Below are 54,860 nucleotides of genomic sequence, written 5' to 3' on the forward strand. Positions count from 1 at the left end.
AAACGCTGCAGCGCCGACGATATTGGGGGGGAAGCCCCCTGAGAAAATAGGACGATGCCAGGATAAACCTCCACATCATTGCCACTCCATCCAGCAAGGACGCGCTGAGCGCTGCCGCAGCACAGGCCGCGCGGCAGGGCCAGCGGTCGGGCACTGCCTCATGAGTCGCTGTGATGCCTCAGCTGTCTGTCCATTCTTGGTTTTTTAGGTCAGGACCCAGCACCCGGGGGCTTGCCTCTCTTGGGGATCTGAACCTGTCAGGCCGGCAGCCGATACGCTCCTGATTGTCTACCCTAAGCTGCCACTGACGTTGTACGCCCATGGGCTGGCCTGTTCAGCGCCTTCGTGCACTCGTCAGGCCGTTCTGGTGTGCGCTGTTGCTCTGGAACAGAGAGGGCTGCACTGATCTGAGTGCCGCGTTCGCCTATCACACCCTGCAGTCCCTGCTGCCGATCCTGCTGATCGCTCTGTCCTTCATCGCCTGGTTCCTGGGTCGCGATGAGGTGCTGGTGGACCAGCTGCTTGATCAGCTGGTGGGCATCGTGCCCGCATCAACCCTGGAGCTTCTGGAATCGTCCCTGGCGGGATTCATCCGGCAGAGCGCCGGCGCCGGGGTCCTCGGCCTCGGTGTGCTGGTGTTCACCGCCAGCAATGCCTACCTGGCACTCAGCCGTGGAGCTGACCGTCTCTGGTGGCAGGGCGCCACCCACCGTTTTGAGCGCTCCTGGGTCAGCGCTCTGCGGCATCAGTTTCAGCTGCGCCTCAAGGCCATGGCCCTGCTGGCTGTGCTGTCACTGCTGTTCGTTCTGGATCAGCGGGTGTCGCGGGTGTCGCGGGTGCCCTTCCCTGCACCTGCGGCGCTGAAGCAATGGCTCGATAGCAACCTGCCCGTGCTCCAGGGTTGGCAGCAGCAGGTGACTGCGGGGGTGGATGTGTTGGTGTCGTTCGCGCTCTCCTTTCTGGCGGCGCACCTGCTGCTGTGGATGCTGCCATCTCGGCCTGTCCGCTGGAATCTGCTGTTCCCAGGGGCCGCGTTCATCGCTTCCGCGCTGACCCTCCTCAATCTTCTGCTGGGCCGCATCCTGCTCGCGCTTGGTCAGCGCTTTCAGGCGTACGGGGTCATCGGCGGTGTGCTGGTGTTCAGTCTGTGGGTATGGATGGTGGGCGCCATCCTCTACTACGGGCAGTGCCTCTCCATCACCATGGGCAGGCGTCAGGATGGGGTTGCAGGGCAACTCTCCTGACCATGCAACGGCCGATTCCCTGGTTCTGGATCCTGCTGGCTCTGCTGCTGCTCCTGGCCCCCGGGCCGGCCGGGCGTTTCCTCATTGATCTGCTGGGCAGCATCACGTTGCTGCTGCTGGTGCTGCCGCTGCTCCTCGGCGTGGCCGGCTTCGTCGGCTGGCAGATCCTCAGGCGTCGTCTGCGCACCTGCGAGGTGTGCGGGTTCAGCAGCCTGGATCAGGAGGTCTGCCCGGCCTGTGGAACGTCCTTTGCTGCCTCCTCCCCGCAGCCATCCGCAGACGTCGCCGCGGCAGACGCAACCATCGACGTGGAGGTGGTGGAAGTCAAGGATCAGTCTCCCTGAGCCCGGGTCGGCGAGTCGTCGGCCTGCCGTCTGAGTTCCGCAAGCCGACGCTCCCGCAGATACAGAAACAATGGGGCGCCGCAGGCAAATGCCAGGGTGAAGCAGCTGAGCAGCACCCAGGGCAGTCCCCGCATCTGCAGGCGGCGGCCTTCGTGAACGATCCAGATCAGCACCGCCGTGGCGCCGATGGCCAGGTCGCGGGAGAGGGACTCTGCCGCTGGATTGGCGGAGGCCAGTCGCAGGAACAGTCCCAGATCACCCGCTGAGCCGTACTGATGGATGAAGGCGATGTTCGCCAGCCAGGGCAGCACGGCTCCGGCGATGGCCAAGGCCAGGTACACCCACTGCAGCCAGGCCGAGTGGTGCTCACCGCCCTGCTGGAGGGGCTCCGGTGTGATCGAGGGCTGCGGAGTCGGGCTCATATGGCGGGGCTGGGAGGATGGTGGCTCGGTGGTCAGTCCTGGGAGGAGAGGGGGCCACCGGGTTGCGGGGGGGCATCCGGGTCGTTGAGCGCATCCCAGAGCAGGACGTCCTGCTCCACCTGATCCAGGATCGCTCCGCAGCGCCGGGCGTAGGCCTGACCGCGCCGGTACAGGCCGATCATCGCCTCGACATCGAGATCACTGGCCTGCAGCTCCGCCAGCACCAGCTCCAGGGCGGTCCGGGCCTGGCTGTAGCTGAGATCGCCGGCGGCGCCGTCCGCACCCTCATGGTGCTCACGGGCTGCCGGCTGCGGGGGAGTCGGGTCCTTGCTGGTTTTTCTGGCCATCGATCAACAGGCGCCGGTGGGTCCTGGCAGTCGCCATCAACTCTGACCCAGCCACTCCGCAGGCGCTGCCTCCACCTGCTGCACCAGGGCCTCTGCACGACCATCGGCCAGGGTCAGCAGCACCCCGTCACCTGGATGGAGCTGGGATGTGCTGCGAACCAGCCCGCCGTCGGCGGTACGCAGCAGGGCGAACCCCCGTGCCAGCGCGTGCTGGGGGGAAAGGGCCTCCAGAAGCACCCGGCTGCGCTCGAGATCCAGCCGCCGCCGGTCCAGCTGGCCACGCGGGTGCAGCTGGGCGAGCCGCTCCAGCAGCCCTCCAAGCTGCTGACGCTCTCCCTGCAACCGCAGTCCCACCACCTGGGTGAGATGGCGGCGCAGTTGCTGCAGCGCAGATGCGGCCAGGTGCTGATCGGGCAGCAAGGCCACCAGGGCCGCCGTCGGTGTGGCTGCCCGGTAGTCGGCCACCAGATCAGCGATGGTGGTGTCGTCCTCATGGCCGATGCCGCTCACCACCGGCACGGTGGATGCGGCGATGCAGCGGGCGAGCCGTTCGCCGTCGAAGACGGCGAGGTCCTCACGGTTCCCGCCGCCACGGGCCAGCACGATGGCTTCGACTCCCAGCGTCTCGGCGCGGGTGCAGAGGCGCTCCAGGGCCATGGCGATCTGCTCCTCGGCGTTGCCCTGGACCGGGATCGGCACCACCAGCACCCGGGTGGCAGGCCACCGCTCGGCGGCGGTGCGCAGCATGTCGGCCAGGGCCGAGCTGGGCACGCTGGTCAGCAGGGCGATGCAGGCCGGGGTGTCCGGCAGGGGACGTTTGCGGCGGGGATCGAACAGGCCCTCAGGCTCCAGCCGGTCGCGCACCCGCTCGAAGCGGCGCAGCACGCTGGAGAGACTCGGGCGCAGGTCGAGGATCTGAACGCTGAGACTGGCGCGGGTGGCCCAGAAATTCAGTTTGCCCACCACCACAACCCCGTCGCCCTCGGCCGGCTGGAAGCTCAGCTTCGCCAGTTGGCTGGCCCAGACGACGCCCGAAATGGACGCGGTCTCATCGACCAGATCCATCCACAGGTGGCCTTTCCTGACCTGAGGCCGGCTCACCGTGGCGTCGAGCAGGAAGCGGGGGGCGAAGCCCCGCTCCAGCAGAGTGGCCACAGCGCGGTTGAGGCTGGTGACGCTGTAGCGGGGAAGCGGCGGCTCAGTCATGGCGCCGGCTGAGTCGCGACTCCCGGATGTGAATCGCTGCTGGGGAGAGCGTGTTGTGATCCAGGGGCAAGCACACGCTGCTGCTGATCAGGCCGCGGTGCTGATCAGGCCGAGCGCTCAGGGCCGAGGCCGGGTGGCTGAGGGGTGGACCGAGAAGGGAAAGGGCGTGAAGACCGGACAAAGCGGCACCTTCAGGCTTGCCGCTGCCAGTGTCCGTCACGCCCTGCTCCGGTCTGATGGCTGCTCCCGTGTGATGGTTGCTCAGACCTGTGGCTGCTCAGGGCTGCGGGATCAGCCGAGGCCGATCTGGGCCAGGATGCCCTGGCCGGTGAGCAGCTCGGTGGCCAGGCCGATCACGAAACCCATCATGGCCAGACGGCCGTTCCAGGTTTCGGCGAAGTTCACGAATCCGAAGCGGGGCTGGGAAGCGTCAGACATGGCTGGATCGCAACGCAATGGAGGGGTGGAGAAAGGCGTGCCGGGGACACGGTCCGGAGGGAATCCCGGCCTTGGCGGCCTGGATCGGCGGGCCGGTCAGCGCACCGAACAAATTGTAAAGAAGCTTGGTGATGGATTGACGGCTTCTGGCCATCCTGTTCGCCGGCCGGGGGGCTGATGGCCCCGGGGGAAGCGCCGACGCGTCGACGGGTCCTGGAGCGGCGGCTTGCGGGGCCCCTGCCTCGGGCTCCGGAGCTCGTGCTGGTGACCGACCTCGACGGCACCCTCCTGGACGGTGAGCTCCCTGAGCGCCGCAGTCTCTATCGCTGGCTGGAGCGGCAGCGGCAGCGGGTGCTGCATGTGTTCTGCACCGGCCGCGGCCTGACCTCCGTCGAGGGGCTGCTCAGGGAGCAGCGGCCGCTGGGGTTGCGGGCTCCCCACCTGGTGATCAGCGATGTGGGGTGCACCGTGGCCTGCGGCACCAGCCTGCAACCCCTGCCGGAGATGCTGGAGCCGATCGAAGCCCGTTGGCGAGGCAAGAGCCGGAAGCTGGCACCGCTGCTGAAGGACGTCCCCGGCCTGTCACCCCAGCCCATCAGCACGGACCGGCGTCTGGGCTACACCTATCAGCCCCAGCGCTTCGACCCCGCCCTCATCCCACGCCTGGAGCGCTATGGGGTGGACTGTCTGCTCTCGGGTGAGCGCTATTTCGACGTGCTGCCGGCGGGTGTCAACAAGGGAAGCACCCTGCGCCTGCTGCTGGACTGGCTCGGGGTCGACGACGGCCGGGTGGTCACGGCCGGTGACAGCCTCAACGATCTGGCCATGTTCGAGACGGGGCTGGCGGGAATCATGGTGGCCAATGCCGAGCCCGCCCTGCGCAGCCTGCTCCCGCGGCTGCCACGCACCTATGGCGCGCGCGCCCAGGGATGCGCCGGCATCGTCGAGGGCCTGCACCACTTCGGCTTTGCTCACCTGTTCGCCTGAGCCGCCCTGCTCCGGGTGCCGGCGGTGGGCGCCGCGCTGGCGCCATCCTCCGGCCAGGGGTGCTTGGGATAGCGGCCCCGCAGCTCTCGCCGCACCTGCCGGTAGCCCTCTGCCCAGAACCCCTCCAGATCCTGGGTGATGGCGGCGGGACGACCGGCGGGGGTGAGCAGGTGCAGGGTCACCGGCAGAGCCCCGCCCAGCACGGCGGGGGTCTGCCGGCAGCCGAACAGTTCCTGAAGCTTCACGGCCAGCACTGGCACGCCGCTGCTGTAGTCCACGGCCACGCTGCGTCCGGAGGGAACGGGCAGCCGGCTGGGCAGCAGGCGCTCCAGCTCCTGGCGCCTTGGCCAGTCGAGGTCACCCCACAGGGCTTCGCCGAGATCCAGCTGTCGCAGCTCCGTCAGGCTGGCCACCCCGGTGAGATGGGGCCCGAGCCAGGCGTCCAGATCCGCGGCGAGGATCTCGTCGCGGCGATCGGGCCACGGCGCGCCGCAGTGAGCGTGCGCCAGGGAGAGGCGCTGCTGCAGCTGCCGGCAGGTCGCGGTCCAGGGCAGAGCCTCCAGCCCCAGACGCCTGAGTCCGCCGAGCAGGGCTATGCGCACCTGATCGGGCTCGGCTTCCGGCCAGGGCCGGCGCTCCAGCACCAGGGCCCCCAGCCGCAGCAGGCGCTCACAGCGCACCCTGCCGGCCTGCTCCTCCCACACCGCTCCCGTCTCCTCCAGGCCCTGCTCCAGGGCCAGCTGGCGCAGGGCCTGCACAGGCAACGGCAGGGCCAGCAGGATCCGGGCGTCGCGCCCCTCGCCGTCCAGGGCGGCTGCGGCCAGGGCCTGCTGATCGCGCAGCGGGTCGTCGGGATGGAGGATGGCCCCGCGGCCATTGCGCAGCAGGAAGCGCCCGCCCTGGCCGTCGCGGGCCAGGGCCAGCCGTTCGGGGAAGGCTTCGCTCACCAGCAGCGCCGCGTTCAGCCCCTCGTCGCCCGCGGCTGCGTCGGCGTTTCCCGCCGCCGGGGCCGGCTCATCGGCCACGGCCCGCAGCTGCTGCCGCCATTGCCGCCGCAGCTGCTGGATGGGGTGCCCCGGGGACTGCCGGCGCAGCCAGTCGAGCCGGTGGCCCAGGTCGCAGCCCACCGCTTCCCGGGGCAGGGGATCCCGTTCACTCAGCAGCACCGCCAGTTCGCTGGCCAGCTCCGTCAGTCCGCGCCGGTGGCCCATCAGCAGCAGATGGGCCAGCCGGGGATGCAGCCCGAGGGCTGCCATGGCCTCGCCATGGCGGCTCAGCTGGCCGCCGGCTTCGAGGGCGCCCAGCAGCTGCAGCAACCGCCGGGCTTCCAGCACCCCCGCCTGCGGTGGCGGGTCGATCCACTGCAGCTCCGTGCCCAGTGGATCTCCCCACCGGGCCAGCTGCAGCGCCAGGGGCAACGGGTCGGCTTCCAGCAGCTCGGGGGGAGTCTGGGCCGGGCGCCGCTGCTGCTCCGCCGGCGACCAGAGGCGCACGCACCGTCCCGGGGCCAGGCGGCCCGCCCGCCCCGCCCGCTGCTCGGCACTGGCCTGGCTGGCGGGCCCGGTCACCAGACCGCTGAGTCCGCGGGCCGGATCAAAGCGGTTGCGCCGGCTGAGGCCGGAATCGACCACCACAGCGACGCCGGCGATCGTCAGGGAGCTTTCGGCGATGCTGGTGGCCAGCACCACCTTGCCGGCTTCAGACCGGGCGGGCGCGATCGCCCGTGTCTGCTCCGCCAGATCCAGGTTGCCGTGCAGGGGGGTGACCTCGAGCGCATCACTCCAGGCGGCGGCGTGGATGGCCCCTGCACAGCGATCGATTTCCCGTCTCCCGGGCAGGAACACCAGCACGGTCTCGCCGGGTCGGCGCTGGTCCAGCCAGTGCTCCTCCAGGGCCCGGACAACCTGCTGCTCCAGCCGCTCGTTCCCGCGTGCCGGCTGATGGCTCACCGTGACGGGGAAGCCCCGGCCCTCGCTGCGCAGCACCACCGCTCCCGGCAGCTGCTGGGCGAGGGATTCGAGGGCGAGCGTCGCGGACATCAGCACCAGGCGCAGATCGGGCCTCAGCAGATCGCGCACCTGGCGCACCAGCGCCAGGGCCAGATCGGCGTCGGCGTTGCGTTCGTGGAATTCGTCGAAGATCAGACAGTCCACGCCGTCCAGGCCCGGATCCGCCTGCAGCCGCCGCAGGAAGAGGCCCTCGGTGAGCACCTCGACGCGGGTGGCGGCGCTGGTGCGGCTCTCCAGGCGCACGCTGTAGCCGATCAGCCCGCCCACGGCCTCTCCGTGCTCGGCGGCGAGACGCTGGGCCGCCGTACGGGCGGCGATCCGGCGTGGTTCGAGCATCCACACGCGGCCCTCGAGGCTCGGCTGGATCGCCAGCGGCACCCGCGTGGTCTTGCCGGCTCCCGGCGGAGCCTGCAGCAGCACGGTGGCGCCCGCTGGCCCCAGGGCGGCGGTCAGCTGCGGCAGCAGCCCATCGATCGGCAGAGGCTCGGGTGCCACGGCCCGGGTGCGCGGATCAGCGCACGTGGCGCATGCCGTCGACGGGGTGGTAGGCCTCGCCGGTGAGCTCCTCGTAGACGATCGCGGGCAGGCCGGTTTCGAACATCGTCTGCAGGGCCTCCTTGAGGTAGGGGTTCCAGCCGCCGGTGCTCACCTTGCCGTGACGCACGGTCCAGTCCCAGGTGCCCTGCAGATCGCGGGGAATGCGCCCCTCGCGGTCCCGGCGGGCCACCAGATCCTGCGATTCGAGCAGTCCCACCAGCACCGGCGCCTTGCCGTAGGCCGGAGTGAGGCTGAGCTCAAGGCGCACCGGATCCTCCTTGGTCAGCTTGAGGCGAAACCGGGGCGGCAGCTTCAGGTTGCGCAGCACTGCTGCCACGATTCGCGTGCGTTGATCCAAGCCGGTTGTCTCCGTCGATTCAAGGACTGGTCCTTGAGCCTATTCAGTGGAGGGGTCGGGCCGGATTCAGGCGGGATCGCCAGGGGGGGCGGAGGGGTCCTGATCGCTGCCGAAGCGCACGGTGAGCAGATCCTCCCGGGTGAGCTGGCCCTCGGCATCCAGCAGCTCCGGGTGGATGGTGAGGCGGCCGGTGCGATCACCGGGGCCGTTCCGATCCGGGGTGGAAGGGTCGAGCGAAGGGGCGGGCGTGGGGCGTGATGCCGCCTGAAACCCCTGACCCATCACCCTGAACGCCTGCCAGAGGAGGACGAGGAAGCAGACGCCGTACAGGATGGGGAAGATCTGGGAGAGAAGGGCACTCATGGGCTCGGGCCCGCTGCTGAGGCGGGATGCGCAGCCGACCCACCCATCATCGCCTGGCCTGGTCGGATGCGCTGGACGCCGAGGCGAGCATCCAGGCCCAGAGGGTGGTGCAGGCGGCGCCGAATGCCAGGAAGGCCAGAAGCAGCCGGGATGTGTCCATGGCTTGAAATATTTCTTCGTACAGGATAGGCCGCCTGCCCTGGCGGCGCCCACCGGGGCGGGTGGGGTGGGGCAGCGGTGGGGTGTTTGTGGGGCAGTGGGCGATGGAAGGGCCGGTCCGCCCCCCTTTCTGTGGCCTGGCCCTCCTGGTTACGGTCCAGTCATCCCCCTGGTGCGGCCTTCCGCCTCCAGTCATGTCCGTTCTCCGCTCACGCGTTCCGGCCCGGCAACGCCTGCTGCTGCTGCCCCTGCTGCTGGCCGGCCTCAGCCGGCCTCCGGCGGCCCTGGCCTCCACCCCCGCAGCCATCGCCGCGTCCCCCACGTCTCCCGCGGTGGCTGCCGCCCTCGGCCGCCAGTCCTTCGTGGCCGCTGCGGTGCGGCGCACCAGTCCTTCGGTGGTGACGATCGACACCGAGCGCACCGTGACGGTGGGCGGCCAGTCCGGCGTGCCCAGTTCGCTGTTCAACGATCCTCTGTTCCGCCAGTTCTTCGGACTGCCGCAGCAGAGTCAGCCTCCCAGGCCCTCCCAGCGCACCGAGCGGGGCCAGGGCAGCGGCTTCATCTTTCAGCCTGATGGCCTGATCCTCACCAACGCCCATGTGGTGGAGCGCACGGACAAGGTGACCGTGGGGCTGCAGGATGGCCGCCGCGTTCTCGGCACCGTGGTGGGCCTGGACCGGCTCACCGACCTGGCGGTGGTGCGGCTGGATGGTTCCGGTCCGTGGCCGGTGGCTCCCCTCGGCAACTCCGACCGTCTCGAGGTGGGCGAGTGGGCCATCGCCGTCGGCAACCCCTATGGCCTGGACAACACGGTGACGATGGGGATCATCAGCAACCTCAACCGCAATGCGGCCAAGCTGGGGATCACCGACCGCCGTCTGGACCTGATCCAGACCGATGCCGCCATCAACCCGGGGAATTCGGGCGGACCCCTGCTCAATGCCGACGGCGAAGTGATCGGCATCAACACCCTGGTGCGGTCAGGCCCCGGGGCAGGCCTGGGTTTCGCGATCCCGATCAACAGGGCCCGTGACATCGCCCGTCAGCTGGTGGCCAGTGGACGGGTGAGCCATCCGGTGATCGGCATCGGCATGGACGCCGTTCGCCCGGGCGATGGCACCGGGGTTGACCGTGGCGTGCGGGTGGCCTCGGTGGTGGCCAACAGTCCGGCCCAGCGGGCGGGATTGCGGCAGGGCGATGTGGTGGTTGCGGCCAACGGCCAGCCGGTGCTGGAGCCCTCCCAGCTGGTGACGGCTGTGGAACGGGTCGGCGTGGGGGGCAGGCTCAACCTCAGCATCAACCGCCAGGGGCAGATGGTGAACCTCGAGGTGGTGCCGGCGCAGCTGAGCAGCAACCGCTGAGCTGTCCCCGCCCTGTGGGATCTGGCCGCCTGACCCCACGGGGCGGCCAGGTTGCGGCCCAGGGTGGGAGGGGCACTCAGCTGCTGGCGCATCACCCACTGGGTCGCGGCCTTCTGGCTCTGCCAGGCCTGCAGCAGCTGTTTGGCGATCCCCTGCAGCACCTTGGGGTCGGCCGTCTCGTCGATGGCCCGGCTCATGCGCTCCAGCTCGAACTGCTGGCCCAGGGAAAGGGCGAGAGGTTCCGTCATGGGGGGCTCCTGGATCGGCGTCTACGGCTGCAAGGCTACAAACTGTTGCAATAGGTTGCGTAGCGGTTGCGACGAGCCCTCGGGTTTGTCCTTGTTCCCGAATCCGGGCGGGCCTCAGGCTGCCGGAGTGCGGCGGGCGGCCTGGCGGGCCGCCTGTTTCTGGCGCTGCCGCTCGCGCTCGGCGCTGCGCTTCTCGGCCCGGGCCCTCTCCTCGGCTTCCGCCCGGGCGGCCTCGGCCTCCTCCTGCTTCTTCTCTAGGTAGTAGGCGTAGTCGCCGCGGTAGAGCACCAGCTCGCCGTCACGCAGCTCCACGATTTTGTTGGCCACTCGCGAGATGAAGTAGCGGTCGTGGCTCACCAGCAGGGCGGCGCCCTCGTAAGCGATCAGGGCGTCCTCGAGCATCTGCTTGGCGGGGATGTCGAGGTGGTTGGTGGGCTCATCGAGCACCAGCAGGTTGCAGGGCTTGAGCAGCATCAGCGCCAGGGCCAGGCGCGCCTTCTCGCCGCCGGAGAGCTTGCCCGCCTCCTTGAACACGCTCTCATTCGAGAAGCAGAAGCTGCCCAGCAGCGAGCGCACCTGGGTCTGGGTCCAGTCGGGCACCACCTCGAAGATCGTGTCGATCACGGTCTTGGAGAGATCCAGGGCCTCGGCCTGGTTCTGCTCGAAGTAGCCGGCGATCACGTTGTGCTCGCCCAGGCCGGCCCGGCCCTCATCGGGCTGCTCGCTGCCCATGATCAGCCGCAGCAGGGTGGACTTGCCGGCGCCGTTGGGGCCCACGAAGGCGATCCGGTCGCCCCGCTCCACCTCCAGCTCGGCCCCGATAAACAGGATCTGCTCGCCGTAGCTGAGGGTGAGGTCCTTCACCTCCGCCACCAGGCGGCCGGAGCGCGGTGCCTCGGGGAAGTGGAAGCGGGGCCCACCCACGCTCTCGATCGGCGCCTCGATCCGCTCCACCTTCTCCAGCAGCTTCTCGCGACTCTTGGCCTGGGTGGAGCGGGTGGCGCTGGCCCGGAAGCGATCGATGTAGGCCTGCTGGGCGCTGAGCTCCTTCTGCTGGCGCTCGAAGGCCGCCTGGGAGGCCTCGCGCTCGAGGGCCTTCTGCTCCAGGTGCTGGCTGTAGTTGCCCAGGTAGGTGCGCGAGACGCCCCGCTCGGTTTCCACGATCTGGGTGCACACCCGATCGAGGAAGGTGCGGTCGTGGCTGATCACCACGATCGCCGCGCTCTGCTCGATCAGGTAGCCCTCCAGCCACTGGATCGTCTCCACGTCCAGGTGGTTGGTGGGCTCATCGAGCAGCAGCAGGTCGGGATCCTGGAGCAGGATCTTGCCCAGGGCGATGCGCATCTGCCAGCCGCCCGAGTAGTCGGCCACCAGCTGCTCGGCCCCCTCGGGCGTGAAGCCGATCGTGGGCAGCAGCTTGTCGATGCGGGCGTCGAGCTCGTAGCCGTGCAGGGCCTCGAAGCGCTCGTGCAGGCGGCCCAGCTCGTGGATCAGCTCCTCGAGATGGTCGGGATCGCTGGCGGCCTTCTCGCTGGCCATCTCGTGCTCCACCGCGTGCTTGCGCTGGAGCACCACGGCCGCCTCGCCGAAGGCCTGGAACAGCTCCTCGCGCACGGTGCGCTGCGGATCCACATCGAATTCCTGCTGCAGGTAGGCGATGCGCGGTGTGCCCTGCTTCACCACGCTGCCGCTGCTGGGCTCCTCCAGGCCGGCGATGATCCGCAGCTGGGTGGATTTACCGGCGCCGTTGACGCCCACCAGGCCGATGCGATCGCCCGCCTTCACCTCCCAGGTGACATCGCGCAGCACCTCCCCGGTGGGATAGATCTTGCCGATGCGTTCGAGACGGAGCACAGGGGGGAGCTGCTGAAGGGGAGGGCGCACCGCGGGGCGGCTGTCCTCATCATCACTGCCCGTGCGATGGCGGCGCGCGCGCTGGCCCATGGCCCCCAGCCCACTCGACCAGGAGTGGGCTGGGGCAGACTCCAGGGAGCCGGGGTCGACGCCGCCATGATCAAGCGCCTGGAGCAGGTGGCTGCCCTGGTGGTGGCGGCTGGTCTGGCGATCGTGAGCTACTGGCTGTTTTTCAGCTGGGCCCAGGGGGGAGGGTTCAACCGCCCGGCCCGATCCCCCCGCTCAGAGGCCGCCACGGGCCTTGAGCAGCCATTGTTTGCTGGCCGGGTCCTCCAGGGAGGCCACATGGGCCTTCACCTCCTCGCGGCTCACCGGCAACCCCAGCTGCTGGCCGAGCGCCACGATGCGATCGAGCGCTCCCGCGGGATCCTGGAGGGCCTGGCGGAACAGCGACTGGGTGAGCTCGGTGTCAGCGCTGATGCGCTCGTAGAGCGTGGCGGCGTTGGCGGCTGAACCGTCAGGGCTGGCACTGGGCGTGGGGCTGGGAGCGGCTGACGGCTGGGGGCTGCTGGTGCTCATGGCGGCGGACCTGACGCACCGACCCTATGGGTGATCGCCGCCGCTGGCTGCCGGCCGTTACACAGCTCCGGTCTGACGCTCAGCGCTGTGGGCGCTCAGCGCGTGCCGATCAGGCGGCGCGGGGGCTGTCGCTCACCGGCGTGCCGCTGGCGGAGGCGTCTTCCATGCTGCGGGCATCGAGACAGAGCACCTTGCGCAGCTGGGCGTAGTTGGCGGCGAGGGCCGTGCGGCCCTCCTGCTGGGCGCCGTATTCGGCCCGCTGGAGCACATGGTGGAGGTGGGTGAGCAGGTAGGTGCTGATCACGGCCGAGACGAGCACGTCGCTGCGGTCGGTCGTGCGCTGGGTGCGTCGCTTGGGCATGGGAAACCTCGGGACTGAAACCTCAAGGGCGGGCCCGCCGGGCGGGCTCACCTGCCTGAACGGATGCCCTGAACGGGTGCGGGGATCTCTGCCTGCAGCATAGGCATGGATACTACCCATGCGCATCCGACTAGACTGATGCGTAGCCAAGAGCAACCCAGCCGCCAGCACCGGCACCCATCCCCGGCCCATCCACTGCACCCCGGCGTGGCCACGCGACAAACCTCCTCCAGCGGGCGCCCCAAGTCGCCCAGGATCCAGGTCGTTCTCCCGGAGGATCTCTGCCGTCGCCTGGCCGAGCTGGCGGAAGCCGAGGCCAGGACCGTCAGCAACATGGCCCGGGTGCTGATTCAGCAGGGGGTGGAGCGGCATGAGGCCAGCCGGGGCCAGCCCATGGCCGCCGACCGCTTTCGCCAACAGCTCGAGCATCAGCGCACCCAGCGGTTGAGGCGGGCGCCGCGGCGCCTGCGTCTGCAGCGTCCGGACTAGGGTCCGGCCTCAGGGGTGGGTTCGGCCCGTACGCCGAGCACGGCCCTGCGACGCGCCCCGGTGATCGATGGGGCATTGCCCGGATGGCCATGGCGGTGCCACCAGGCCAGCAGCGCGAAGGCCATGGCCTCCCGCTGTGATTCGCCGATCCCGAGCTCAGCCAGGGGCCGCACGATCATCCCGCGGCAGCGGCGTTGCAGCTCTGCCATCAGCAACCGGTTCCGGGTTCCCCCGCCGGCCACCAGCAGCTCCACCGGCCGGGGTCCGCGCGCCAGGTCCTGGGCCACCACCGCGGCGCTGAAGGCGGTGAGGGTGGCCAGCGCGTCGGCGGGCTCCAGAGCCTGCCCGCGTTCCCGGGCCGCCCGCTCGAGCCACGTCAGCCGGCGTTCGAGATCGCTCTGCCCGAAGAGTTCACGCCCCGTGGACTTCGGAGCGCTTCTCTGGAAGTAGGGCTCCTGCAACCATGCCCTGAGGGCGTCCTCGTCGATGCGGCCCCGGCTGGCCCATGCGCCGCCGGCATCCACCTGCTCCCGGCCGTCCGTGAACCGGGCCACGGCCAGATCCAGCAGGGTGTTGGCGGGGCCGCAGTCCCAGCCCCGCACCGGCAGCCGTCGATCCGGGCCCTGCCCGGGCGGGATCAGCGTGAGGTTGGCGATGCCGCCCAGGTTGAGGAGAGCCCGCCAGCCCCCGGTGCGTCCGATCAGGGCCTCATCGGCCGCCGGCACCAGGGGCGCCCCCTCCCCTCCCAGGGCCAGGTCGGCCGCCCGCAGATCGTGCACCACCGGGCGCTGCAGCAACTGGGCCAGCAGAGGGCCCTGCAGCAGCTGCCAGCTGGCCCCCCGGCGCCGCTGCGCAGGGGGGCGATGCCAGATGGTCTGACCATGGCAGCCCACCAGTTCCGCCAGGCCCTGCGGGTCGCAGGCCCTGGCGGCGGCGGCCTGTGCTTCGGTCACGGCCTCAGCCAGGTCGAGCAGTGCGGCGCTGCTGCGCAGGGCTCCCTGGCCCACCGCCACCAATTCCTGGCGCAGCGGGTCGGGATAGGCGCTGAACCGGCTGGCCAGGATCCGCCAGCGGGGCCGGGGGCAGCACCGGGAGAAGCGGACCAGCACCGCATCCACCCCATCGGCGCTGGTGCCGCTCATCAGCCCCAGCACCACCATGGGGCGGTGAAGCGGGTTCACTTGTTCGGCTGGGGGGTCATGCGCAGGTAAGGCCTGATCTCGGTGACGCCCTTGGGAAACTTGCTGCGGGCCTCGTCGGTGGGGATCGAGGGCACCACCACGCAGTCGTCGCCGTCCTTCCAGTTCACCGGGGTTGCCACCTGGTGGTAGTCGGTGAGCTGCAGGGAATCGATCACCCGCAGGATCTCATCGAAGTTGCGGCCGGTGCTGGCGGGATAGGTGATCTGCAGACGCAGCTTCTTGTTGGGGTCGATGATGAACACCGAGCGCACCGTGAGGTTGTTGAGCGCGTTGGGATGGATCATCCCGTAGAGGTCGCTGACCGTCTTGTCCTCATCGGCGAGGATGGGGTAGTCGACGGTGGTGTTCTGGGTCTCGTTGATGTCGCAGATCCAGCCCTTGTGGCTTTCGGCGGAGTCCACGCTCAGGGCAATGGTCTTGACGTTGCGCTTCTCCCATTCGGAGCGCAGGCGTGACACTTCACCCAGTTCGGTGGTGCACACCGGGGTGTAGTCGGCGGGGTGGGAGAACAGCACCACCCAGCTGTCGCCGGCGTAGTCGTAGAAGTTGATCGGACCCAGCTGGGAATTCTGGGTGAAGTCGGGCACGGTGTCGCCGAGTTGAAGGGCCATGACTGGGGAGAGACAGGGGAAAGGTTGGTGGGACCGCGGAATCCGTCCGCGGGCATTGCTGACACGACAGCCCAGGCGGGCCTGGCAGGGCCAGACCCTAGAGCCTGAAGTGCCGGCAGATCAGGAAGGGAACGAGCAGGGTCATGATCACAGTGAGAGGGAATCCATAGCGGGTCACGTCCAGAAACCGATAGCGGCCGGGACCGAACACCATCAGATTGGTCTGATAGCCCACCGGGCTGAGAAAGCTCTGGCTGGCCCCGAACAGCACGGCATAGATGAAGGCCAGGGGGGGCTGGCCCAGGCCCACCGCCAGCTGACCGGCCACGGGAATCAGCAGCGCCACGGTGGCGGCGTTGCTCATCACCTCGGTGAGCAGGGTGGTGAACAGGAACACCCCCAGCAGCGCCGCGTACACCGGCCAGCCGGCCAGGCCGCTGATCAGTGCCTGGGCCAGGGCCGCGGCCAGTCCGGTCTTCTCGAGCGCGACGCTGAAGCTGGCCAGGGATCCCAGCAGCAGGATCACATCGAGGCGGATGGCCCGCTGGAGTTCCCCCGGCCGCAGGCAGCCGGTGGCCACCATGGCGACGGTTCCCAGCAGCACCGACGCCACCAGCGGCATCAGGTTGAGGCTGGGCAGAAGGATCACCAGTACGCCGATCACCAGGGCCACACCCTTGCGGCTGACGGTGGGAAGGTCCTTCTCCAGTTCCTCGAGCACCACCAGGTCGTCGCTGTCCTGCAGACCGCGGATGGCGTCCTTCGGTCCCTGCAGCAGCAGCACGTCGCCCTCGTGGAGTGAGATGCGGCCAAGGCGCTCACGCAGCACCGCGTTGCCGCGGCGCAGGGCCAGCACGGTGAGGTTGTAGCGCTGGCGGAAGCGCAGATCCCGCAGGCAGTCGCCGGCCAGGGTGGAGCCCGAGGGCATCAGCACCTCCACCATGCGCTGGTTGTTCTGCTGGTCGCCGGGGGGATCGGGTTCAGGCGTCGGCGCCAGCACGATCGTGTGCTCCTGCTGCAGGCGCAGCAGTTCGTCGCGGCTGCAGCGCAGCACCAGGCGGTCGCCGCGCTTCAGGGTGCGGTCGGCCAGGGGTGGCAGGAACCGTTCCCGCCCCCGGTGCAGTTCCAGCACGTCCACATCGAAGCGGCGCTGCAGGCGGCTGGCGTGCAGCGACTGGCCCACCAGCCCGGAGCCCCGGGGGATCAGCACTTCCGTGATGTAGGCGCTGGTGCTCCTGAGGTCGTCGGCATCGCTGCCCCGATCGGGGAGGAACCGATCCGCCAGCAGCACCATCGCCGCGCCGCCCGCGACCCAGACGCCGAGGCCGATCGTGGTGAAGTCGAACAGGCCGAAACTGCCGTAGCCCAGGCGCTCGCTCACCTCACTGGCCAGCAGGTTCACCGAGCTGCCCAGCAGGGTGAGGGTGCCGCCCAGCACGGTGGCGAAGGACAGGGGCAGCAGCACCTTCGAAGGGGGAACGCCGCGGCGTTGGCACCAGCCTTCGATCACCGGCAACAGCGCCGCCACGATCGGCGTGTTGGGCACGAAGGCGGACACTGGCCCGACCACCGCGGTCAGCAGGGCGATCATGCGCTTGGGACTGCGGATCGCATCCGAGCCGATCTGAGCGCGCAGGCGATCCAGGGTGCCCGAACGGAACAGGCCGGCTGAGAGCGCGAAGAGGCCGATCAGGGTGATCAGCGCCGGGCTGCCGAAGCCGGAGACGGCTTCCTTGGCCTCCAGCACGCCGGTGGCCATCAGCAGGCCGGCGGCCAGGAGGCCGATCACTTCCGGCGGCAGCCAGTTGCCCACGAAGAGGACCACGGCCCCGGCGAGCACCGCCAGGGTGATGAGGGCGTCCGGCTGGAGACCTGCGGGGATGAGGTCGGGCATCGCCGATTCTGGCTGCGGGAAACATAGCACGACTCCTGGATCGGGAATCAAGGAGGTTCAGTGGCTTGGTTTTGCAAGCGCTTTCCCGTCATGCAGGGCGCCGTAGGGATCAATCCCTATCTCGCTGCCGGGATATATGGGCTGGCTCCGGCCAGCGCCGCAGCTCGCCGCGCAGGTGCTGCAGGCCGAGCCGGGCCGTGGCCGAGACGAACAGGGCCTGGGGATCGAGTGCCCGGGCCCGCTCCAGTTCGCCCGCCGCGCAGCGGTCGATCTGATTGGCCACCAGCCGGCGGGGAGCCGTCGAGCCCAGGGAATCGAGAATGGCGTGCACGGTGCGCAGCTGCTCGGGCCAGGCCGGATCGCTCAGATCCACCACCACCAGCAGGCCGTCGGCGGCCAGGGTTTCCTCGAGGGTGGAGCGGAACGCCTCCACCAGGGGTGGCGGCAGATCGCGGATGAAGCCCACCGTGTCGGTGACCAGCACCGGCACGGTGGGGCCGCCGGCGGGGTCGGGCAGCTCCAGGCGCCGGGTGGTGGGGTCCAGGGTGGCGAACAGCTTGTTCTCGGCCAGTACCTCCTGGCGCCGGTCGCCCCGGCCGAGAGCATTGAGCAGGGAACTCTTGCCGGCGTTGGTGTAGCCCACCAGGGCCAGGCGCCGCATGGCACCCCGCCCCTGCCGCAGCCGCGCCCGGTGTTCCCCCAGCTCTCGCCCCTGCCGCTGCAGCCGTTCGATCCGGCGGGCGATGGCGCGGCGGTCCTTCTCCAGCTGGGTTTCCCCAGGTCCCCGCGTGCCGATGCCGCCCCCCTGGCGGGAGAGGCTGCGCCCCCGCCCCAGCAGCCGCGGCAGGCGGTAGCGCAACTGGGCCAGTTCCACCTGCAGCCGGCCGGCGGCGCTGCCGGCGCGCTGGGCAAAGATGTCCAGGATCAGTTCGCTGCGGTCACTCACCGGCAGATCCAGCAGCCGCTCGAGGTTGCGGCCCTGCACCGGCGTGAGCTCCCGGTCGGTCACCACCAGCGTCGCCCCGAGCCGCCGCGCCTCCAGGGCGGCCTCCGCGAGCTTGCCCTCACCCCAGACCGTGGCTCCCGCCGCATGGCTGCGGCGCTGCTCCACGGTCCCCACCGGCTCGCCGCCGGCGCTGCGCACCAGGCCCTCCAGCTCGCCGATCCAGCGCTGGGCCTCGCTGCGGTCCGCCGGCGTCAGCGCGAGCAGCAGCACCCGCTCCGTGCCCGAGTCCGCGCCGCCCGGGGCAGGGAGGGGGCCGGCTTGGGCCACTGGCCGGGGGTCGCGGCTGCAGAGCGCCGCCAGATCGCCGCTCTCCTCCACCTGCCAGGGCTGCGGGGCGCCCCGGTCGCTGCGCAGCAGCACTGCCGGCCAGCGTCCTCCCGGCGCCGGCTGATCGGGGAATCGGAGCCACAGCCCCGCAGCCAGATCCAGCCCCGCCACGCCCTCCGGCTGGCCCGGTTCCAGCTGGCGGCCGCGGCCGCAGCAGGTGAGCAGCCGCAGGTCCCGCTCCTGCCCCCGCCGGCTGCCCGGCAGGGTGTCGAGGTGCTGGCCCCAGGACTGCAGCGGACCCACCCAGAGCAGGCGGCAGAGCCCGCGCTCATCGACCACCAGGCTGAGCGGCAGCCCCAGCTCCCGGCTCTCCGCCGCCAGGCGCTGCAGGCACAGCAGGTCCGCCACGGCCGCCGCTGGATGGCGGCGATGGCAGAGCTGCTCCAGCCGCCGCCGCTGGGAGGGCCTGAGGCCTGCCGTGCGTCCTCCCAGAACCCCCTGCCTCAAGGCCGGCGCACCAGCAGGCAGCGCAGTCCGGCTGCCGCGGCTCCCTGCACATCCTCGGGGCTGTCGCCCACATGCCAGGCCTCCTGCGGGCTGAGGCCGAGGCCCGCCAGGGCAAGCCTGAAGGGCGCTGGATCCGGCTTGGCGGCCCCTGCGACACTGGACACCACCACGACCTCCAGCCACCGCGCCAGACCCAGGTGCTCCAGCAGGCCGGGCAGCCGGCTGTCGAAGTTGCTCACCACCGCCAGCTTCAGGCCACGGGCGTGCCAGCGCTCCAGCTGGGCGGGCACATCGGCGTACACCTGCCAGCGGACGGGATCGGCGAAGTGAGCGAACAGCTCCTGCACCAGTGCCTCGGGGGCAGGCGGGCCGCCGGCACCCACCACGCTCTCGCTGATGCGCTCGCCCCACCAGGCCACCTCGGCGCGCTCCAGCGCCGCGCCACCGAGGTCGGGAAAGGCGAGGGGTGGAGCCTGCCGGTAGGAGGCGCGGAACGCCCGCTCCACCGCCTCGGCCGCGACGCCGATGCCATGACGCCCCGCCAGGCGGGCATAGGTGAGGCCCACCGGCTCCCGCAGGCCGATCAGAGTGCCCATGGCATCAAGCAGCAGGCCGCGGGGGCGCTGGCCCGCGGTCATGGCTGCCAGTCGGCCAGCCAGCCGGCCGCCACCCGCAGCTGATGGGACCGTCCCGGCAGGCGGGACAGGTAGGCCAGTCGGCGCAGTTGAAAGGCGGCCGGCCCGGCCAGGGTGAAGCCGCCGCCCACGAGGCTGGCCTCGCCCTTCCCCAGGCTGATCATCTCGCCCAGATCCTGGAAGCGGAAGGGCTCCAGCGGCTCGTCGCAGCGGGCCCGCAGCAGGTTGTCCGCCAGGCAGGTGGCCTGCTGGAAGGCCACCTGGGCGGTGGCGGGCAGCGGCGGAGAACTCTCGGCACCGCCGTGGTCGCCGCCCACGGCGGCGATGTCGCCGAGGGCGAACAGATGGGTGTGGCCCTGCAGCCGCAGCTGGGGGTCCACCAGCAGGCGCCCCCGGGAATCACGCGCCGGCTCCGGCCGGATCGCCGGCGGCGCGAAGTCCAGGCCGGCGGTCCACACCACCGCCTCCACGACCAGGCGCTCCGGCCCGCTGGCCGTGTCCAGATCCAGGTGGTCGGCCCCCACCTCCCGCACCCGGCAGCCGCAGCGCAGGCGCACATCCCGGCGCTGCAGAGCGAGCAGGGCCTGCTCCCGGTTGAAGGCGCGGGCCTGGGGCAGTGCCGCGGGCCCCTGCTCGATCAGCTCCACCACGGCGGCGCCCTCCAGCAGATCGGCCAGCTTGCAGCTCAGTTCCACGCCGCTGGGGCCGGCCCCCACCACGGCCAGACGCTGCAGGGGCCGCCGCCGCTGCCGCAGCTGGCGCACCACGGTCTGGAGCCGTTCCACATCCGCCAGGCTGCGGAAGCCGAGGCCGTGTTCCACCACTCCGGGGATGCCGAAGCTGTGCATGCGTGACCCGGTGGCCAGCACCAGCTGGCCGAAGTCCAGCTGCCGGCCTCCGGTGGTGTGCAGGCAGCGCCGGGCAGCGTCGATCTCCACCACCCGATCCTGCAGCCAGGCCACACCGCGCCCGGCCAGCAGGGCGTCGTAGCGGGGGGCGATCTCCCAGCGCCGCAGCTCACCGCTGAGCAGCTCGTAGAGCAGGGGCAGGAACAGGAAGCAGTCCTGGGGCTCGATCAGCAGCAGCGGCGGGTGGCGGCGCTGCTGGGAGAGGGCCAGGGCCGTGTAGAGCCCGCCGAAGCCGCCGCCCACAATCACGACGGGTCCGCGCACCTCCGGGTCGTCGCCGCTGGCATCGGTGTGGGCCATGGTCTGGGGGCCGGCCGGTTGCTCAGCGGCGGGCTGCGGATCCGTGCGGGTCATCGCTGCGGGTTCGCCCATCTGCCGTGAGAACCCTAACCAGCGTCCCGCGCACGGGAGCATGATGGCCCCATGGTCACCGCCCAGGCCCAGATCCTGCCTCGTGACAGCGACGGCACGCCCGTGGTCCTCGAGCACGCCCTCGAGCGACTGCAGGGGCTGGATGCCTACGGCCGCCTGGCGTGGGCCCAGGACACCTTCGCCGACGGCTTCGCCGTCACCACCAGCTTCGGCATCCAGTCGGCGGTGCTGCTGCACCTCGTCAGCCGCCTTCAGGCCGAGCGCGGCCGCTCGGTGCCGGTGGTGTGGGTCGACACCGGCTACCTGCCCGCCGAGACCTACCGCTACGCCGAGCAGCTGCGGGAGCTGCTCGGGATCCACCTGCACATCGCCCAGGCCGAGATGACGCCGGCCCGGATGGAGGCCCTGCACGGCCGTCTCTGGGAGACCGGTCTGGTGGCCGACCTGGAGCTCTACCACCGCCTTCGCAAGGTCGATCCCCTGGAGCGCGCCTTCGCCGGCCTCGGGGTGACTTGCTGGGCCAGCGGCGTGCGCGGCAGCCAGACCGACCATCGCCGCTCGATGGCGCTGCTCGATGCCATCCGCCAGCGCTGGTCGCTGCGGCCGTTGCTGAGCTGGACGAACAGGGACGTGTACTACTACATGCAGGAGCACGACCTGCCCCAGCACCCCCTGTTCGAGCAGGGCTACTCCACGGTGGGCGACTGGCACTCCAGCGCTCCCGACACTGGTTCGCTGAACGGCCGCGACACCCGTTTCGGTGGCCTCAAGCAGGAGTGCGGCATCCACCTGCCCGGCCTGATGGGTGAAGGCATCTGAGCCGGCCCACTGGCTGCTGATCGGCAACAGCCGCTGGCACTGGGCCTGGGGCGAGCCGGACGCCCTGGTCTGCCGCAGCCAGCCACCCCCCGACCCGGGCGCTGAAGCCAGTCTCGGTCTCGGCGAGGTCCTCTCGGCGCTGTGCGCCTGGGCGGCGGTGGGTCCTGTGCCCCCAGTCCCAGGGCTGGATCCCCGTCGACGGATCCTCCTCAGCCGCGTGCCCCTTCAGGGGATGCCGCACTGGCTGGGCATCGACCGGGCCCTGGTGGGCTGGCAGGCCTGGCGGCGCAGTGGGTCGGCGGTGCTGGTGGCCGATGCCGGCACCGCCCTCAGCCTCACCCTGGTGGATGCCGAGGGCCGCTTTGTCGGCGGTCGCATCCAGGCGGGCCTCGCCCTGCAGTTGCGGGCCCTGGCCCGTGGCACGGCCGGACTGCCGGCCCTGCCGGTGGACGCGGGCTCGGAGCCAGGGTGGACGGGCGCTGACCCCTGGCCCTCGGCCACCGCCGACGCCATGGTGACGGGGGTGCGCGAGGGTCTGGTGGCATCCGTGCGCCATGCCTGGCGCCAGGCCCGCCAGCGCCACGGCGACTGCCGGCTGTGGATCACCGGTGGGGATGGCGGCTGGATCGCCGACCGCCTGGAAGGGGCGCACCGGCCGGACCTGGCCCTGCAGGCCCTGGCCTGCCTGGCCCAGGAGGCTGAGCTCAGTTCAATCCCAGATCAGTGAGGATCGTGTCGGCCATGGTTTCAGCCTTCACCTTGGTGTAGATCCGCTCGATGTTGCCCTCGGGATCGACGACGAAGGTGTGCCGCATCATGCCCATGTACTCACGACCCATGAACTTCTTGAGGCCGTAGCTGTCGTAGGCACTGGCCACGGGACAGGGCTCAGCGTCGGTGAGCAGGGTGAAGGGAAGGCTGTACTTGGCGATGAACTTGGCATGGCTGGCGGCGCCGTCCTTGCTGATGCCCAGCACCTTGATGCCGTGCTCCTCGAAGCTGCTCCACTGATCGCGGAAGTTGCAGGCCTCCTTGGTGCAGCCCGGGGTGTCGTCCTTCGGATAGAAGTAGATCACCACCCTCTGGCCCAGCAGTCCGGACAGACTCACGGGATTGCCCTCCTGATCGGGAAGGGTGAAGTCGGGTGCGCTGGCGCCGATCTCCAGGGCCATCGGGTGCATGGAGCAAGAATGGCCGGAGCCTAGGGGAGTCACGCCTGGCTCGCCCCGATCCTTCCGCCCCTCCCCGGCTCTGGCTGGGCCCTCTGCAGGGCGCCTGCGCCGACGCGCTCTCCGCCGCGGAGCTGGCCTGGGGGCGGGGGCTGACGCCCGGCCGGCGCCGGCGCTACTGGCAGAGCCGGGCCGCCCTGCGGCACTGGCTGGCCGGGGTGCTGGACTGCGGAGCCGCCACGGTGCCGCTGCACAGCCCGCCCGGCTGCCCGCCACGGCTGCTGGGGGGGGCTGGGTGCGTGAGCCTGAGCCATAGCGGCGGCGCGCTGTTGCTGGGCTTCTCCGCCGATCCGATCGGGGTCGATCTGGAGCCGGCCGATCGGCCCGTGGCGGCAGCGGCCCTGATGCGGCGCTGGTTCCCGCCGGAGGAAGTGGCGCAGCTCTGCCATCTCGACCCCGAGCCGCTGCGTTCCGCGGTGCTCGCCAGCTGGGTGCTCAAGGAGGCGGCGATCAAATGGCGCCAGCGATCCCTGGCCGCCGAACTGGCCCTCTGGCGTCTCGACCATGCCAGCGGGCAGTTAGTGCATGGCCGGGACGGCGTGCAGCCCGAGGCCCGGAGCGGCACCACAGGCGGCTGGCGCTGGGCGGTGGTGGGTCCAGGCGCACGGCAGAGCAGCCTTGTCGCAGCCTGAGACGGATTGCTGCGCATCGCGTCATCGAATGCGTAATTTCCCGGTCAATTGTTTCAATTCCTTGACCAGGCTTGCTCGTTATGGGCAGGGGTGACAGCGCTGACTAATTTCTGGGGGAACTCACCGATCTTCGCTGTGATCAAACATCTGCTCGCTGGTCTCGTGGTGGGCTCGGCGATCACCTCCACGGCCTTCCTGCCTGCCAACGCTGCCGTTCAGAACGGCCTGCCGATCCGCTGGAACACCGGCGGAGCCGTCTGGTCCACCAACACCAAGGCGATGGAGACCTTCCTCGAGACCGGTGAAGTCACCGATCGGGGTCTGCGGGGCGGTCTGAACCTCTCGGGCTGGTCCGACGAGGAGGTGCGCGAGGGCCTCACCAAGTCCTATGACGTGGACATGGTGGGCCTGCACCGCTTCCTCTACTCCGACGAGGGCGTCCGCTTCCTCAAGAACCAGACCACCAGCTACTTCCCCTACCACTCCAAGACGGAATACTCGGTGCAGGCCCTGCGTTCGGCGATCATCGCCGATGCCCGCGATGGCTCGATCTCCTCGGCCGGGATCATGGCCAACCTGCCGGTGGATATGCGCCTGGCTGATTTCTGCGGCACCTACACCGGGGCCCAGAACGTCTGCGCCGAGGGCCAGTGCCAGGGAGAAGCCCAGTGCACCTCTCTGCTGTCCTGGTATGTGTTCCTTCCGGCCTGCGTCCAGGCCAACCAGGTGAGGCAGCCCGTGGCTGAGGTGCGTCGCACCGTGGCGCCGGCTCCGACCCCGATGCCCCAGCCCCAGATCATCCGCGGTCTCTGGTGAGCCCGCGGCCCGGGAGGTCTGGCCCCTGGGGTCAGTACCTCCCGGTGATCAGCATCTTCCGGCGATCAGCAGGCTGTGCCGAAGCTCCTGGGGCAGGCGTTGCCCCAGGGCCCGGCGCAGCTGCTCGGCCAGTGCGGTGAAGGTCGATGTGTCCAGGCTGCGAAGCTGACGGCGGTAGGAACCGCCCGGGTCCAGCCAGCGACGCAGCACACTCTCACTGAGTTCCAGCTCCAGGGCTTCGTTCCACACCTCCCGCCGCACCGTCAGCCCCTGTCCTGCCAGGGCCTTGAACCAGCGCTCCGGGCCCAGCTCCTGCCGCCTCACGGCCCTGGCTTCCGCCGTCAAGGCGTCCCGCAGGTCCCCTTCCCGCTCGTCACCAGGGTCGTGGCATCGGTTGAGTGCGCTGGCGGGACCAAGCTGGGGCTGGCTGAACAGCAACCGCCACTCACCGCCCGGCTCCAGCAGGGGGGTGAAGGCGTGGACCCAGCGCTCGATCCGGCTCGCGCTCGGTTCCTCCCCCACCCGCCGTGCCGCGATCCAGTCGAAGCGGCCTTCCCCGCAGTCCGCAGCCAGCTGCTCCGGCTCCGTGGCGGCCGAGATCCGCAGTTCGGGCCGGCGCAGGCTGTCGAGCACCTGCAGCTGGGCGCGCAGCCGTGCGGCCGTGCTCTCCTCTCGCACCTGAATCGTCACCCCGCCTTCGGGCGTGGCCTGCAGGGGGTCGAGGGCCCAGAGCAGGGAGCGGCCATCGAGCAGCAGCACCCGGTGATGACGCTGCCAGCCGGCTCCGGCCCATAAGCGTTGCCGCAATCGGTCCAGCCGCGCCCCCTCACTGGCCGCCTGGCGCTGCAGCCAGCGTTCCAGCTGGGGGTCTTCGGGGCCGCTGCTGAGCACGTCACCCCGCTCATGGGCCGTTTCGGCGACGGCCGCCAGCTGGGCGCCGCGGCGCTGCTGCAGCCGCTGGCGCAGGGCGCCCTCCCAGCCCAGCTGCCCCGGCTGCCAGAACACCTCCCCCTGCAGCTCACCGGGCAGGTACTGCTGCGCCACCCAGTGCTCGCTGTAGGCGTGGGGATAGCGGTAGCCCACGCCATCGCCGAAGGCCTTGCCGTCGCGGTTGGCATCGCGCAGGTGGGCCGGCACCTGCTGGCGATTGGCCGACCGCACCGTCTTCACCGCATCGAAGAACCCCAGCACGCTGTTGCTCTTCTCGGCCCCGGCCAGATACAGGGCCGCCTGGGCCAGGGGGTAGAGCCCCTCGGGCAGTCCCACCCGCTCGAAGGCCGCGGCGCAGGCCTCCACCACCACGATCGCCTGGGGATCGGCCAGGCCGATGTCCTCGCCGGCGGCGATCAGCATGCGCCGGAAGATGAAGCGGGGGTTCTCGCCGGCCTCCACCATCCGCGCCAGCCAGAACAGGGCGGCGTCGGGATCGCTGCCCCGCAGCGACTTGATGAAGGCGCTGATGGTGTCGAAGTGGGCGTCGCCCTGCTTGTCATAGAGCACGGCCCGCTCCTGGATCGACTCCTCGGCGATCGCCAGATCGATCGTGATCACGCCATCCGGCCCTGGCTCCGTCGTCTCCACCGCCAGTTCCAGGGCATTGAGCAGGCTGCGGGCGTCGCCGCCGGCCACATCCACCAGATGGGCGGCCGCCGCTTCGGCGATCGCCACGCGCCGGTCGCCGTAGCCCCGCTCCGGGTCCGCCAGGGCGCGCTCCAGAAGCTGGCGCAGGTGCCGGGCTTCGAGGGGCTGCATCCGGAACAGGCGCGAGCGGCTCACCAGCGCCTTGTTCACCTCGAAGAAGGGGTTTTCCGTGGTGGCCCCGATCAGGGTCACGGTGCCGTTCTCCACCCAGGGCAGCAGGGCGTCCTGCTGGGCGGTGTTGAAGCGGTGCACCTCATCGATGAACAGGGTGGTGCGCAGGCCGTGCAGGTCGAGCCGCTGGCGGGCGGCGTCCACTTCGGCGCGCAGATCCTTCACCCCCGCCAGCACGGCGTTGAGGCTGCTGAAGTGGGCGCGGGTGGTGCCGGCGATGATCCGCGCCAGGGTGGTCTTGCCCACCCCGGGCGGGCCGTGCAGGATCAGGTTGCCCACCCGGTCGGCGGCGATGGCGCGCCGCAGCAGCCGGCCGGGCCCCAGGATCGGCTCCTGGCCGACGAACTCATCGAGGGTGCGCGGTCGCAGCCGGTCGGCCAGGGGCGCCAGCCGGCGCAGGCGCTCGTTGCGCTGGTGGGAGAAGAGGTCGGTCACGTTTGTCCATCATCCCGCCGGCTGCAGGCCGTTGGTTGTGGGGCAACGCGCTGATCGCCGGTAGCTTGCGAGCAGCGGAGCACCGCGGTATGCAGCCCTGGCTTCCCCCTGGCGCTCAGGCCACGACCCTGGTGGCAGCGCTGGTGATCGGCGGCTGCGCCGCCCATGCGCCTCAGGCCCGGCAGCCGCCGGCGGTGCAGGTGGAGGCCATCGGTGACGCTGCGTTCAGCCCTGGGATCGAGATGGTGAGCCAGCTCTCCACCACCACCGATGTGGCGCTCCGGCCCCAGGTGGAGGGCCGCGTGGTGCAGATCCTGGTGCAGCAGGGCCAGCGGGTGGAGGCCGGCCAGCCGATCCTGGTGCTCGACAACGCCCAGCAGCGGGCGGCTCTCGATGCGGCCCGCGCCGAGGCCCGCCGGGACGCCGTTAATGCCCAGCGCTACACCTTCCTGCAGCAGCGGGGCGCGGTGTCTGCCCGGGAACGGGACTTCTATGTGACCCAGGCGATCACCAGCCGGGATCAGGCCCGGGTGCGCGAAGCCGACCTGGCCTACAAGGTGGTGCGGGCGCCGATCAGCGGCCTGATCGGCAACCTCTCCTCGGTACAGCTGGGGGATGTGGTGCGCGCCGGGCAGGTGATCACCGGCATCGTCGACAACACCAGCCTCTACACCCTGATGGATGTGCCGGCCACCCAGGCCAGGCAGGTGGCGATGGGCCAGACGGTGGAACTGGAAGCCCAGACCACACCCCCGATCAGCGGCAGCGGCCGGGTGGTGTTCATCTCCCCCTACTTCGGTGTCCGGGGCGGCCCGCAGTCCCCCAACAGTGTGCTCGTGAAGGCTGAGTTCGCGAACCCCACCGGCGACCTGAAGGCCGGCATGTTCGTGAGGAACCGCATTCTCACCAGCCGCACCCGCCAGCTCTCGGTGCCGGTGCAGGCGGTGCAGATGCAGGCCCAGCAGCCGTTTGTGTACAGGGTGGTGCCGCTGGCCCAGGTGCTGCCTGACATCCGCGAGTCCCCGCGGATTCCCGAGCTGCAGAAGCGCAGGCTGGAAGCCCTGCCTCCCACCAGCCCCGTGGTGCTGCAGACGCCGGTGCGCCTGGGGCCCCTGGAGGGCAATCGCTATCCGCTGCTCTCGGGCCTGCAGGCCGGAGACCGGGTGGTGGTGAGCAACACCGCCCTGCTGCGCTCGGGCATGCCGGTGCGGATCGCCACGGGGCCCACCGCCCCGCCGACGTCCCCGCCGCCAGCCACGAAACCTGCGCGTACTGCCGGATAGGGCGCGCCGCCATGTCTCTCTCTGACCCCTTCATCAGGCGGCCGGTGCTCACCACGGTGTGCAGCGTCCTGATCGTGCTGGTTGGGCTGATCAGCATCCCCGCCCTGCCGATCGAGAACCTGCCCAACATCGCGCCCCCGCAGATCCAGGTGACCGCCACCTACGGCGGCGCCAACTCCCTGGTCACCGAGCAGGCCGTGACCAATGTGCTGGAGCAGCAGATCAACGGCGTTCCGGGCGCCGATTACATCTCCTCGCTTACCACCAGCACCGGCTCCAGCACGGTGAACGTGTTCTTCGACAAGGGCACGGACATCAACATCGACCAGGTGAACGTGCAGAACCGGGTGTCGCTGGCGATGCCCCAGCTACCCCAGCAGGTGAGCAGCACCGGCGTGTCGGTGAAGCAGACCACACCCTCGATCCTGCTGGCCTATCAGGTGTCCTCCAGCGCGGGGCAATTCGATGCGGCCTATCTCAACGGCCTCATCTATCAGCGCCTCTACTACCAGCTCGGCCGCGTTCCGGGGGTGGCCCAGGTGGCGCTCTTCGGCGGCAGCCAGCCGGCCTTCTGGCTGTTCGTGGATCCACTCAAGCTGGCGGCGAACCGCATCACCGCCGATCAGGTGGTGGCGGCGGTGGCCAGCCAGAACACGGTCGCGGTGGGCGGGCTTGTGGGCGGACCGCCGGCCGGTGGTGATCAGCTGTTCACCTATCCGATTCTGGTGGAGGACAACGGCAACCTGGTGTCGATCGATCAGTTCAACCAGCTGGTGATCGGCCGCACGCCCCAGGGCAATCTGCTGCGTCTCCGGGATGTGGGTGAGGCCACCTATGGGTTCTCCTCCTTCTCCACCCAGGGTGTGGACATCAAGGGCTATCCGTCGATCACGATCGGGGTCTACCAGACACCGGACAGCAATGCCCTGAAGGTGTCCCAGGCGGTGGTGGCGCTGATGCAGGAGTTCTCCCAGCAGCTGCCGCCGGACGTCACCCTGGTGCAGATCTATGACGTCGGCCAGTTCATCGAATCCGCGGTGGACGGCGTGGTGGATGCGCTGGGACTGGCGATCGTGCTCGTGCTCTCGATCCTGCTGCTCTTCCTGCAGGACTGGCGCTCCACGGTGGTGCCCAGCCTGGCGATTCCGGTGGCCCTGGTGGGCACCTTCGCCTTCATTCAGGTGTTCGGCTTCTCCATCAACCAGCTCACCCTCCTGGGCCTGGTGCTGGCCACCGGCCTGGTGGTGGATGACGCCATCGTGGTGGTGGAGGGGGTGACGGCCAAGATCGAGGCGGGCATGCGGCCCCGTCAGGCCGCCCAGGCCTGCATGGGGGAACTCTTCGGCGCCATCATCGCCACCTCACTGGTGCTGATGGCGGTGTTCGTGCCGGTGGCCTTCTATCCGGGCGGCATCGGCATCATCTACCGCCAGTTCGCGCTCACGATCGCCTTCTCCATCGGCATCTCCACCTTCAACGCCATCACCTTCTCGCCGATGATGGCGGGTCTGCTGTTCAGATCCGAGGCGGCGGGACGCCCGCGGGGCTGGGGATGGCCCATCGGCGGCGTGCTGCTCGGTCTGGCCTTCGGCCGCTTCAGCGCCGCGTCCTTCGGGCCCGGCGCCTACGTCTTCGGCCTGGTGCTGTTCGGCCTGGCCGGGTTCCGCCTGGCCTGGATCTTCGACGGCTTCAACGCCGCCTTCCATCGGCTCCAGGGTGGCTACAGCCGACTGCTGCGGGTGCTCATCCGTCGGCGCCGGCTGGTGATGGCCGCGCTCGGCGCCGGCATCGTGCTCACCGCCTACGCGTTCAACGCCCTCCCCACCGCCTTCATCCCGGAGGAGGACCAGGGCTACGGGCTGGGCATCTTCCAGCTGCAGAGCGGCGCCTCGCTCAACGAAACGCAGCGGGTGGGTCTGCAGATCGCGGAACTGCTGCGCGAGGAGGAGGACATCACTTCCGCAGCGATCATCAGCGGCGCCGGCTTCAACGGCAACAGCCCTGACCAGGGCCTGTTCTTCTTCGGTCTCAGGCCTCTGGAGGAGCGCTCCGGCAGCGCCCACCGGGCTCCGGCGATCGTGGCCCGGCTGAACGCCCGCCTGGGTGACTTCAGCACCGGCCTGGCGGGGGCGTCCCAGCCGCCCGCCATCCCGGGGTTCTCGGCCCAGGGGGGCTTCTACTTCCAGTTCAACGACCTCAGCGAGGGTGGGTACAGCTTCGAGGAGCTGGATGAGCAGGTGCAGAGCCTGCTGCTGGCGGGTCAGGCCAGCGGGGACTTCTCCAGCCTCTACACCCAGTTCATTCCCAGCTCGCCTGCCTTCGGCCTGAGCATCGACCGTTCTGCCATGGGGGCCCTGAACATCGACTTTCAGCAGGCGATGCAGACGATCGCCATCCTCGCCGGTGGCAACTATTCCGGTCTCACCTATGAGGGCGGCCAGGTGCGCAACATCTATGTGCAGGCGGCCGAGAGTGGCCGCAGCCGGCTCGAGGACATCCTCAGCTACTACGTCGGCAACCGCGACGGTGAGCTGATCCAGGTGTCCCAGTTCGCCCGGGCCGATCTCACCAGCGCGCCACCGGTGATCAGCCACTACAACCTCTACCGCACGATCCTGGTGCAGGGAGTCGAAGCCGCGGGCAGGAGCTCGGGCCAGGCGCTGGCGGCGATCCAGCGCGTCTTCCGGGACCAGGACTTCAACAACATCGGCTCTGCCTTCACCGGCATCGCCTCCCTTCAGCTCTCGGCCGGCAATGCCAGCGTGCTGGTGTTCGGTCTCGGCATCCTGTTCGTGTTTCTCGTGCTCTCCGCCCAGTACGAGAGCTACGTGACGCCGGTGATCATCCTGATGACGGTGCCGCTGGCCATGCTGGGCGCCCTGGTGTTCCTGGCACTGCGCTCGATCGACCTGAACATCTATGCCCAGGTGGGGCTGGTGACCCTGATCGGTCTGGCGGCCAAGAACGGCATCCTGATCGTGGAACTGGCGGAGCAGCAGCAGCGGGAACGAGGCCTGGCGCCGGCCGCTGCCGTGATGGCCGCGGCCGAATCCCGCCTGCGCCCGATCCTGATGACCGCCATCGCCTCCCTGGCCGGCTTCCTGCCCCTGGTGCTGGCCACCACGGCCGGGGCCAACAGCCAGCAGTCGCTTGGCACGGTGATCTTCGGTGGCCTGCTGGTGGCCACGGTGCTCTCCCTCGGCGTGGTACCGCCCTTCTATGTGGTGGTGAAGGCTCTGCAGGAGCGCTTCACAGGCCCAGGGATTCCAGACCCGGCTGGATCGGAGGCCAGGGCTGAGCCGGGTGCCTGAGCTGAACCGCTGACGCCTGCTCGCCCGCCCATGGCCGCTGCCGTGCGGTACGGGCACAATGACCCGGTCTGCCTGCTGCCGGGGCGTGCTGATTCGCCGGTTGTCCGCTCTGGCTCTGATGACCGGAGGCAGCCCTGGGCTCGTGGCCTGCGCCCGCCAGCCGGTCACGGCGCCGCCAACCCTGGTGCCGGTGGAGGCCGCGCCGGTGCAGTCCTCGGCCTTCGCGGACCAGCTCACCACCGTCGGCACCCTGGAATCGGTGGAGAAGGTCTCCCTGGCGGCCAGGGCGGGGGGACGCATCGAGCGCATCCTGGTGCGGGAGGGGGAGGTGGTGCAGGCCGGGCAGCTGATGGTGGTGCTGGATCAGAAACAGAGTCAGGCCGAGCTGGCGGCGGCCCGGGCCACCATGGAGCAGAACCGGATCGACTTCAGACGCTACGAATTCCTGGCGGCCCAGGGGGCAGCCAGTGCCTTCCAGCGCGATCGCTTCCGGGAAGCCTTCCTGCAGTCCCAGGAAAACGTGCGGATCCGGCAGGCCGATCTGGCCTTCAAGGACCTGCGGGCCCCCATCACCGGCGTCGTCAGCGACCTGGAGGTGAAGGTGGGGGATGTGATCCGGGAGGGCACCCCGTTCACCAGCCTGATCCGCAACGACCGCCTGCAGGTGCGCGTGGAGGTGCCCGCGGTCCACGCCTCCCGCGTGCGGCTTGGGCAGCAGGTGTTCGTGGAGGCTCCCGGTGGCGGCGGCACCCTGGCCAGCGGCCGGGTGAGCTTCGTCGACCCCAACGTCACGGCCGACACCCAGGGACTGCTGGTGACGATGCCCTTCGACAACCCCGGTCCGGACCTGCGCAACGGCATGCGCCTGCGCACCCGCGTGGTGTTCGACACCCGGCCGCAGTTCGCGGTGCCGTTCAGCGCCGTGCGGCAGACCTCCGGGCAGAGCTTCGTGTTCCGCGTCGGTGGACTGCAGGAGCTCAGGGCCAATCCCGGACAGCTCACCGAGCAGCAGCTGGCCACCCTCCCGGCCGATGGCGCCTATGCCCTGCAGACCCCCGTGGAGCTCGGTGCCGTGCAGGGCGACCGCTACCCGGTGCTCAAGGGCCTGCAACCGGGTGAGCGGGTGATCACCACCAACCTGATCAGGCTCCGGCACGGCACGCCGGTGGTGGTCAAGTGAGGCCCTAGCTGATGTCTCCTTCCAACACCTTCATCACCCGGCCGGTCCTCACCACGGTCTGCAGCCTGTTGATCGTGATCGTCGGTCTGATCGCCATCCCCGTGCTGCCGGTGGAGAACCTGCCGGACATCGCCCCTCCCACGGTCACCGTGCGAGCCGTCTATCCCGGTGCGGATGCCATCTCGGTGGAGGAGGGCGTGACCTCGGTGCTGGAGCAGCAGATCAACGGCGTGCAGGACATGGAGTTCATCACCTCCACCAGTTCTGCCGATGGGGTCTCCAGCATCACCATCTCCTTTGCCAGTGGCACGAACGGGGACATCAACCAGGTGAATGTCCAGAACAGTGTGTCCCTGGCCGAACCGAGGCTGCCCCAGGAAGTGCGGCAGACCGGCGTCAGTGTTCAGAAGGCTTCGAATTCGATTCTGCTTGTTTATAACTTCGCATCAGAGGATCCGCAGAATCCCTACAGCGTCGAGTTTCTCTCCGGTCTGCTCGATCAGAACCTCACCGATCCGATCCGCCGTGTTCGTGGCGTCGGCTCCCTCACCTATTTCGGCAACCGCCAGCTGGCTTACCGGATCTGGCTCGATCCCGGTCGCCTCACGTCCGTCGGCCTCACCTCGGCCGATGTGCGGGCGGCATTGCAGAGCCAGAACCGCCTGGTGCCCGCCGGACAGGTGGGTGGCGAGCCCTCGCCGGACGGCCAGCCCTACACCTTCACCGTGCAGCTGCAGGGCCGTCTGCGCTCGCTTGAGGAATTCGAGAATCTCATCCTCAGGCGCATGGGCGATGGGTCGCTGATCCGGCTCAAGGATGTGGGCCGCGTGTCCCTCGGGGGTGAGACCTTCAACATCGGTGCCACCGACATCAACGGCGTGCCCTCGGTGGGCATGGCGATCTACCAGCTCAGTGGCAGCAATGCCGTTGACGTTTCGGCCGGTGTGGAGAAGGTGATCGAGGACTTCCGGGCCAGCCTGCCCCCCGGCGTGAAGGCGGAGAAGATCTACGACACCACTGACTTCATCAACGCCTCGATCCGGGGCGTGGCCAATGCCCTGCGGGATGCGGTCGTGCTGGTGGTGCTGGTGCTGTTCCTCTTCCTGCAGGACTGGAAGTCGACCCTCGTGCCGGGGATCGCCATCCCGGTGGCTCTGATCGGCACCTTCGCCGGTGTGCTGGCGGCCGGATTCTCCCTGAACCAGCTCACCCTGTTCGGGCTGGTGCTGGCCACCGGACTGGTGGTGGACGACGCCATCACGGTGATCGAGGACACCACCAGCAAGAAGCAGTCGGGACTGGGGGCCATCAGGGCGGCCATGGCCACCATGGATGAGCTGTTCTCCGCGGTGATCGCCACCTCCCTGGTGCTGTTCGCGGTGTTCGTGCCGGTGCTGTTCTTCCCAGGCGCCACCGGCACGATCTACAAGCAGTTCGCCGCCACGATCATCTTCTCGGTGGCGATCTCCACCTTTAATGCCCTCAGCTTCTCGCCCATGCTCTCGGGTCTGCTGCTGGGGCTGGAAGGGGGCACGCCCTCCCGCCGCACCTACGGCATCGGTGGCGGCTTCGTGGGCTTCGTCTATGGACTGCTGTCCGCCGGCGGAGGCGTGGTGCCGGCGCTGCTGGCGACCCTGGCCGGCGTGCTCGTCGGCTTCGCGCTCAAGCTGACCACCGGGCTTCCCCTGCGCCTGCCTTTCGCCATCGGCGGTGCCGCCGCAGGTGTGGTCTTCGGTGGCCTGGCCAATCCCCTGCCGGTGGTGATCTTCACCGCCATCGGCCTGCTGCTGGGCTTCTTTCTCGACCCCATCTTCGCCGTCTTCAACCGCTTCTACGGCCGTGTCGAGAGCGGTTACAGGGGCCTGCTCGGCTGGGTTCTCGACCACCGCCGCGTTGTCATGGGCCTGCTGGCGGGCGGCATCGCCCTCACGGCCGTGGCCTTCAATGTGATGCCTTCGGGTTTTGTGCCCACGGAGGACCAGGGTTATGCCATCGGCTTCGTGCAGGCTGCCGACGGGGTGTCGCTGGAGCGCACCGAGGCGATCAATCAGGAGGTGGCGGAAATCCTGCGAACGGAGCAGGAGAACGGCGTGCAGAGCGCCGCTCTCTTCAGCGGGGCCAGCCTGCAGGGCAATGCTCCCAACCGCGGCATTTTCTTCCTCGGCACCGAGAACTGGGATCAGCGCCAGTCACCTGAGCGCAGTGTCGCGGCGATCGTGGCGCGTCTCAACGACAAACTCCAGAGGGTGGAGGATGCCCGGGTGTTCGTCGTCGAGCCTCCAGCCGTGCCCGGCTATGGCACCGGGGATGGTTTCGAGCTGCAATTGCTCGATCAGAGCGGCGGTGCCTTCTCCCTGCCCGAGCTGGCCGAGCAGGCCAGCACCCTGATCCGCAACGCCACGCAGACCGGTGTGTTCAGCCGGGTGTTCACCCAGTTCTCGCCGGAAAGTCCGCAGCTGGAGGTGCTCGTGGACCGGGATCGCATGGCGGCCCTGGGGATTGATTATGGCGATGCCATGAGCACCTTCAGCTTCTATTTCGGTGGCTCCTACGTGAACGACACGTTCGTGGAGGGTCAGGCCAGGCGCGTCTACATCCAGGCAGATGAGGCTTATCGATCCACTCCCGAATCACTGACCGAGCTGTTTGTGCGCAACGGCAACGGAGATCAGGTGCCGCTCTCGGAGTTCTTCGCGGTACGCCCCATCACCGGTCCGTCTGTGATCCCCAGATTCAACCTCTTCCGGTCCATCCAGGTGGAAGGCAATGCCGCTGCGGGCAGGAGCTCCGGTGAAGCCATCAGCACCATCCGTTCCCAGTTCGAGCAGCTCAATGTGCCTGGTCTTGGTTATGACTGGACGGGAATTTCCCGCGAAGAGGTGAAGGCCGGCGCCTTGGCGATCGTGATCTTTGCCCTTGGCATCCTGGTGGTGTTCATGGTGCTCTCCGCGCAGTACGAGAGCTACACCGACCCCTTGATCATCCTGATGACGGTGCCCACCGCCATGCTGGGTGCCCTGCTCTTCCTTGCCGCTCGCGGTGAGGTGCTGAACATCTATGCCCAGGTGGGTCTGGTGATGCTGATCGGCCTGGCGGCCAAGAACGGCATCCTGATCGTGGATCTGGCCAACCAGCGCATGGCGGCCGGGGCAACGGCCCTGGTGGCGGCCCGGGAGGCTGCCCAGTCACGCCTGCGGCCGATCCTGATGACGGCGATCTCCTCCCTGTTCGGCTTCCTGCCCCTCGTGCTGGCCAGTGGTGCCGGGGCACGCAGCCAGTCCTCCCTGGGCACCGTGGTGTTCGGCGGGCTGCTGGTGGCCACCATCCTCTCGCTGCTGGTGGTGCCGGTGTTCTATGTGGTGATGAAGCAGTTCTTCGGCGAGGGCGGTGCCGACGCAGACACAGCCGCTTCCGCTCAGGAGAGCAGCGCCTGATGCCCCGTCTCACCTCTCGGAGCCGCTGATGGCACGCCCCCGCTTCAACGGCGCCGCGGCCACCCTGGCCGCCCTGGTGGGTGGGGGGATCGGCCTGTCCGTGGCGCTCTTCCTGCGGGCACTGGTGCTCAACACCCCGGCCGATGTCCGGCCGAGCACCTTCTACTGGTGGTTCGTGCTGTTCAGCGCCGCGGGAGCGCTCTGGGGGCTGGCCACCCAGACGATGAAGCAGCTGGAGCGCATCCAGGGGTATCGGCATGGCTCCCTGCGCCCATCCGCTGCCGACCGCCGCCTTGGCCAGGACGATCCCGAGCCCCGAGACCCCTCGGCAGGCGCCGAAGAACTACCTGCCCGGGGTTCCGGTGATCCAGGTTTCAGGTGATCACCGTCGGCCGCTCCATGCCGGTGCGAACCCGGATCTCGGCCAGGTCATCGATCGCCTGGATCAGATCCGCCAGGGCGAGCTGGGGATCCTGGCTGAGGTTGCCGCTGGGCGGCACGTAGCTCTCCAGATACACCCTCAGGGTGGCCCCCTGGGTGCCGGTGCCGGAGAGGCGCAGCACCACCCGGCTGCCGTCATCGAGCAGCAGGCGCAGGCCCTGACCGCTGGTGAGCGAGCCGTCCACCGGATCGCTGTAGGCGAAGTCGTCGGCGGTGGCGATGCTGCGCCCCGCGAACACCTGTCCCACCAGGGATGGCTGCATGCCCTTCACCCGGCCGTAGAGCCCATGGGCCGCTTCGCTGGGGATGGCCTCGTAGTCGTGGCGGGAGTAGTAGTGGCGGCCGAAGCGGCCCCAGTGCTCGGCCATGATCCGGCTCACCGGCTCGCGCCGCCTGGCCAGGATGTTGAGCCAGAACAGCACCGCCCAGAGGCCGTCCTTCTCGCGGATGTGGTTGGAGCCGGTGCCGAAGCTCTCCTCGCCGCAGAGGGTGATGCGGCCGGCGTCGAGCAGGTTGCCGAAGAACTTCCAGCCGGTGGGCGTCTCGAAGCAGGGCAGGCCCAGCGCTGTGGCCACCACATCGGCCGCGGCGCTGGTGGGCATCGAGCGGGCCACACCGGCCAGGCCATCGGCATAGCCGGGCGCCAGGGTGGCGTTGGCGGTGAGCACCGCCAGGCTGTCGCTGGGGTTCACGAAGCAGCGCTGGCCCAGGATCATGTTGCGGTCACCGTCGCCGTCGCAGGCGGCGCCGAAGCGGTAGGCGTCGCTGCCCAGCAGCAGCTCGGCCAGCTCGTGGGCGTAGGTGAGGTTGGGATCGGGGTGGCCGCCGCCGAAATCCTCCAGGGGGATGCCGTTGCGCACCGTGCCGGTCGGTGCGCCCAGCAGCCCCTCGAAGATGCTCGTGGCATAGGGCCCGGTGACGGCATGCATGGCGTCGAAGGCCATCGGGAAATCGCCCCTCAGCAGATCGGCGATGGCGTCGAAGTCGAACAGGCGCTGCATCAGCGCCACGTAGTCGTCCACCCCGTCGATCACCTCGATCTGCAGGCTGCCCAGGCTGCGGCTGCCGGTGTGCTCCAGATCGACGCCGCCGTCCCCGTCCGGCGCCTCGGCGATGCGGTAGCCGTCCAGCGTCTGGGTGACGGCGAAGATGGCGTCGGTGATCGACTCGGGGGCCGGTCCGCCGTTGGCTCCGTTCACCTTCACCCCGAAGTCGCCCTGCGGCCCGCCCGGGTTGTGGCTGGCCGAGAGAATGATGCCGCCGATGGCGTTGTGAAGCCGGATCAGGTGCGAGGCCGCCGGCGTCGAGAGGATACCGCCGGTGGTGGTGATGACGCGGGCCACTCCGTGGGCGGCGGCCATGCGCACGATCACGCCGATGGCCCGGCGGTTGCCGTAGCGGCCGTCGCCGCCCAGCACCAGGGTGCCGCCCGCCACCCCCGGCAGCACGCGGAGGATCGCCTCGATGAAGCTCTCCAGGTAGTGGGGCTGCTCGAACTGGCGGCTGCTCTTGCGCAGGCCGGAGGTGCCGGGCTTCTGGTCGCTGAAGGGCTGCGGCAGGCTGATGGTCCGGACGCTCATCTCCTGCACGTTCAGGGCCATCGCAGCGGGGGCGGTTGCCCACAAACTAACCCTGCGGTTCCGGCCACACCGGCCACCCTGGCTACGCTCCGGAGGAAGCCCGCGAGACAGGCGGGTTGTCCCGATGCCCCGGGTGCCCGCCCTGATCGCCCATGTCTTACTCACGCCAGGTTGCCATCACCGCCCGCTGGCGCCGCGGCCCAGGCCATCTCCCGGATGTCCTGCTGCGCTGGGCGGCTGGGCTGGGCCTGGGGCTGCTCTCCCTGGGGCTCTCAAGCGCAGCGACCGCGGCCGTGATGGGCGGAGCCAGGGCCGTTCCCTACGACCAGGCCCTGGGGCGCACGCGGGAGGCGGCGCGGGCCGTGCTCGCCCGTGCCGGCACCGAGAGCTGCCTGCGCGGCAAGCTCACCAATGCCCTGCTGCAGATGGTGGCCAGCTGTGAGGCGGCCGGGCAGCGCAACTCCCTGTGCGAACTCTCCAACCGGGCCGTGGTTCAGCCCACCTGGTCGAAGGACTTCATGGAGGCCACCGCCCGGGACGTGCTGGGGTTGATCAACGACCCCCCCCGCCGCTGAACCCGAACCCCGGCGCCGGGCGTGGCGGGCTGGAGTTGGCCCTCGGGGTGGCGGGCTGGGCGTTGCGGGGGCAGAAGCGCATCAGATCCTGGCCGGCCCGATCGAGGCGATCGCGCCGCTCGAAACTGTTCTCGGGTGCCGTCACCGCCTGCTCGCGGATCTCCCAGAGCGCGTCCTTGCAGCTGCCCGGCAGCCGCGGATGGTCGAGTAGGGGATCGGCCTGCAGGCGGGCGCCATCGCAGTCCCCGGCCTGGTTCTCCCGGGCGCAGTTGAAGGTGGCCAGCTGCAGTTCGCGCAGCTGCTCACGCGTGGGATAGGGGGGCTCGCTGGCCCGGGCGGGCGTCTGGGCCGCAGGCGCCATGGCCAGCACCAGCAGCAGACCTGCCCAGCGCAGGAGTGCGGTGGCCAGCGGTCCTGGGCCGGGCCGCCGGCGGCCGGGGGACGGAGGGGAAGCGAAGCGGAGCATGGCTGTGGCGGGCCCTGCGGCAGAACCCATCATCGCCGCGCCGCCGCCGCTGCCGCCGCCGCCGCTGGCGTGGTTCCGTCACCGTGGAGGTTGGTGACACCGAGCCGCAGGGGCAGCTGCTGGCGGCGCCAGCGTTCGGCCACCAGCGCTCCCAGCCAGGGGGCATTCAATGCCAGGGCCCGGCGCAGCCAGCCCTGCCGGCGCAACAGCAGTCCCCGCTGTGTCTCCTCCGCCTGCAGCGTCTGGATGCGCTCGCACTCGGGCCGGCGGCGTGCCTCGATGCGTGCCAGGGCCCGGTCGAGCCGCCGCTCCTGCTCCTCGCCACCGCAGCCCTCCAGGGCCTTGAGGAGTTCTTCTGCCGCTGTGCAGGCATCCCGCAGGGCCAGGTTGATGCCCTGGGCCCGCACCGGGCTCATCGGATGGGCGGCATCGCCCAGCAGCAGCAGGCCGGGCCGCCACCAGCGTTCGACCTGGCCTACCTCCACCCGCAGCCGCACCGGCTCGCGCAGGTCGGCGGCCGCGTCGCGCAGCCAGGCCGCCAGGGCCGGCGGACTCAGGGCGGCGAAGCGCTCCGCCCAGTCGCCGCTGGTCTCCTCCCCCTGGGGCACCCAGCCCAGCTGCACCCCGCCGCTGGCACTGTCGAAGGCGCTGAACAGCCCGCCAGGGCCGATCAAAGTGGTGAACCAGCCCTGCAGCGGGCTGGGATCGTGACCCTCCAGCCGGAACCAGAGCAGCTCGATGGCATCGCCCCGGCGCTGCAGGGGGAGACCGGCCTGCTGCCGCAGGCGGGATGCCCGGCCATCGGCCGCCACCACCAGGCTGGCCGTCAGCGTCTGGCCGTCGTCCAGCCTCACGCCCGCCACCCGGCCGTTCTCCAGCAGCAGGCCCGCCGCCCGCCGGCCCAGCAGCAGCCGCGCTCCCGGCAACTCCCCGAGTTCCGCCAGCCAGTGGCGCAGCAGCTCCGGCTGGCTGATCAGGGTGCAGGCTGCCGCGTCCGGCCCCGCTTCCAGGGGCTCGGCCAGGCGGAACAGCTCGCGCCCCTCGAGCACGAAGCTCCAGCCGCAGAGCGGCCGCTGGGGGATGGCGCCGGCCAGCGGCAGCAACCCCATCGCCTCCAGGGCCTCAAGGCCATGGGGCATCAGGGCCTCACCGCGGAACTGGCGCTCGAGGGAGGTGGACGCCTCCACCAGCGTCACCGGCCGGCCGGCGCGGGACAGACGCAGGGCCAGAGTGGCGCCGGCGGGACCGGCGCCCACGATCACGATCGGATCAGGCGTGGGTGGTGTCGGAGAGCGGTGTCAGAGATAGGCGGTGTAGCTGGGATGGGACTGGCCGTCGCGGCAGTTCTGCCCCATCAGCTCGCTCTTCTTGGCCAGCAGGTAGTCCACGAGCTCCTGCTGCACCTCCAGCAGCTCGCGGGTGCAGCCCCGGAAGGCCGCCCTGTGGCGGATGTCGTCGTGGCGCGTGTGCAGGTCACGCAGCATCAGCTGGATCGCATCCAGGGTGGCGCGCTGTTCGCGGGATGCGGAGGGGGAGGGCATGGGGGCTGCTGACCCGGACATCGATCCTATGCGGCGGCCCGGCGTCCGCTGCCGCAGCGCTCCAGCATCCGCTGCTGTTTGCGCTGCAGCCGTTCGGTGATGCCCAGCTCCGCCCCCTTCCAGAGCCGGTCCACCTCGGCGCCGAAGTGCGCCGCCAGCCGGGGGGAGTCGATCACCAGCAGCGTTTCGTCGTTGGTGTGCGCGGCGGCGGGGCTCCAGTTGAAGGAGCCGGTGATCACCCGCCGCCTGTCGATCACCGCCAGCTTGTGATGCAGCTTGTCTCCCCCGGCCAGGCGGGGCGTGCCCACGCCCGGGAGGGGATCGTCGAGGGGGCGGTTGCCGGCCTGCACGATGCAGCGGTGATCGGGCAGCTCCAGCCCGAGCAGATCCAGCACTTCGCTGAAGAAGCGGTTGGCGAAGCCCGGATCGGCCAGCAGGCGCACGGCCACTCCGCGCGCATGCAGATCGCCCACCACGTTGCCCAGCCGCTGGTCGGAGAACACGAACAGGGCCAGATCGAGTCGCGTCTCGGCCTGCTGGAGCAGCTCCGCCAGCAGCTGCAGTCCGTTGCGCTCGTCCCTCATCCGGTGGGGCGTGAACAAGACGCCCACGGGCGTGCTGCCCACCCTCACCCAGCGCAGGCCCGCACTCTCCTTGGCCAGGCCGAAGCGGCTGCCCTGGCCGCCCAGCGGACCTGAGCCCCACAGGCGCTCGAATTCCTCCCGGAACAGGGCCGCCAGCTCCTGGCTGTGCAGCCGCAGCATGTGGTTCACGTTGCCCCGGGTGCTGGCGTCATCGGGGTCGCCGTGGATGCACGAGGAGGTGAAGTTGGTGGAGCCGGTGAGCACCTCGCGCCCGTCGATCACCATGAACTTGTGGTGCATCAGGCCGCTGCCGGCGCTGCCGTCGGCGGTGTCATCGATCACCGGTATGCCGCCGTCGCGCAGCAGGGCCACCGCATCGCCCCCGCCCAGAGCCTCCAGCTGGGCCCTGCGGTGCCGCTCCCGGGGGGAGAGATCGGCCAGGTGCTGCTCACTCCAGGGGGTGCTGTAACTGTTCTCCAGCACCACCCGCACCCGCAGCCCCTGGCGATGCCGCTCCACCAGAGCCCGGGCGATGCGGGGCAGGGTGAGCTCCTGAACCGCCACGAGAATCTCCCGCTCGGCGCCGGCGATCGAGGCGAGCACGAAGGCCTCGAGGTCGTCGCCCTGGCGCCAGCGGCCATCGATCGGGCTGCGGTAGCGGCTGGCGGGGTTGTGGTTGAAGGCCACCGCCATGCCTTCAGGCAGGGGCGGGGGCTTCGGCGGGGACCCCACCAGGGCGGCCTCGGCGCCGCAACCGGCCAGCAACAGCCCCAGGGCAGCGGCCCAGGGCAGGCGCCGCAGCTTCAGCATGGCAATCGGGCAACACCTGGATCAGGGTTGCCCCGGCACGCAGCACGCGGCTGAGGGCGGCCTGCGGTTCAGTCGTGTCAGTCGTGAGAGGGCATTTCGGCGCTGAACAGCATCACCACGAACCAGAGGCTGCCGAGCACGACGGCGGTGAGCACGGCCGAGGGCAGCCCCATCGAGCGGATCACCAGGGGCACGGCCACCGGAAAGGCGATCGCTCCCACCAGCGGTGTGGCAGCTACCAGCACACGCTTCAGCTGCACGTCAGAACCACTCGCTGGCGGCTTTCTCGGCCGGGTTGCTGTTGTCTTCGGGTGTGCTGCGGGTGAATTCCAGGGTGATGTTGCGCTTCTGCTCCCCGTCAGCGGCCACGGCCTCGATCGGATAGAGCTGCTTGCCATCCCGGAAGGGCACCTGCACCCGGAATGTGCCGTCGGCGGAGAGCGGCACGTCCTCGCCGCCGATGCTCAGGCGGGCGGAGGGATCGGTGGCGCCGTAGACGATCAGTTCGGCATCGGCCACCAGCCAGAAGGAGCGCTGGCGGGGAGCCACGCCGCCGATGCCGGAATCGCGGCCGCTGGCCCAGATGCCGATGCCGGAGGCGTTCAGTTCGGCGCCCTCCAGGCCGGCTCCCTCGAGTTCGTGGAAGGCCTCCGAACCGCGGCTGATGCGGCGCCACTGGGACGTGGCGCTCTGGTAGAGGCGCTCGTGCAGGCCCGTATCCCCCACCGGCTCGACGGGAGCCTGCGGGGTGGGTGCCGGGGCGCTCTCGAGGGAGAAGGGAACGAACTGGTCGAGGATCTGGTCACTGGGGTGGAGGGCCGGCACCCGTGCCACCGAGGAGAAGGCCAGCGACATCCAGCCCCCTGAGCCGCCCTTGCGGTAGCCGAGCTCAACCCGGTAGTCGCGGTCGCTGAGGGGAACGGGCAGATACCACTCGGTGGCGTGGCTGTCGACGATCACCTCCTGGAGGGTGTGGGGGTGGGCCGAACCCCCCGGCAGGCCCGTCACGTCGGCGACCCTCAGGCACAGCTGGGAAGCCCCGGCGGCCTGGGCGGCTGCCCGGTCGGCATCGGAGATCTCCCAGAACACGTAGGCCCACTGCGGGTCACGGGGCAGGAACACGACGCTGGTCTCCGCCTGCGGACGGGGGGCGGGCTCCAGCTCGGCTTCGATGGCCTGCAGGCTCGGCTCGTTGGTCTCCTGATCCTGACGTTCCTCGATGGCCGCCACCAGCTGTTCCTTGGATTTGCGGCTGTAGAGAGCCACGCCGAGATCGCTGGCAACCTGGCGCAGTTGCCGCAGGGTCATGCGGGCGAGCGATCCGAGCGACTTGGCCACAGTGAACGTTTCCTTCGGGATCAGTGGACAAACTTTGTCACCATCGGCTCCCCGCTGCGCAGGCGGTCAGCAAGCACTGACGGGTTGAGCGATTGTCCGTGACCGGCCCCCGCTGCCCCTGGCCCGCCGCAGGCAACCATCGATCCAGCCATGAAAAAAGCGGCCTTGCGGCCGCCGGGAGAACGCTGGGCTGAAGCTCAGCGGCCGATGCTGCGGTAGGGAACCCTGGCCAGATAGTCGATGTCGGCGCTGGCGGAAGCGCTGCTGGCGCGCATGGCCGGCAGGCCGCGCACCCAGCTGAGGTAGTCCTCGGGATAGCCGCCGCGGCGCTGGCGGGCACGCTCCGGCAGGGTGCGGGCGGTGCCGGTGTACACCACCTGGGGGAAGCCCAGGATGTTGCGGTAGTAGGCGTCGTAGCGGGGGCTGGTGATGTTGAAGGGGGTGTCGCCCAGATCCCGGCTGCCCACCACCCGGTTGCGGTGGAAGGGAACGGTGTCGTAGCCGAAGGCCTCCAGGTATTCCTGGCTGTCGAGGATGTCGTCGACCATCCCCTTGACCCCGCGGGTCATCAGCACGGCCGACCAGGCGATCTCCTCGGCCTTGCCGTGGGTCTTGCGGCCCAGCAGCTTCTCCACCAGGTGGCGGGCCACCCTGTAGTTGCTGTTGAGGTTGTAGAAGCTGCGGGTGAAGGTGTCGGACAGGCAGAGGGAGCGGATGAAATCCCGCACGGTGATCTGGCCGTCGCGCAGCTGGGACTCCAGCGTGCGGTCGCGGTCGACCTTGAAGGCATGGAAGAAGATCTGGCGGTAGGCCGCCTCGATCACGAAGTTCTGGTCTTCGCGATCCATGGCCTTGTCCATGGACACGGCCTTGGGATCCTCATCCGAGCCCACCCGGAGGGACTCCACCCTGGCGTTCTGGCTGATGGGCGCGTACTTCAGGAGAGGCAGGGCCACACGACTTCGGCATCCGTCGCTGGGGATCGTAGAAGTGCGGCCGGGGAGCCACTGAAGCCTTTCCGGCAGGGCTCACAGTCCGTAACGTTCAACACCACAGCCAACACCGCAGCGGGCCGGCCGGGCTCACCAGCCCAGCGGTGACAGCGCCGCCCCGTCGTCCGTGGCCGCGGCCGCCGCGGCCTGCGGCTGTTCCGCCGCCGCTGGCACCACCCGGGTCTCGATGCAGAAGGAGGCGGTGTTGGAGAGCCCTTCGACCGTGCTGGTGCGCAGACGCACATCGGGTCCGGCGAAGCTGAACCGCTCCAGGCTCTGCATGGTCTCGTAGCTGGTGGTGAGCAGCAGGCCGTCGCGCTCATCCATGGCGAAGCGGCCGGCCACCGGCGCGGTCTCCGCGTAGCCGCGGTCCCGCAGCAGCAGTCCCGCGCGGCCCCGGGAGTCCGTGGGGATCAGTCCGAACACGCTCTCGCCCTCATGGGCCTCTCCGGCCTTGTCCCAGGCCATCGAGGCGTTCCAGGTGACGCGGCAGCCTCCGGCCAGGCCGTCGGGATCCTGACCGTGCAGTGCGGCCACGGCGATCAGCCGGGGATCGTCCGGCTGCAGTTCCACCACCTCGATCCAGGAGTCCCCGGCCTCGGCGCGGCGGTGCAGGAGGTGGTGGCTGCTGCGCTGCGAGCGCCAGCGGCCGCAGCTGAGCCGGAAGAAGCTGATGGCGTCGGCGATCGGCTCGGTCACGAGAGCCAGGGCATCTGCAGCGATGATCGCAGGACGCGCATGTCCCTGCGGTGACGACTGGGGTGGTGGCGGCACTGCTGGCCGCCCTGGGCTGGACCCTGGCAAGCGGTCTCTGGCGCCGCGTCCCCACGTCCCTGGGGGCGGCCCAGCTGAACCTGCTCAAGAACCTGCTCGCCCTGAGCCTGCAGCTGCCCCTGCTGGTGCTGCTGCTGGAGCGCGCGGCCATGGCGCCGCTGCCCCTCAGCCTGCTGCTGGCCAGTGGGGCACTCGGGATCGCCGCCGGCGACAGTTTCTACTTCGCGGCGCTGCGCCGGCTGGGCACGCGGCGCACGCTCACCTTCGAGGCCGGGGGGCCGGCCGTCACCGGAGCCGCCGGCCTCGTGCTGCTGGCGGAGGTGCCGCGCGCGCACCAGTGGGCCGGCATCCTGCTGGTGAGCCTGGCCCTGGTGCTGGTGGCCCGGCAGCAGCCCCCCCAGCCTCGGGATGCCCCGGCCGGTGCCGACCGCGGTCAGCCCGGACTGCAGCAGCTGGGGGTGCTGCTGGCGCTGCTGGCCCTGGTGTGCGGCAGCGGTGGTGCCCTGCTGGCCCGGGCGGCGCTGCGTCTGCAGCCCATCAGCCCGCTGGAGGCCTCGAGTGTGCGACTGCTGGGGGCCTGCGTGGCCCTGCTGCCCCTGCTGCCGGCGTTGCTGGTGCCGGGGCGGTGGCGGACGGGTCCGGCGCCGGCGGCCCGTCGCTGGCCCCTGGTGCTCGCCGCCACCCTGCTCGGCACCACCGCTGGAATCGCCCTGCAGCAGCTGGCCCTGCAGCGCCTGCCGGCGGGACTGGCGGTGGCCCTGCTGGCCACCGCCCCGCTGATGGCCGTGCCGCTGGCCCCGCTGGAAGGGGACCGGCCCGGGCCCGCGGGATGGCTGGCGGCTGCCCTTGGCGTGCTGGGGGTGGGGCTGCTGGTGCGCTGACGGCCTGGTCAGTCGCCGCGGCGGTGGGCGTCGATGCGGCGATCGGCCTGGCTGCGGGCCCAGTCCGTCAGCTCCGCGAGCGTGAGCCCCAGGGGGTCGCGGCCCAGGGCGGCGGCGATGGCTGCAAGCTCATCCCCCAGCTTCTGCAGCTGGGCGGTGAAGGCATCGGCGAAATCGGAGGCTGCGGCCACCTGTGGCTGCCGAAGCGCCCAGCTGGCCAGGTCCCTGGGATCGGGCAGGGGGCCATGGCGACGTCCGGCGGCCTCCTGAAGGCTGCGCAGGCCATGGGCGAGCAGCCTCAGGTGGTGCCGCTCGAGAGCGGGCAGCAGGGTGGCGTCGAGCTCGTCGACTTCGGCGGCCGTCAGCGGTCCTCCGGGGTGGTCCATCACCGGCCGCTCAGCCGGGGTTGCGCGACTCGTCGCCGGCCGTCGGGCAGAGCCGGAATCCGCAGGAGTGGCCCTGTTCCAGACGCCACTGCACGCGCTCGACGGCGCAGTCCGGGAAGGTGTTACGGATGAGGCTGAGTTCCTGATCGCAGACGCAGGGGAACTTTTCGGCGATGCGCATCACCGAGCAGTGAAGTTCCCGCATCAGCCACGACCGGCCGTTCTGATCCGGGGCGCATTCGGCCACATATCCCTCCTGGCGGCGCAGTTCCACCAGGCGTTCCAGGCGCTGCTGGAGGGGACCGTCGCCGATCCGGGCCCGGTAGAGCGCCGCTTTCTGGACGGCCTGCTGGGCGAGCAGGCTGCGCAGGGTCTCGGCCGGAAGCGAGCCGCTGATCGATTCGAGCAGGCTGAGGGCGAACTGCTCGCTGCCGTCAGGGAAGTGATCCTGGGCCTTGGCGGTGAGCTGCCAGCGGTTGCTGGGGCGCCCCGGCCCCTCGCTGGCCGGGCTGGCCTGCACCAGGCCGTCGTCCTCCAGGCTGCGCAGATGACGGCGCATGGCCTGCACGGACACCTCCAGGGCGTGGGCCAGTTCGCTGGCGGTGGCCTGGCCGCGGCGCAGCAGCAGGGACAGGGCCTCCTCGCGCGTGGACGACTGCGGTGGGGCCGCAGCGGACGTGGTCGGGACGGGCGGGGTCGCGGCGGGCGGGGTCACTCCGGCAGTGTCGGTGGTGCTGGTGGCGGAGTGGGAGCCCATGGCCTTGATCCGGCCAGCACACGATGCCACGCACGGCGAGGGGTTGGGGATCGTGGTGCGGGGCTGGCGGTCAGGACGCTGCCGGCACCGGAGCGGCACAATGGCCCAGCACCCAGGTTCCCATGGGGTGCCCTAGGGTGCCGACTAACGAAACACCCCTGTTTCGTAACTGGCCGCCGATCGCTGGTCCGGCTGCGCGCTCCTGATCCACCTTCCCGGGTGCATCGGTGCCAACCCGGCAGCGCGCCCTTGGGTTGGGTCCAGCGCCGAGCCCCGTCCCCGACCCGGTCCTCGTTGCCCAGCCCCTGTCGTCCAGACCCAGTCGCCAAGGCCCTGCCGCCCAGCCCCCTTCGATCAGTCCTCGTCGCCCAAGCCCGATCGCGCCATGCCCGACAGCAACGCCGACAGCAACGCCAACCCCGCCCCCAGCGCTGACAGCCTCGAGGTGATCCGCAAGTTCGCGGAAACTTACGCCCAGCGCACCGGCACCTACTTCTGCAGCGATTCCGGCGTCACCGCCGTGGTGCTCGAGGGGCTGGCCCGGCACAAGGACGAGCTCGGCGGCGCCCTCTGCCCCTGCCGCCACTACGAGGACAAGGAGGCGGAGGTGGCCCAGGCCTTCTGGAACTGCCCGTGTGTGCCGATGCGGGAGCGCAAGGAGTGCCACTGCATGCTCTTCCTCACCGAAGACAACCCATTCCGCTGCGACAAACAGACCATCACCGCCGAAGAGATCAAGGCCGCCACTGCCGGCAACTGACCTGCACCCCGCTCCCTCTCCCCGCCATGAGCAGCACAGCCACCGTTGGTGATCTGGTTTCGCAGCCTTACAAATACGGCTTCGTCACCGACATCGAAACCGAGAAGATTCCCAAGGGGCTCAGCGAGGATGTGGTGCGGCTGATCTCCTCCATGAAGGAGGAGCCCGCCTTTCTGCTGAACTTCCGTCTGCGGGCCTACCGGCAGTGGCTGCAGATGCAGGAACCGGACTGGGCTGCCCTCGGCTATCCGCCCATCGACTATCAGGACATCGTCTACTACGCGGCTCCCAAGCAGAAGCAGCAGAAGGCCAGTCTTGACGAGGTGGATCCCAAGCTCCTGGAAACCTTCGACAAGCTCGGCATTCCGCTCAGCGAGCAGAAGCGTCTCTCCAACGTGGCCGTGGATGCGGTGTTCGACAGCGTCTCCATCGCCACCACGTTCCGCGAGAAGCTCGCCGAGCACGGCGTGATCTTCTGCTCCATCAGCGAAGCCGTGAAGGAGCATCCCGAGCTGGTGGAGCGGTATCTGGGCACTGTCGTGCCCAGCAATGACAACTACTTCGCAGCCCTCAACTCGGCGGTCTTCAGCGACGGCTCCTTCGTCTATATCCCCAAGGGTGTGGACTGCCCGATGGAGCTCTCCACCTACTTCCGCATCAACTCCGGCGACACCGGCCAGTTCGAGCGCACCCTCATCATCGCCGAAGAGGCTTCCTCGGTGAGCTATCTCGAGGGTTGCACCGCGCCGATGTTCGACACCAACCAGCTGCACGCGGCTGTGGTGGAACTGGTGGCCCTCGAGGATGCCTCGATCAAGTACTCCACCGTTCAGAACTGGTATGCCGGCGACGAGAATGGTGTGGGCGGCATCTACAACTTCGTAACCAAGCGCGGTCATTGCCGCGGCGATCGCAGCCGCATCAGCTGGACCCAGGTGGAAACCGGCTCGGCCATCACCTGGAAGTACCCCAGCTGCGTTCTGCAGGGTGCCGATTCGGTGGGTGAGTTCTACTCCGTTGCCCTCACCAACAACCGGCAGCAGGCCGACACCGGCACCAAGATGGTGCACGTGGGCCCCCGCACCCGCTCCACGATCGTGAGCAAGGGCATCAGCGCCGGCCACTCCGTCAACAGCTACCGCGGCCTGGTGCAGATCGGCCCCAAGGCCATCGGTGCCCGCAACTACAGCCAGTGCGATTCGATGCTGATCGGCGATCAGGCCGGCGCCAATACCTACCCCTACATCCGCTCCCAGCAGCCCCAGGCCAGCGTGGAGCACGAGGCCAGCACCTGCCGCATCTCCGCAGATCAGCTCTTCTATCTCCAGAGCCGCGGCATCGGCTTCGAGGAGGCGGTGTCAATGATGGTGAGCGGCTTCTGCCGCGACGTCTTCAACCAGCTGCCGATGGAGTTCGCCGCCGAAGCCGACAAGCTGCTGGCCCTCAAGCTCGAGGGCTCGGTGGGCTGATGCCCGCCCGTTGGCCGCTGCGGGCTGCTCAGCCGTCCCGGTCCGCCTTCCTCCCTGCCCCGTCTTCCGTCGTCCCTCCGCTCCCTGCTTCCCTGTGATCCGCCCCGACGCCCCGGTATTGCTTGAGATCCGCGACCTGCAGGCCGCGGTGGACGACCAGCCGATCCTCAAGGGGGTGAACCTCACCATCCGCGCCGGCGAGATCCATGCGGTGATGGGCCGCAACGGCAGCGGCAAGAGCACCCTCTCCAAGGTGCTGGCCGGCCACCCCGCCTACGCCGTGACCGGCGGCAGCGTGCTCTACCGCGGCGAGAACCTGCTGGAGCTCGATCCGGAGCAGCGCGCGCGCATCGGCCTGTTCCTCGGGTTCCAGTACCCGGTGGAGATCCCGGGCGTCAGCAACCTGGAGTTCCTGCGGGTGGCCACCAACGCCCGCCGGGCCGAGCGGGGTGAGGAGGAACTCGACACCTTCGCCTTCGAGGATCTGGTGCGGGAGCGGCTGGCGGTGGTGCAGATGGATCCCGCTTTTCTGGAGCGCTCGGTCAACGAGGGCTTCAGCGGCGGCGAGAAGAAGCGCAACGAGATCCTGCAGATGGCGCTGCTGGAGCCGGTGGTGGCCATCCTCGACGAAACCGATTCCGGCCTGGACATCGACGCCCTGCGGATCGTGGCCGGCGGTGTGAACCAGCTGGCCAGCCCCGACAACGCCACCCTGCTGATCACCCACTACCAGCGCCTGCTCGATCTGATCACGCCCGACCACGTGCACGTGATGGCGGCCGGCCGCATCCTGCGCAGCGGCGGCAAGGAGCTGGCCCTGGAGCTGGAGCGCAGCGGTTACGACTGGGTGGATCAGGAGCTGGCCCGCCTGGGCGCTGACGCCGAGCGCCAGCCGGCGGAGGTGGCCTGATGGTGGCCGCACCCGTCACCTCGGCTGCCGCCGCAGCCCCAGCCGCTGCCGACGCCTCCGCCTGGCTGGCCGAGCTGGCCGGCGCGCTGCTGCCGAGCCGTCGCCAGGAGGACTGGCGCTTCACCGATCTCTCGCCGCTGCTGGCCATCCCCACCGGCATCGCCGCTCCCTCGGCTGAGCCCTCCGTCGCGGTGCCGGCCGATCCCTGGACCGGCCTCAGCCTGCCGGCCGGGGTGGAGCGGCTGACCGGAGCGGACGCTGAGCGCCTGCTCGGAACCGCCCTCACGGCAACCGGCGCTGCCGACCACTGGCCGGTGCGTCTCAATGCCGGTGCCGCTCCCGCCCCCCTGGTGCTCCGGGTTCGCAGGGATGGCGGCAGCCTCGAGCTGCCCCTGGCGGCGCCCGCCGGCGATGGCCTGGCCGCCTGGCGTCTGCTGGTGCTGCTCGAGCCTGGCGCCCGTCTGGAGCTGCTGCAGGTGCCGAGCGCGGCTCCAGGCCAGCGCCAGCTGCTCAGCCTGGTCACCGAGGTGGTGCTGGCGGAGGACGCTCGCCTCAGCCTCGGCTGCCTCGCCCTCGGCCGCGACGACTGCTGCCTGCTCAACCACCTGGTGGTGCGTCAGGCCCCGGGAAGCGAGCTGCTGGCCGCCACGGTGTCCGCCGGCTGGTCGCTGGCCCGCCACGAGCCCCGCGTGCTGCAGGAGCGGGGTGCCGCCAGCACGCGCCTGCGGGGTCTGCAGCGGGTGGAGGGCCATCAGCTGGCCGATACCCACAGCTGCGTGCGCTTCGAAGGCCCGGAGGGGGAGCTCGACCAGTTGCACAAGGCCGTGGCCGGCGGTGCCGGACGCAGCGTCTTCAACGGCGCCGTGCAGGTGCCCCGGGCCGCCCAGCGCACCAACGCCGCCCAGATGAGCCGCAACCTGCTGCTCTCGGACCGGGCGCGGATTGACACCAAGCCCGAGCTGGAGATCGTCGCCGACGACGTGAAGTGCGCCCATGGGGCAACCGTGAGCCAGCTGCAGAGCGAGGAACTCTTCTACCTTCGGAGCCGTGGCATCGATGCGGCCGCCGCCGCCCGTCTGCTGCAGCGAGCCTTCTGCGAGGACGTGCTCCGCTTCCTTCCGGCCGCCGCCCGACGCCACGATCCCATCTCCGCCCTGCTGGGGGACGCCTGATCGCCATGACCGCCTCCCCCGCTCTGCGCTTCGCATCCGCATCCGGTTCGATCCAGGGATCCGCTGCCATGGGGGACAGCGCGGTCAGCCCCGCCGCCGAGAACCTGGCAGCGCTCACCCGCCCCGACTTTCCGCTGCTGGCTCAGACCGCCTGTCTGGGGCAGCCGCTGATCTACCTGGATCACGCGGCCACCAGCCAGAAGCCCGTGCAGGTGCTGGAGGCCCTGCAGCGCTACTACGGTCACGACAACGCCAACGTCCACCGCGGTGCCCACCAGCTCAGCGCCCGGGCGACGGAGGCGTTCGAGGGGGCGCGGGAGAAGGTGGCCCGCTTCGTGGGGGCCGCCAGCAGCCGCGAGATCGTCTTCACCCGCAACGCCAGCGAGGCCATCAACCTGGTGGCCCGCACCTGGGGCGAGGCCAATCTGCGCGAGGGCGACGAGGTGCTGCTCACGGTGATGGAGCACCACAGCAACCTGGTGCCCTGGCAGCTGCTGGCGGCCCGCACCGGCTGCGTGCTGCGCCACGTGGGCCTCACCCCCAGCGGCGAACTGGATCTCGATGACCTCAAGGCCCAGCTGAACGAGCGCACCAGACTCGTGAGTGTGGTGCAGGTGAGCAACACCCTCGGCTGCCTCAATCCGATCGCCGAGATCGCAGCCCTGGCCCACGTGGCCGGTGCCCTGGTGCTGGTGGACGCCTGCCAGAGCCTGCCGCACATGCCGGTGAAGGTGGGCGAGCTGGGCTGCGATTTCCTGGTGGGCAGCTCCCACAAGCTCTGCGGCCCCACCGGCACGGGCTTTCTCTGGGCGCGGGAAGCGCTCCTGGAGGCGATGCCGCCGTTTCTGGGGGGCGGCGAGATGATCCAGGACGTGTTCCTGGACCACAGCAGCTGGGCCGAGCTGCCCCACAAGTTCGAGGCCGGCACCCCCGCCATCGGCGAGGCGATCGGCATGGGCGCTGCGCTCGACTATCTCGAGGCGATCGGTCTGGACCGGATCCACGCCTGGGAGCAGCAGCTCACCCGCCGGCTGTTCGATCGCCTGCAGGCCATCGACGGCGTGAGGGTGCTCGGCCCCACCCCCGATCAGCAGCCCCACCGCGGCGCCCTGGCCGCCTTCACCGTGGATGGGCTGCACGCCAACGACATCGCCGCCCTGCTCGATTCGGCCGGCATCTGCATCCGCAGCGGTCACCACTGCACCCAGCCCCTGCATCGCCTCTACGGCATTCCCGGCTCGGCCCGGGCCAGCCTCAGCTTCACCACCACGCCCGAAGAGGTCGACCGCTTCGCCGAGGAACTGGTGGGCACGATCGGCTTCCTGCGCGAGCACAGCTGAGCGGGCCGCCACGTTCGCGCTGCACGCCAGCGGCCTGCTGCTGCCGGCATCCGGTGCGCTTGGTGCCCTGATGGGCTCACGGGGTGGCCGGTTCATCCGAGTGGTTCATCCCAGAGGGCGGTGCGGCTGTAGGGCCCACCGGGCAGCTCCCAGAAGCTGCCGTCCACGAAGCGATGGTGCCGATCGAGGCCGGTGATCTCCTCCAGCTCGGCGGCGCTGAGCCGCAGCCGGCTGGCGCGGAGATTGGTCGCCAGCCGCCGGGGCTGAACGGATTTGGGAATCACGCTGGTGCCGCAGGCGAGGCCCCAGGCCAGCAGCACCTCGGCCGCACTCACCCCACGGTCCTCGGCCATGGCGTTGATCACCGGATCAGCGAGCAGGGGGGCGGGGCCGTCGCCGGCCGGGGACCCCAGGGGGGCGTAGGCAGTGACGCCAATGCCCTCACCACGGCAGAAGGCCAGCAGCTGGTTCTGCTGCAGCCAGGGATGGCGCTCCACCTGGTTCACAGCCGGCCGGTGGCGGCAGTGGGGCAGCAGGGCGGCGAGTTTGGCCGCGCTGCAGTTGGAGACGCCGATCCGCCGCACCAGACCCGCATCCACCAGCTCCTCCATCGCCGCCCAGGTGACCTGCAGCGGCAGCTTCTCCAGGGGGATCTGGTCGGCGGCGACGCTGGGCATCAGCACGCCGTGGCGGTGCGCCACCGGCCAGTGGATCAGATAGAGGTCGAGATCATCGAGCTGCAGATCGGCCAGGGTGCGCTCCAGGGCAGGGCGCACCTGCTCGGGGGCATGGCAGTCGTTCCAGAGCTTGGAGGTGATCCAGAGCTGCTCGCGCCGCAGCTCCCCCAGGTCCAGGACGCTGCGCAGGGCGGCGCCGATCTCGGCCTCGTTGCCGTAGATGGCGGCGCAGTCGATGTGGCGGTAGCCCAGCTCGAGGGCCGTGCGCACCGCCGCACCCACCTCGCCGGGGGCGGCCTTCCAGGTGCCCAGCCCGAGGGCGGGCATCGCGGCGAGCGCTGGGGTCATCGGGCTGGAGACACGGGCGGCAGAGCCAGCCTGGCGCCCATCGGCCCAGGTGGCGGCCCGGTTCTGGTTTGCTGGGATGCAACGACCGCCCTGGATGCCCTCCCCGCAACAGCCATCGCCGCTTCTGTTTCTGGTGGTGCTGGGCGGCCGCGCCCCCGGCTGCCACATCGAACTGCACGACGTGCGCTTCGTGGCGGCGGCCACGATCGAGGCGGCGATCCCGGAGCTGCGGCGGCAGTGGTTCGGGCGGCGTGAGGGCCTGCACCTGGATGCGTACATGGCGGTGCAGGCGGTGGATGGCTGGGCCGTGCGCCTGGGGCGCGAGCCTGGCGCGCCCCGGCCCGAGCGGCTCTGGTTTGTGAACCTGGGCGCCTATCGCCCCGATTCGCTGGCCGAGCTGCACCACTTCGGCCTGGTGGTGGCCCCGTCGGCCCAGGGGGCCAAGGCGGCGGCCAGACGCCAGTGGCTGCGTGGCGCCCTGCAGCAGCACAGGGACGACCTCCATGCCGTGGACGACTGCCTGGCCCTGGACCAGCTGGAGCTGCTGGGCGGCGGGCGCTGGCATGTGCACCTGGAGCCCCACCCGGCGGGACTCAGCCAGAGCCAGGTGCCGGACTGGTTCGGCTACCGGCCGATCTGAAGGCCCAAACAGGGGACACCAGCGCCTGCGCCGCAGGCGGAGATGATCAGGTCCCCATGCCCCGCTGACCACGCAGCCATGAATATCGACGGCAAGCCCTGGCGCACGATCTGGCTGGAGGAGGGGGAGCGCCCGGGCCTGGATGCGGTGGGCGTGATCGACCAGACCCTGCTGCCGCACCGCTTCACCACCCGCACCCTGCACACCTGCGACGAGGCCGCCGAGGCGATCCGAACGATGGTGGTGCGGGGGGCGCCGCTGATCGGCGTCACCGGGGCCTACGGCCTGATGCTGGCCCTGCAGGCCGATCCCAGCGATGGCGCGCTGGCGGCGGCCTTCGAGCAGCTCAACGCCACCCGACCCACGGCGATCAACCTGCGCTGGGCGCTGGAGCGCGTGCGCGACCGGGTGCAGCCGCTGCCGCCGGAGCAGCGCGCCGAGGCGGCCCGGGCGGAGGCCGGGGCCATCGCCGATGAGGACGTGGCCATGTGCGAGGCAATCGGCGAGCACGGGCTGGGTCTTCTGCGGCAGCTGGCGGCGGCGCGGCCGCCCGAGCGCCAGGGTGAGTCCCTCAACGTGCTCACCCACTGCAACGCCGGCTGGATCGCCACGGTGGACTGGGGCACGGCCCTGGCACCGATCTACAAGGCCCACCGCGCCGGGCTGAAGGTGCATGTGTGGGTGGATGAGACCCGCCCCCGCAACCAGGGCGCCAGCCTCACCGCCTGGGAACTGGGCTGCGAGGGGGTGCCGCATACCG

Annotated in this window: 54 protein-coding genes (1 of these 54 running past the window's edge); 24 read left to right on the forward strand and 30 right to left on the reverse strand. The window is 70.0% G+C overall.

What is annotated here, in order from left to right; all coding sequences use genetic code 11:
- Window positions 1–320: 320 nt before the first annotated feature.
- On the forward strand, window positions 321–1,244 hold the full coding sequence (locus tag KBY90_RS04990) for a YihY/virulence factor BrkB family protein (RefSeq protein WP_254967381.1): 924 nt from the start codon (window positions 321–323) through the stop codon (window positions 1,242–1,244).
- 2 nt (window positions 1,245–1,246) lie between these two features.
- On the forward strand, window positions 1,247–1,588 hold the full coding sequence (locus tag KBY90_RS04995; RefSeq protein ID WP_254967382.1) for a hypothetical protein: 342 nt from the start codon (window positions 1,247–1,249) through the stop codon (window positions 1,586–1,588).
- Here the strand turns inward: KBY90_RS04995 and KBY90_RS05000 are convergent.
- From KBY90_RS05000 to KBY90_RS05015, 4 genes are all read right to left on the reverse strand, one after another.
- The gene (locus KBY90_RS05000; protein WP_315858710.1) at window positions 1,576–2,010 is read right to left on the reverse strand and encodes a DUF2834 domain-containing protein; all 435 of its coding nucleotides are present in this window, start codon (window positions 2,008–2,010) and stop codon (window positions 1,576–1,578) included. The two genes, KBY90_RS04995 and KBY90_RS05000, sit on opposite strands and share 13 nt — an antisense overlap.
- A 32-nt stretch (window positions 2,011–2,042) precedes the next feature.
- Window positions 2,043–2,357, reverse strand: coding sequence for an exodeoxyribonuclease VII small subunit (gene xseB / locus KBY90_RS05005; protein ID WP_254967383.1), 315 nt, complete (start codon window positions 2,355–2,357; stop codon window positions 2,043–2,045).
- Window positions 2,358–2,393: 36 nt separating this feature from the next.
- Window positions 2,394–3,563, reverse strand: a complete 1,170-nt coding sequence (gene xseA / locus KBY90_RS05010; protein WP_254967384.1) for an exodeoxyribonuclease VII large subunit — start codon at window positions 3,561–3,563, stop codon at window positions 2,394–2,396.
- 291 nt (window positions 3,564–3,854) lie between these two features.
- Entirely contained in the window at window positions 3,855–4,019 is a 165-nt protein-coding gene (locus tag KBY90_RS05015) for a chlorophyll a/b-binding protein (protein WP_254967385.1), read from the reverse strand.
- A gap of 246 nt (window positions 4,020–4,265) precedes the next feature.
- On the opposite strand from KBY90_RS05015, the gene KBY90_RS05020 reads away from it, so the two are divergent.
- Window positions 4,266–4,988 (forward strand): HAD-IIB family hydrolase, encoded by a 723-nt coding sequence (locus KBY90_RS05020; protein ID WP_254967386.1) that lies wholly within the window; start codon window positions 4,266–4,268, stop codon window positions 4,986–4,988.
- Here KBY90_RS05020 and hrpB read toward each other — a convergent pair.
- The 3 genes from hrpB to KBY90_RS05035 form a co-directional block, all read right to left on the reverse strand.
- Window positions 4,973–7,492: an ATP-dependent helicase HrpB gene (gene hrpB, locus KBY90_RS05025; RefSeq protein ID WP_254967387.1), complete on the reverse strand. Its 2,520-nt coding sequence runs from the start codon at window positions 7,490–7,492 to the stop codon at window positions 4,973–4,975. The two genes, KBY90_RS05020 and hrpB, sit on opposite strands and share 16 nt — an antisense overlap.
- A 16-nt stretch (window positions 7,493–7,508) precedes the next feature.
- On the reverse strand, window positions 7,509–7,892 hold the full coding sequence (locus KBY90_RS05030) for a hypothetical protein (protein ID WP_254967388.1): 384 nt from the start codon (window positions 7,890–7,892) through the stop codon (window positions 7,509–7,511).
- Window positions 7,893–7,958: 66 nt separating this feature from the next.
- The gene (locus tag KBY90_RS05035) at window positions 7,959–8,255 is read right to left on the reverse strand and encodes a DUF2973 domain-containing protein (RefSeq protein WP_254967389.1); all 297 of its coding nucleotides are present in this window, start codon (window positions 8,253–8,255) and stop codon (window positions 7,959–7,961) included.
- A gap of 26 nt (window positions 8,256–8,281) precedes the next feature.
- Between KBY90_RS05035 and KBY90_RS05040 the strand changes: the two genes are divergently transcribed.
- Entirely contained in the window at window positions 8,282–8,422 is a 141-nt protein-coding gene (locus tag KBY90_RS05040; RefSeq protein WP_254967390.1) for a hypothetical protein, read from the forward strand.
- A 186-nt stretch (window positions 8,423–8,608) separates the two neighbouring features.
- The gene (locus KBY90_RS05045) at window positions 8,609–9,775 is read left to right on the forward strand and encodes a trypsin-like peptidase domain-containing protein (protein WP_254967391.1); all 1,167 of its coding nucleotides are present in this window, start codon (window positions 8,609–8,611) and stop codon (window positions 9,773–9,775) included.
- A 362-nt stretch (window positions 9,776–10,137) separates the two neighbouring features.
- On the opposite strand, the gene KBY90_RS05050 is transcribed toward KBY90_RS05045, so the two are convergent.
- The 3 genes from KBY90_RS05050 to KBY90_RS05060 form a co-directional block, all read right to left on the reverse strand.
- The gene (locus KBY90_RS05050; RefSeq protein ID WP_254967565.1) at window positions 10,138–11,877 is read right to left on the reverse strand and encodes an ATP-binding cassette domain-containing protein; all 1,740 of its coding nucleotides are present in this window, start codon (window positions 11,875–11,877) and stop codon (window positions 10,138–10,140) included.
- A gap of 282 nt (window positions 11,878–12,159) precedes the next feature.
- On the reverse strand, window positions 12,160–12,456 hold the full coding sequence (locus tag KBY90_RS05055) for a hypothetical protein (protein WP_254967392.1): 297 nt from the start codon (window positions 12,454–12,456) through the stop codon (window positions 12,160–12,162).
- 109 nt (window positions 12,457–12,565) lie between these two features.
- Entirely contained in the window at window positions 12,566–12,817 is a 252-nt protein-coding gene (locus tag KBY90_RS05060) for a hypothetical protein (RefSeq protein ID WP_254967393.1), read from the reverse strand.
- Between the two features lie 207 nt (window positions 12,818–13,024).
- On the opposite strand from KBY90_RS05060, the gene KBY90_RS05065 reads away from it, so the two are divergent.
- Window positions 13,025–13,306: a ribbon-helix-helix domain-containing protein gene (locus tag KBY90_RS05065; RefSeq protein WP_254967394.1), complete on the forward strand. Its 282-nt coding sequence runs from the start codon at window positions 13,025–13,027 to the stop codon at window positions 13,304–13,306.
- Here KBY90_RS05065 and KBY90_RS05070 read toward each other — a convergent pair.
- From KBY90_RS05070 to KBY90_RS05095, 6 genes are all read right to left on the reverse strand, one after another.
- Window positions 13,303–14,466, reverse strand: a complete 1,164-nt coding sequence (locus tag KBY90_RS05070) for an anhydro-N-acetylmuramic acid kinase (RefSeq protein WP_254967566.1) — start codon at window positions 14,464–14,466, stop codon at window positions 13,303–13,305. The genes KBY90_RS05065 and KBY90_RS05070 overlap by 4 nt on opposite strands.
- Window positions 14,467–14,483: 17 nt before the next feature.
- On the reverse strand, window positions 14,484–15,119 hold the full coding sequence (locus tag KBY90_RS05075) for a peroxiredoxin (protein ID WP_254967395.1): 636 nt from the start codon (window positions 15,117–15,119) through the stop codon (window positions 14,484–14,486).
- A 97-nt stretch (window positions 15,120–15,216) separates the two neighbouring features.
- A complete protein-coding gene (locus KBY90_RS05080; protein ID WP_254967396.1) occupies window positions 15,217–17,013 on the reverse strand; it encodes an SLC13 family permease in 1,797 nt (598 codons plus the stop codon).
- A 109-nt stretch (window positions 17,014–17,122) separates the two neighbouring features.
- A complete protein-coding gene (hflX, locus tag KBY90_RS05085) occupies window positions 17,123–18,793 on the reverse strand; it encodes a GTPase HflX (protein ID WP_254967397.1) in 1,671 nt (556 codons plus the stop codon).
- Window positions 18,790–19,431: an HAD-IA family hydrolase gene (locus KBY90_RS05090; protein WP_254967398.1), complete on the reverse strand. Its 642-nt coding sequence runs from the start codon at window positions 19,429–19,431 to the stop codon at window positions 18,790–18,792. The genes hflX and KBY90_RS05090 overlap by 4 nt, the downstream gene beginning before the upstream one ends.
- Window positions 19,428–20,690: an FAD-dependent oxidoreductase gene (locus tag KBY90_RS05095; RefSeq protein ID WP_315858711.1), complete on the reverse strand. Its 1,263-nt coding sequence runs from the start codon at window positions 20,688–20,690 to the stop codon at window positions 19,428–19,430. Before KBY90_RS05095 ends, KBY90_RS05090 begins: the two co-directional genes overlap by 4 nt.
- A gap of 69 nt (window positions 20,691–20,759) precedes the next feature.
- Between KBY90_RS05095 and KBY90_RS05100 the strand changes: the two genes are divergently transcribed.
- Window positions 20,760–21,527: a phosphoadenylyl-sulfate reductase gene (locus tag KBY90_RS05100; protein ID WP_254967399.1), complete on the forward strand. Its 768-nt coding sequence runs from the start codon at window positions 20,760–20,762 to the stop codon at window positions 21,525–21,527.
- Window positions 21,514–22,254 (forward strand): type III pantothenate kinase, encoded by a 741-nt coding sequence (locus KBY90_RS05105; RefSeq protein WP_254967400.1) that lies wholly within the window; start codon window positions 21,514–21,516, stop codon window positions 22,252–22,254. The genes KBY90_RS05100 and KBY90_RS05105 overlap by 14 nt, the downstream gene beginning before the upstream one ends.
- Here the strand turns inward: KBY90_RS05105 and bcp are convergent.
- Window positions 22,232–22,699: a thioredoxin-dependent thiol peroxidase gene (bcp, locus tag KBY90_RS05110; protein WP_254967401.1), complete on the reverse strand. Its 468-nt coding sequence runs from the start codon at window positions 22,697–22,699 to the stop codon at window positions 22,232–22,234. The two genes, KBY90_RS05105 and bcp, sit on opposite strands and share 23 nt — an antisense overlap.
- Between bcp and KBY90_RS15070 the strand changes: the two genes are divergently transcribed.
- Window positions 22,672–23,388, forward strand: coding sequence for a 4'-phosphopantetheinyl transferase superfamily protein (locus tag KBY90_RS15070; RefSeq protein ID WP_254967402.1), 717 nt, complete (start codon window positions 22,672–22,674; stop codon window positions 23,386–23,388). The two genes, bcp and KBY90_RS15070, sit on opposite strands and share 28 nt — an antisense overlap.
- A 135-nt stretch (window positions 23,389–23,523) precedes the next feature.
- Complete coding sequence (locus KBY90_RS05120) at window positions 23,524–24,204, forward strand: alpha/beta hydrolase (RefSeq protein ID WP_254967403.1); 681 nt, start codon at window positions 23,524–23,526, stop codon at window positions 24,202–24,204.
- A gap of 48 nt (window positions 24,205–24,252) precedes the next feature.
- Here KBY90_RS05120 and KBY90_RS05125 read toward each other — a convergent pair whose 3' ends face one another.
- Window positions 24,253–26,451 (reverse strand): AAA family ATPase, encoded by a 2,199-nt coding sequence (locus KBY90_RS05125; protein ID WP_254967404.1) that lies wholly within the window; start codon window positions 26,449–26,451, stop codon window positions 24,253–24,255.
- An 89-nt stretch (window positions 26,452–26,540) separates the two neighbouring features.
- On the opposite strand from KBY90_RS05125, the gene KBY90_RS05130 reads away from it, so the two are divergent.
- From KBY90_RS05130 to KBY90_RS05150, 5 genes are all read left to right on the forward strand, one after another.
- A complete protein-coding gene (locus KBY90_RS05130; protein ID WP_254967405.1) occupies window positions 26,541–27,734 on the forward strand; it encodes an efflux RND transporter periplasmic adaptor subunit in 1,194 nt (397 codons plus the stop codon).
- An 11-nt stretch (window positions 27,735–27,745) separates the two neighbouring features.
- Window positions 27,746–31,045, forward strand: a complete 3,300-nt coding sequence (locus tag KBY90_RS05135; RefSeq protein WP_254967406.1) for an efflux RND transporter permease subunit — start codon at window positions 27,746–27,748, stop codon at window positions 31,043–31,045.
- Between the two features lie 118 nt (window positions 31,046–31,163).
- Window positions 31,164–32,225, forward strand: coding sequence for an efflux RND transporter periplasmic adaptor subunit (locus tag KBY90_RS05140; RefSeq protein ID WP_254967407.1), 1,062 nt, complete (start codon window positions 31,164–31,166; stop codon window positions 32,223–32,225).
- A gap of 11 nt (window positions 32,226–32,236) precedes the next feature.
- On the forward strand, window positions 32,237–35,659 hold the full coding sequence (locus KBY90_RS05145) for an efflux RND transporter permease subunit (protein WP_254967408.1): 3,423 nt from the start codon (window positions 32,237–32,239) through the stop codon (window positions 35,657–35,659).
- A 28-nt stretch (window positions 35,660–35,687) separates the two neighbouring features.
- Window positions 35,688–36,041, forward strand: coding sequence for a hypothetical protein (locus tag KBY90_RS05150; RefSeq protein ID WP_254967409.1), 354 nt, complete (start codon window positions 35,688–35,690; stop codon window positions 36,039–36,041).
- Here KBY90_RS05150 and KBY90_RS05155 read toward each other — a convergent pair.
- Window positions 36,034–37,680 carry an alpha-D-glucose phosphate-specific phosphoglucomutase gene (locus KBY90_RS05155; RefSeq protein WP_254967410.1) on the reverse strand — a complete coding sequence of 549 codons (1,647 nt, stop codon included), beginning with the start codon at window positions 37,678–37,680 and terminating at the stop codon, window positions 36,034–36,036. The genes KBY90_RS05150 and KBY90_RS05155 overlap by 8 nt on opposite strands.
- A 152-nt stretch (window positions 37,681–37,832) precedes the next feature.
- Between KBY90_RS05155 and KBY90_RS05160 the strand changes: the two genes are divergently transcribed.
- Window positions 37,833–38,255, forward strand: a complete 423-nt coding sequence (locus KBY90_RS05160; RefSeq protein WP_254967411.1) for a hypothetical protein — start codon at window positions 37,833–37,835, stop codon at window positions 38,253–38,255.
- Here KBY90_RS05160 and KBY90_RS05165 read toward each other — a convergent pair.
- The 8 genes from KBY90_RS05165 to KBY90_RS05200 all read right to left on the reverse strand — a co-directional run bounded on the left by KBY90_RS05165 (window position 38,233) and on the right by KBY90_RS05200 (window position 44,685).
- On the reverse strand, window positions 38,233–38,721 hold the full coding sequence (locus tag KBY90_RS05165) for a hypothetical protein (RefSeq protein WP_254967412.1): 489 nt from the start codon (window positions 38,719–38,721) through the stop codon (window positions 38,233–38,235). The two genes, KBY90_RS05160 and KBY90_RS05165, sit on opposite strands and share 23 nt — an antisense overlap.
- Window positions 38,722–38,750: 29 nt before the next feature.
- Window positions 38,751–39,977, reverse strand: coding sequence for an FAD-dependent monooxygenase (locus KBY90_RS05170; protein WP_254967413.1), 1,227 nt, complete (start codon window positions 39,975–39,977; stop codon window positions 38,751–38,753).
- 42 nt (window positions 39,978–40,019) lie between these two features.
- A complete protein-coding gene (locus tag KBY90_RS05175; RefSeq protein ID WP_254967414.1) occupies window positions 40,020–40,262 on the reverse strand; it encodes a hypothetical protein in 243 nt (80 codons plus the stop codon).
- 26 nt (window positions 40,263–40,288) lie between these two features.
- On the reverse strand, window positions 40,289–41,656 hold the full coding sequence (locus KBY90_RS05180) for a phosphatidylserine/phosphatidylglycerophosphate/cardiolipin synthase family protein (protein WP_254967415.1): 1,368 nt from the start codon (window positions 41,654–41,656) through the stop codon (window positions 40,289–40,291).
- 77 nt (window positions 41,657–41,733) lie between these two features.
- Complete coding sequence (locus tag KBY90_RS05185; protein ID WP_254967588.1) at window positions 41,734–41,901, reverse strand: hypothetical protein; 168 nt, start codon at window positions 41,899–41,901, stop codon at window positions 41,734–41,736.
- Window positions 41,902–41,917: 16 nt separating this feature from the next.
- A complete protein-coding gene (locus KBY90_RS05190) occupies window positions 41,918–42,964 on the reverse strand; it encodes a DUF4912 domain-containing protein (protein WP_254967568.1) in 1,047 nt (348 codons plus the stop codon).
- A gap of 227 nt (window positions 42,965–43,191) precedes the next feature.
- Window positions 43,192–43,950 (reverse strand): phycobilisome rod-core linker polypeptide, encoded by a 759-nt coding sequence (locus KBY90_RS05195; protein WP_254967416.1) that lies wholly within the window; start codon window positions 43,948–43,950, stop codon window positions 43,192–43,194.
- A 126-nt stretch (window positions 43,951–44,076) separates the two neighbouring features.
- Window positions 44,077–44,685 carry a phycobiliprotein lyase gene (locus KBY90_RS05200; RefSeq protein WP_254967417.1) on the reverse strand — a complete coding sequence of 203 codons (609 nt, stop codon included), beginning with the start codon at window positions 44,683–44,685 and terminating at the stop codon, window positions 44,077–44,079.
- A gap of 65 nt (window positions 44,686–44,750) precedes the next feature.
- On the opposite strand from KBY90_RS05200, the gene KBY90_RS05205 reads away from it, so the two are divergent.
- Entirely contained in the window at window positions 44,751–45,641 is an 891-nt protein-coding gene (locus KBY90_RS05205; RefSeq protein ID WP_254967418.1) for an EamA family transporter, read from the forward strand.
- Window positions 45,642–45,649: 8 nt separating this feature from the next.
- Here the strand turns inward: KBY90_RS05205 and KBY90_RS05210 are convergent, their stop codons facing one another.
- Both KBY90_RS05210 and sufR read right to left on the reverse strand, forming a co-directional pair.
- Window positions 45,650–46,027 (reverse strand): hypothetical protein, encoded by a 378-nt coding sequence (locus KBY90_RS05210; protein ID WP_254967419.1) that lies wholly within the window; start codon window positions 46,025–46,027, stop codon window positions 45,650–45,652.
- Between the two features lie 10 nt (window positions 46,028–46,037).
- Complete coding sequence (gene sufR, locus KBY90_RS05215; protein ID WP_254967420.1) at window positions 46,038–46,784, reverse strand: iron-sulfur cluster biosynthesis transcriptional regulator SufR; 747 nt, start codon at window positions 46,782–46,784, stop codon at window positions 46,038–46,040.
- Between the two features lie 385 nt (window positions 46,785–47,169).
- Here sufR and KBY90_RS05220 point away from each other — a divergent pair, with 385 nt between their 5' ends.
- The 5 genes from KBY90_RS05220 (at window position 47,170) to KBY90_RS05240 (ending at window position 52,435) form a co-directional block, all read left to right on the forward strand.
- Window positions 47,170–47,544 carry a ferredoxin-thioredoxin reductase catalytic domain-containing protein gene (locus KBY90_RS05220; RefSeq protein ID WP_254967421.1) on the forward strand — a complete coding sequence of 125 codons (375 nt, stop codon included), beginning with the start codon at window positions 47,170–47,172 and terminating at the stop codon, window positions 47,542–47,544.
- A gap of 26 nt (window positions 47,545–47,570) precedes the next feature.
- Complete coding sequence (gene sufB / locus KBY90_RS05225) at window positions 47,571–49,013, forward strand: Fe-S cluster assembly protein SufB (RefSeq protein ID WP_254967422.1); 1,443 nt, start codon at window positions 47,571–47,573, stop codon at window positions 49,011–49,013.
- A 94-nt stretch (window positions 49,014–49,107) separates the two neighbouring features.
- Window positions 49,108–49,923, forward strand: a complete 816-nt coding sequence (gene sufC, locus KBY90_RS05230) for a Fe-S cluster assembly ATPase SufC (protein ID WP_254967423.1) — start codon at window positions 49,108–49,110, stop codon at window positions 49,921–49,923.
- A complete protein-coding gene (locus KBY90_RS05235) occupies window positions 49,923–51,095 on the forward strand; it encodes a SufD family Fe-S cluster assembly protein (protein WP_254967424.1) in 1,173 nt (390 codons plus the stop codon). The genes sufC and KBY90_RS05235 overlap by 1 nt, the downstream gene beginning before the upstream one ends.
- A 68-nt stretch (window positions 51,096–51,163) precedes the next feature.
- Window positions 51,164–52,435, forward strand: a complete 1,272-nt coding sequence (locus KBY90_RS05240) for a SufS family cysteine desulfurase (protein WP_254967569.1) — start codon at window positions 51,164–51,166, stop codon at window positions 52,433–52,435.
- Between the two features lie 92 nt (window positions 52,436–52,527).
- On the opposite strand, the gene KBY90_RS05245 is transcribed toward KBY90_RS05240, so the two are convergent.
- Window positions 52,528–53,460 carry an aldo/keto reductase gene (locus tag KBY90_RS05245; RefSeq protein WP_254967425.1) on the reverse strand — a complete coding sequence of 311 codons (933 nt, stop codon included), beginning with the start codon at window positions 53,458–53,460 and terminating at the stop codon, window positions 52,528–52,530.
- A gap of 94 nt (window positions 53,461–53,554) precedes the next feature.
- Here KBY90_RS05245 and KBY90_RS05250 point away from each other — a divergent pair, with 94 nt between their 5' ends.
- A complete protein-coding gene (locus KBY90_RS05250; protein ID WP_254967426.1) occupies window positions 53,555–54,100 on the forward strand; it encodes a DUF1543 domain-containing protein in 546 nt (181 codons plus the stop codon).
- A 78-nt stretch (window positions 54,101–54,178) separates the two neighbouring features.
- A protein-coding gene (gene mtnA / locus KBY90_RS05255; RefSeq protein WP_254967427.1) for an S-methyl-5-thioribose-1-phosphate isomerase crosses the window boundary here: on the forward strand, window positions 54,179–54,860 show its 5' portion. Its footprint extends 434 nt past the window's final position; the window shows 682 of its 1,116 coding nt (coding positions 1–682); the start codon lies at window positions 54,179–54,181; the stop codon falls past the right edge of the window.

The sequence above is a fragment of the Cyanobium sp. CH-040 genome, assembly GCF_024346135.1.
In the GTDB taxonomy this organism is placed as follows: domain Bacteria; phylum Cyanobacteriota; class Cyanobacteriia; order PCC-6307; family Cyanobiaceae; genus NIES-981.

Excerpts from the sequence above, each read along its gene's own strand:
- KBY90_RS05245 (WP_254967425.1), bottom strand. The coding sequence starts at position 53,460 with ATGACCCCAGCGCTCGCCGCGATGCCCGCCCTCGGGCTGGGCACCTGG.
- KBY90_RS05100 (WP_254967399.1), top strand. The coding sequence starts at position 20,760 with ATGGTCACCGCCCAGGCCCAGATCCTGCCTCGTGACAGCGACGGCACG.
- sufB (WP_254967422.1), top strand. The coding sequence starts at position 47,571 with ATGAGCAGCACAGCCACCGTTGGTGATCTGGTTTCGCAGCCTTACAAA.
- KBY90_RS05145 (WP_254967408.1), top strand. The coding sequence starts at position 32,237 with ATGTCTCCTTCCAACACCTTCATCACCCGGCCGGTCCTCACCACGGTC.
- KBY90_RS05235 (WP_254967424.1), top strand. The coding sequence starts at position 49,923 with ATGGTGGCCGCACCCGTCACCTCGGCTGCCGCCGCAGCCCCAGCCGCT.
- KBY90_RS05130 (WP_254967405.1), top strand. The coding sequence starts at position 26,541 with ATGCAGCCCTGGCTTCCCCCTGGCGCTCAGGCCACGACCCTGGTGGCA.
- KBY90_RS05190 (WP_254967568.1), bottom strand. The coding sequence starts at position 42,964 with ATGACCCTGCGGCAACTGCGCCAGGTTGCCAGCGATCTCGGCGTGGCT.
- KBY90_RS05090 (WP_254967398.1), bottom strand. The coding sequence starts at position 19,431 with ATGACCGCGGGCCAGCGCCCCCGCGGCCTGCTGCTTGATGCCATGGGC.
- KBY90_RS05140 (WP_254967407.1), top strand. The coding sequence starts at position 31,164 with ATGACCGGAGGCAGCCCTGGGCTCGTGGCCTGCGCCCGCCAGCCGGTC.
- KBY90_RS05155 (WP_254967410.1), bottom strand. The coding sequence starts at position 37,680 with ATGAGCGTCCGGACCATCAGCCTGCCGCAGCCCTTCAGCGACCAGAAG.
- KBY90_RS05180 (WP_254967415.1), bottom strand. The coding sequence starts at position 41,656 with ATGCTGAAGCTGCGGCGCCTGCCCTGGGCCGCTGCCCTGGGGCTGTTG.
- KBY90_RS05250 (WP_254967426.1), top strand. The coding sequence starts at position 53,555 with ATGCCCTCCCCGCAACAGCCATCGCCGCTTCTGTTTCTGGTGGTGCTG.
- KBY90_RS05055 (WP_254967392.1), bottom strand. The coding sequence starts at position 12,456 with ATGAGCACCAGCAGCCCCCAGCCGTCAGCCGCTCCCAGCCCCACGCCC.
- sufR (WP_254967420.1), bottom strand. The coding sequence starts at position 46,784 with ATGGGCTCCCACTCCGCCACCAGCACCACCGACACTGCCGGAGTGACC.
- KBY90_RS05080 (WP_254967396.1), bottom strand. The coding sequence starts at position 17,013 with ATGCCCGACCTCATCCCCGCAGGTCTCCAGCCGGACGCCCTCATCACC.
- KBY90_RS05150 (WP_254967409.1), top strand. The coding sequence starts at position 35,688 with ATGGCACGCCCCCGCTTCAACGGCGCCGCGGCCACCCTGGCCGCCCTG.
- KBY90_RS05040 (WP_254967390.1), top strand. The coding sequence starts at position 8,282 with ATGCGCAGCCGACCCACCCATCATCGCCTGGCCTGGTCGGATGCGCTG.
- KBY90_RS05160 (WP_254967411.1), top strand. The coding sequence starts at position 37,833 with ATGTCTTACTCACGCCAGGTTGCCATCACCGCCCGCTGGCGCCGCGGC.
- KBY90_RS05070 (WP_254967566.1), bottom strand. The coding sequence starts at position 14,466 with ATGGTGGTGCTGGGGCTGATGAGCGGCACCAGCGCCGATGGGGTGGAT.
- KBY90_RS05240 (WP_254967569.1), top strand. The coding sequence starts at position 51,164 with ATGGGGGACAGCGCGGTCAGCCCCGCCGCCGAGAACCTGGCAGCGCTC.
- KBY90_RS04990 (WP_254967381.1), top strand. The coding sequence starts at position 321 with ATGGGCTGGCCTGTTCAGCGCCTTCGTGCACTCGTCAGGCCGTTCTGG.
- KBY90_RS05035 (WP_254967389.1), bottom strand. The coding sequence starts at position 8,255 with ATGAGTGCCCTTCTCTCCCAGATCTTCCCCATCCTGTACGGCGTCTGC.
- xseB (WP_254967383.1), bottom strand. The coding sequence starts at position 2,357 with ATGGCCAGAAAAACCAGCAAGGACCCGACTCCCCCGCAGCCGGCAGCC.
- KBY90_RS05095 (WP_315858711.1), bottom strand. The coding sequence starts at position 20,690 with ATGACCCGCACGGATCCGCAGCCCGCCGCTGAGCAACCGGCCGGCCCC.
- KBY90_RS04995 (WP_254967382.1), top strand. The coding sequence starts at position 1,247 with ATGCAACGGCCGATTCCCTGGTTCTGGATCCTGCTGGCTCTGCTGCTG.
- KBY90_RS05045 (WP_254967391.1), top strand. The coding sequence starts at position 8,609 with ATGTCCGTTCTCCGCTCACGCGTTCCGGCCCGGCAACGCCTGCTGCTG.
- KBY90_RS05000 (WP_315858710.1), bottom strand. The coding sequence starts at position 2,010 with ATGAGCCCGACTCCGCAGCCCTCGATCACACCGGAGCCCCTCCAGCAG.
- KBY90_RS05060 (WP_254967393.1), bottom strand. The coding sequence starts at position 12,817 with ATGCCCAAGCGACGCACCCAGCGCACGACCGACCGCAGCGACGTGCTC.
- xseA (WP_254967384.1), bottom strand. The coding sequence starts at position 3,563 with ATGACTGAGCCGCCGCTTCCCCGCTACAGCGTCACCAGCCTCAACCGC.
- KBY90_RS05075 (WP_254967395.1), bottom strand. The coding sequence starts at position 15,119 with ATGGCCCTTCAACTCGGCGACACCGTGCCCGACTTCACCCAGAATTCC.
- KBY90_RS05165 (WP_254967412.1), bottom strand. The coding sequence starts at position 38,721 with ATGCTCCGCTTCGCTTCCCCTCCGTCCCCCGGCCGCCGGCGGCCCGGC.
- KBY90_RS05220 (WP_254967421.1), top strand. The coding sequence starts at position 47,170 with ATGCCCGACAGCAACGCCGACAGCAACGCCAACCCCGCCCCCAGCGCT.
- bcp (WP_254967401.1), bottom strand. The coding sequence starts at position 22,699 with ATGGCCCTGGAGATCGGCGCCAGCGCACCCGACTTCACCCTTCCCGAT.
- KBY90_RS05210 (WP_254967419.1), bottom strand. The coding sequence starts at position 46,027 with ATGGACCACCCCGGAGGACCGCTGACGGCCGCCGAAGTCGACGAGCTC.
- KBY90_RS05135 (WP_254967406.1), top strand. The coding sequence starts at position 27,746 with ATGTCTCTCTCTGACCCCTTCATCAGGCGGCCGGTGCTCACCACGGTG.
- KBY90_RS05175 (WP_254967414.1), bottom strand. The coding sequence starts at position 40,262 with ATGCCCTCCCCCTCCGCATCCCGCGAACAGCGCGCCACCCTGGATGCG.